The organism is Pseudomonas sp. MF4836, assembly GCF_002018875.1.
Taxonomy (GTDB): Bacteria; Pseudomonadota; Gammaproteobacteria; order Pseudomonadales; family Pseudomonadaceae; genus Aquipseudomonas.
This window is the reverse complement of the sequence record NZ_MVOL01000017.1, coordinates 57672-115342: the sequence shown is the minus strand read 5'-3', so window position 1 is coordinate 115342 and position 57671 is coordinate 57672. Positions and strand designations below refer to the sequence as shown.

The window sequence follows — 57671 nt, the reverse complement described above, 5'->3', positions numbered from 1 at the left end:
GCGCCTTGGTTTCCAGCCACACGCAAGTGGTCGAAGCCGGTCGCCTGCGTTTTTTTGCCAAGGCAACCCAGCAGCAGGATGCGTGTTACAGCGACGAAGCGGCAGCGCTCGACGCGGGTTATCCGCTATTGCCGGTGCCACCGACCTTCCTCTTCTGCCTGGATATGGAAGCTGGGGGCTCAGCCGCCACCCTCAAGCACCTGGGGCTGGACAACGGGCGAATACTGCACGGCGAACAGGGTTTTACCTATCACCGCATGGTCTTTGCCGGTGAATGCCTGAGTTTCGAGACCAGGATCGTCGACATCTATGACAAGAAAGAGGGCGCGCTGGAGTTTGTGGTTCGCGAGACCCGTGTCACCGATGCCGCTGGGCATTTGGTCGCGCTAATGCGCAATAGCCTGGTCATATGCCATTGAGGAGCCGTAGGTGAAACTTTCCGAAATCGAAATCGGCCACTGTTTGCCGTCGCTGACTGCCGAACCCATCAGCCGATTGACACTGGCGTTGTATTGCGGCGCCTCTGGCGATCACAACCCGATCCATGTGGATATCGACTACGCCAAGCAGGTCGGGAGGTCCGATGTGTTCGCCCACGGAATGCTGTCCATGGCCTATCTGGGCCATGTGCTGACACGCTGGGTGCCCCAGGAGCGTTTGCGTCAGTTCTCGGTGCGGTTCGTGGCGGTGACTCAGGTCGGCGATGCTCTGAGCAGTTCCGGCAAAGTAGTGGAGATAGACATGGCTGCCGGCACCGCACGCTTGGAGATCACCAGCCGAAACCAGGCAGATGAAATTAAGCTGTCAGGTGAAGCCGTGGTGGCCCTTGATGCGTGAAAGCGCTAGGCGCGCTTGCGCCCGTTGACTGAGGTTCAGTAATCCTTAGAATTCATTCGCCATAAAGAATATTAATTCGAATAGTGAATATGACTTCAGAAAAAGAAAGCAACACCGCGACGGCGAGCGTCCCCGGTCCTAAAGAAGTCGGCGCGGTGGTCAACGCCATTCAAATCCTCCGTCATCTCGCCCAATGCACCGAGCCCAAAGGCGTTGCGGCTATTGCCCGGGCAACGGGTATCAGCCCCAGCAGTGCTTTCAACATCCTGCGCACCCTGACCAATGAACAGTGGGTGTCCTTCAGCGATAGCGGCAAGACCTACAGTCTGGGGTTGGGGCTTTCCGAACTGGCAGTCAGTTTTATCGGTCGCAGCTACGCTGACCTTATCCAGCCAGAGCTTGAACGCCTGAGCCTGAACCACCGCATCATGGTCTTGCTGTGGGAGGTCACCGGCGATAACTACATGCACGCCATCGCCCGTGCCATCCCGGCCGTGGCGCATATCGACGTTAATCTCAAAACCCGTATGCCAGAGCTGTTGGGTGCCAGCGGGCGGTGTATTGCGGGCCTGCGCAATCTGCCCGAAGACGAACTACGCCGCCGTTTCGCCCGCCTGCATTGGGAAAGCCCGCCGAGCTTCGAGAGCTATCTGGACGAAGCTCGTCAAACCTTGCACACCGGTTGGGCCATTGATGATGGCAACTTGTATCGCGGCGTCAGCGTGGTATCCAGTGCCGTGACTGACCACCACAACCAACCGCGTTTCGTGGTTTCCGGTATTGGCATCAGCGCCCAGTACGATCGAACCCAGCTGGAGGCTCTGGGCGAGGCGCTAAGCAGCACGTCAGGGTTTATCAGCCGGGCGTTGTTTCCTGGGGAAAAGCGGTAAGCGCTCACCGCAGCTTGAGAGGCCCTCGCTTGCGAGCCCCAATGCGGGGAGAGAGAGGCTCTCGGAGTCTGCAAGGACGAAACAACACTGCCAGGGCCCTTACACGGGCGCCAGCAGTGGGCGAGGGGGTTGGCCGTCAGCGATTAACGTTTTTCTGCAGATGAGCCGGATAACGATCACCCACCACCTTGATCTGCTCCAGCGCCGTGGCGATGGCAGCCAGATCGGGCGGGGTCAGGAGGAGGTCGGCAGCGCCGATGTTCTCTTCCAGCCGATGCAACCGGGTGGTGCCTGGAATGGGGACGATCCAGGGCTTCTGTGCCAACAGCCAGGCCAGGGCCACCTGCGCCCGGGTTGCACCTTTACCCTCGGCGATCTGGCCGAGCACCTCGACCAAGTGCGCATTGGCCTTGCGGTTCTCCTCGGTGAAGCGCGGCACCACATTGCGGAAGTCGCCCTCCGCGAACCGGGTGTTGGCGTCGATGGCGCCGGTGAGGAAGCCTTTGCCCAGGGGGCTGAATGGAACGAAGCCGATTCCGAGCTCTTCCAGTACCGGCAGGATCTGCTGTTCCGGCTCGCGCCACCACAGCGAGTACTCGCTTTGCAGGGCGGCGACTGGCAGCACGGCGTGGGCGCGGCGGATTGCGTCGGGCCCGGCCTCCGACATTCCGAAGTGCAGGACTTTGCCTGCTTCGACCAATTGCTTCACGACGCCAGCAACCTCCTCAATCGGTACCTGGGGATCGATGCGGTGCTGGTAGAGCAGTTCGATACGGTCGGTTTTGAGGCGCTTCAACGACGCCTCGACTACGGCCTTGATGGTTTCAGGCCGGCTGTCCAGACCTTCATCCGGCCGGCCGTTTTTGAAGCCGAACTTGGTCGCAATGACCACCTGATCCCGGATTGGGGCCAAGGCTTCGCCCAGCAGTGCTTCGTTGGTGTAGGGCCCATAGGCCTCTGCGCTGTCAAAGAAGTCGACACCTTTGTCGAAGGCGTCGCGGATCAGGGTAATGGCGGCCTTTTGCTCCAGGGCAGGGCCATAAGCGAAGCTCAGGCCCATGCAGCCCAAGCCGATGGAGGACACTTCCAGGCCGCTTTTGCCGAGCTGACGTTTCTGCATGTTTCTTCTCCTTCGCAAGGATGGGGGGTGACCGGTACACTTTAGATTCCTGTGCCTTGCTCAACAATTGGCACCGCGCTTCATAGGTAGTTGAGGGGTATTCACTAATGATCCGGGCCGGCCTTCCCGAGTTGACCGCTTTTGTCGCCATCGCTGAACAACGCAGCTTCAGCGGCGCGGCCAGGATGCTGGGGGTTTCGGCCTCGGCGCTGAGCCATTCGATGCGTGGCCTGGAATCACGCCTTGAACTGCGCCTGTTCAATCGGACAACCCGCTCGGTTGCCTTGACGGAGGCGGGTGAGCAACTCTTCCTGCGGGTGCAGCCGCTGCTGGGTGAGCTCGAATGCGCCGTCAACGACGTAACCTCGGAGCGCAATACGCCCTCGGGCCTGATTCGCCTGAGCGCATCCGAATCGTCATTCAAGCTGTTGATCCGCCATGTCATGCCCCGGTTTCTCCAGGACAACCCGCAGATCCATATCGAGTGTGTGGCGGATAGCCGCTTGGTCGATATCGTCGCCGATGGCTTCGATGCCGGCATTCGGTTGTTCGACGATGTCCCGCGGGACATGATCGCGGTGCGTTTCGGCCCGGACGTGCGATTTGCCGCAGTGGCGTCGCCCGAGTACCTGAGTCGGCACCCGGCGCCCATGGCGCCCCATGACCTCAAGGCGCATCGATGCATCCGTTTTCGCTTTGCCAGCGGCACGCTGTTTCGCTGGGACCTCGATCACCTGGGCCGATCATCCAGCCTCGATGTCGACGGCCCCATGACCATGGACAACATCAACCTGATGACGGACGCGGCGTTGGCGGGTATCGGCATCGCCTGGGTGCCTGAACATCAGGTCGAGGAGCATTTGCAGGCCGGGCGCCTGGTCCATCTGCTGCCTGACTGGGGCCCTTCCTATGCCGGTGCCTGCCTCTACTACCCGGCCAACCGACATCCACCGATGGCCTTGCGGATGTTCGCGGAAGCGGTGCGCGAGTGGGCGCGCCAGCCAGGCTAGAACCGCGGTGGCCGGCCTGTGACGTTACTGGTCAGCGCCGTACCAGTATTGAGCGGTCACACCGCCATCCATCAGGAAGTCGCTGCCGGTAATGAATGTCCCTTCGGGGCCCATCAGCAGCGCCGCGACCGCAGCGACTTCATCGGGCGTACCGCCACGCTTGGCCGCGCAGGATTCGATCATGCGCCGATACCCATCCCCACGCGGGCCCTTGAGTTCAACCCGGGCCAGGGGCGTGAAGATAATGCCTGGGCTGATGGTGTTGACACGTGCACCACGCTTGCCCCAGCGAACGGCTTGCGCCGCCACGCGCAGCGAGTTGCCACGCTTGGAGATCTGGTAGGCATTCAGGGGATCGGTTACCCGCTCGGGTTGCAGCATCGGCAGCGCAAGAAGTGCCTCAGTCGGGCTCAACGCCAGGGCTCGGTTCTGCTCGACGCTGAGCGCCGGCAAGCGGTGGCCTGACTGCGAGGCGATAACGATGGCCGATCCCCCTTTGGCGATGACCTCGCCAAACAGCTCCAGCACCAGGGCGGTGCCATATAAATCGACCTGTAGGATGGTGGCAGGCGCGGCCTGAGACGGGGAAACGCCTGCGGCGTGGATGACGCCGGTGATGTCGCCAATACACATCGCCTGGGCGATGAGTGCCCGGACCGACTCGCGGGATGAGACATCAACCTTGGCTGTCGTAACCTCGAAACCTGCGTCGCTCATGACCTTTGCGGCAGCATCTGCAGTTGCTTGCTGCAAGTCTGCCAGCAACACATGTTTGCCAGCACTGACGCGCCGAGCGATGGCTTGGCCGATCGAGCCGGCTCCGATAACTACAGTGACCTCGGTCATCTTTATGTTCCTGGGCGGGTGTGAGGCCACTTTAGGGTGTGCAGCGCTTGATTATTAGCCTTCCAGCGGTGCGTGGCCTTGTGAGCTCAATTCAGCAGTTACCCCGGTCAGGCCCGGGTATTGGTGAGTCACCCTCATGAGCCTATGCAGCCATGACCCGATTGAATTGCCCCGGGTTTCGTCGACACCTCTTTTTCTTAACCTCGGCTCAAGGAGTTTCTCGTAAAACCCAGTCAGTAAAGAGGTTACGCATTGGCCAACATTGCTTTCTGCCTGGATGTTTGCCGCGCAAAAGCTTTCAGTATCGTTCTAAAGTGCGCACCGTCGCGGTCGATAATTCAGAGTACGCATGGGCTCTATCTCCTCATAACAACACATGCGACGTTCGGCTCTAGCGTTTCCCCTTGCCAAAACTATAAATACCCGCAGGTGAAGTCATGAATATCAAGCAGAAGCTGACCTGGGCGTTCGCGGCTATCGCGTGTGTCCCGGTCATCCTGGTCGCCATTTTGGTAGTGCTGAATCTGCGAGAAGGGGCCCTGGCCAATTTCCTCGACAGCAGCGGTCGCGAGATCCGCCAGATCGACAATGGCATGAAGCAGTTTTTTGACGGCATCAGCCAAAACGTCGACTACGTAGCCAAGGACCCGCGCGTTGTCGCGGCCAAAGATCTTAAGAATTACGCTGGCGCCGAAGCAGCGCAAATTCCGCTCACTCAGACCAACAAAGAGCTGCTGGCGATATTCGACCAGTTCGCCAAAAGCCATCCGAGTACCGCATACCTGTCCCTGGGGCTGAGCGATGGCGGCTACGCCAGCTGGCCGGACGACACCAAACTGAACAACTACGACCCACGCTTACGTCCCTGGTACAAAGCGGCCATCGCCGCGCCAGGCGCCACCGTGCGCACCGGTGCCTACTATTGGGCGCCGGACGATGTGACGCTGATCGGCACCGTGCACACTGTCGCCGACGCCGCCGGGAATATCCTGGGAGTGGTTGGCCTAGACGTGTCGCTCAAACAGCTCACCGAACTGGTGCGCAACATCAAGCTCGGCGACAGCGGCTACCTGATGCTGGTGGAAGCCAACGGCAACGTGCTGGTAGACCCCAGCGACGCCAAGCACAACTTCAAACCCCTGGCCGACCTGGGGCCCAACTATGCCGAGCTCGCCAAGCGAGGCGACGGCGTGACTCAGATCGAGATTGATGGCGTGCCCTACATGGCCAACGTGGTCAGCTCCAAAGACCTGGGCTGGCGCTTTATCGGCCTGATCAAGCGTGATGAAGTGCTGGCCGACGCCACCCGCCTGACCTGGTTGATCGCCGCCATTGCGGCGGCCTTGGCGTTGGTGTTCGCGATAGTTGGCGCCAGTTTTGCCAGCGTCATCGTGCGTCCGATTCGCGGCGTGGCCGACGGCCTGCAAGAAATCGCCGAAGGAGAAGGCGACCTGACGCGCCAACTCAAGGTGCAGGGCAAGGACGAAACCGCCAGCCTGGCGGGCTGGTTCAACCAGTTCCTGGGCATGATCGCGCAATTGGTGCAGCGCATCGGCAACGCCTCATCTGACCTGCAGACCGCCGCCGCCGACACCAGCGAAGTGGCCAACAACATGAACCAGGCCGCAGGTCGCCAGCGTGAAGCCGTGGAGCTGGTGAGCACTGCGTTCAATGAAATGGTCGCTACTGCCAACGAAGTCGCGCGTTCGTGCAGTGCCGCCGCGTCGAGTGCCGACGAAGGCTACCGCGACGTACATGACGGCCAGCAGCACATCGGCGAAGCCACCGGCAGCGTGCTCAAGCTCAGCGAAGACCTGCAAAAGTCGACCCAGACCATGCAGTTGCTGGAGCAGGATAGCCAGAACATCAACACCATTCTCGACACCATCCGCTCGATTGCCGAGCAGACCAACCTGCTGGCGCTCAACGCAGCAATTGAAGCGGCGCGCGCCGGAGACCAAGGCCGAGGCTTCGCCGTGGTCGCCGACGAAGTCCGCGCCCTGGCCCGTCGGACAGCCGACTCCACCGGCGAGATCGACAGCTTGCTGGGCAATCTCTCCCGCCGCACCCAGGAAGTCACGCAGCAGATGCAAGGCAGCCTGCAGGTGTCCCACACCAGCGTGGAACGCATCCAGCAGGCACGTGACAGCTTCGACAAGATCCGTGGCTCGGTGGACTCGATCCGCGACCAGAATACCCAGATCGCCACCGCCGCCGAGGAGCAGCACCAGGTGGCCGAAGAGATCAATCGGCACATCGCGCAGATCCATGCCGATGCCCAACTGGTCGAAGGCTTTGCCCAGTCCTCACAGACTGGCTCGGGTCGATTGATAGAAATTTCTGGTCAGCTCAAAGGCCTGGTGGGTCGTTTCAAATATTAGGATCCCAACCCGAATGAAAACGGTGAGCACTCACCGCTTTCACTCGGCCGATATACGCAGTTTTTATCGCTGAAAGCCTCAGGCCGATCTATCGAATTGCAGAGAGTCCGGTCGGAGCCATCCTCATCAGTAGCCCGCTTGGCCTTAGGCTGGGGGGCATTCTTTGCAAACCATCCAAAGCGTGTCCTCAGATTTGCCTCCGAAAATGGCAATCCACTGGAAGTGGATGGATCTTCATGGTCTAGGAAAAGGCAGAAATGATCACGCAGCCTGCCTGCCCGACTATGCCTAGAGACTCTCAACGTCGCCAAAATAATTTGCCTTGGCTCTAGTTCGGTAGTTTCAGGCCAAAAATATTTGGTCTTACCCCTAGTATTGCTCCCAGTCGCCGCCGGTACACGAGTAGTCGTCCTTCCTGAACCGCGGCGTGTACTCCGTCGCCCAGAAAGGGGTTAGCTGCCGACAACTGACACTCCACAGCTTGGAAATAGCAGCTGTTCGAGTCAGCGCCAACCGCGAGTCTTCCGATCCGGCCTCAATCACAACGCGATTTGCATCAACGGTCGTGATACGGAAACGGGCGCTACGCGACGGTGTTTGCAGTTCCTTGCCTTGCAGGCGGCTGATCAATGCCCAGAAAGTGTTGTCGACTTGAATGATGTGCTGCATCGGATATTCCTTTGTTGCTGAACGGACGCTAGCTTTAACCTGAAGCGACTTATGGAATCTTGATACCCAACGCATTCAGCGATGGAGTATCCATTCGGCCATTCACGGTCAGACCACTGTCCATCTGAAAGGCCATCAACGCACCACGTGTCGCCTTGCCCATCACCCCATCAATGGCGCCTTGGTAATACTGACGCACCATCAGTGCGGTCTGCACACGGGTGACCAGGTTGCTTTTCTGCTCATTGGTCGCGCGGCTCTTTGAAGTGCTCGAACTTGTCCCGCTGGTAGTGCCAGACGACTGATAAAGGCTGTTGCTGCTTGGGGTGCTGCTCGAAGCACTCGGCGCGCTGTAGCTTCGGGTGCTGGTAGCTGGTGGGCTGTAGTAGCGAGGTGCGCTATAGCCACCCGAGCCGCTGTAGTGAGAACTGTGCGAACTGTGGGACCGGTGTGAACTGTGCGAGCGATGTGCCGCATAGATGTTGACGGTGTCTGGCGCATTGAGCGTATTGGCAAATATCGGAGGCTGTAGCTTGTCGTTGGGTTGCCAGCCCGCATCGGCGAGCGACAGATGGCCCGCCTGTGCCAGGGTGGTACCTGCCATTGGCAGCAGGCTGATCCCACTGATCAGGACTTTCCAGCGGTCGAGCAATTTCACTGTGCACTCCTTGCATAGGCGCTAAAGGCCTCGGTCGATAGTAGTTGTACGCCGCGGCTCTGCCAGCGGTCGGAGTGGGATTTGAAAAAGCCAGAGCAATGTTTGACGGCAGCGCATTGCTGGCAGGTATCGATGAACAGGTTCTTCCAGTCCGAGATGCTCTGGCGGGCGAAACGCGAGAGGTGGGCCGGGATCAGGCACAGGGGCAAGTTGTAGATCGAAACCGGCACTCCGCGGTTGAACAGGAAATACACTGCCTGGCTCAACGACTCCTGATAGTCCAGCGGGTCAATCCAAAGTTCTTCATAGTTCTTCCTGGCCAGGCCGGTACTTTCGATACCCATCAGAGCAACATGCCGCACGAAGGGCAGGTTCCTGAACACGTAGTGGGCGAGCTCCGGCAAGCGTGGCGTGGTCAGGCGACTGAGCACCACGCGTATCTCGATGATCTGGTTGGCGCGCGCCAGGTTGTAAAGACCTTGCAGGGTTTCGCTAAACGCGCCGGGAGCCTGCACTACATGGTCATGGTCTTCGGCATTGTCGGCATACAGCGGGATGCCCCAGCTCAACTGAGGGTGACCGATGGAAGAGAGCGCAGCGATCCAGCTCGGGTCTTGGAACAGACGCCCGTTACTGAGCACATGGATGGATTTTTGCGGCAAAACGGCTTTGCTCTTGGCCAGGATTTCGAGCAGGCCGTCGCGATAAAGCGTTGGCTCTCCGCCGCTGATTCCTAGATTTTCTTCGCCCGGGTCCATCAGGTCGATTAGCCGTAGGTTCTCCTCGATGTGCCAACGGTCATCGATATCTTTGGGCGGCTGCGAGCACATCAAACAGAGGCTGTTGCAACGATCGGTCATGAACAGCAGGTTGCTGTCTGAGCCTCGTCGATAGAGCACTCGCACCATCGCGTTGCCTGGTGTGATGGCAATGACATCGCCGGGCTGCACGACATCCGCATCTTTGGGGGTGTGCAAGTGTGGCCGCATGCTGTCGAAGTCGCCGATCAATGGTTCCGGGATCAGGAATCCACCAACTGGTAAAGAGAGCAGATGCGGGCTCCGTAGCCGTTCTTCGTTTGGCAGCCAAAGCAGCAGGTCACCGAACTCAGCGCTTCCGGCACAAACAGCCACGCCTTGTTCGATGAACTCATCCAGAGTGATGACCTTGAGCAGTTTCGGCTCATTCAGGTGATGGATTTCGAAGTGGGTATCTTTGCGCAGCATCGCCATCAGCCCCTGTAACCCGGGAACCGGACATCGTTGTAAGAGCGCCTGTTCAACCAAGATAGCAGCACCCTTTGCACGTTGTCGTCACCATCGCAAAGCAGGCCGAAAAGATGCTTCAGCAGCCCCATGTTCTTCTTGCAGAAGCTGCTGAACACTCGGTGTCCTATCGGGTCACCTTGGCGGGCATAGTGTTCGACGGGGTCAGCACCGCAGTACGGGACAAGTGCGCAGTCGGAGCAGCCCGGCAGCGCCTCTGCTATACCGCTGGCGAGCAACGCATTCATAACGGGCGATGCGAGTAATTCAGACAAGGGTTGGTGCACGGTGCCGAGCCTCAAGCCGTCTTCACCCATCTCCAGCAACATTCGGGCTTCGTCCGATGGATAGACGTAACCGTCATAGTTGTAAACCAGCGCCGCAGTGCCTGCGCCTGCAGGGGAGCGCAGGTCGACATAGCCGGAGGAGAAGGGTGTCAGGATATTCTTCAGCAACAGGCTCGTATAACTCTCTGAGAGGTATATGCCCTGTTGGTTGATATGCAGCAAATAGGCCAGTGCCTTCTTGTAGAAGGCCAGGTATCGCTCAATAGGATAATCAAGTCGATGGGCACTCTTGGTGGCAAACCCATAAGGGCTCAGAGGCCGAAGCGAGATGCTGGAGAAGCCCTGGCTTACATACTCATCGATGATCGCTTCAGGTTGTTCGAGGCTTCTTGAGGTCAGTGTGGTCAGCGCGGAAACTGCATCATGGCCAAGGCGCTCACGGACCCACTGGATGCCTTTTACAGTGCGTTCGTAGGAGTCTCGTGATGGGGTAGGGCGGTTAGCGTTGTGCAAGGGCGCCGGCCCATCGAGCGAGGTCGAAAACTGAATGTGATTTTGTTCTGCGAAGTCGAGTATTTCCTCCGTCAGGTGGTGCAGCGTGGTGGTGATGACGAACTGGATATCCCGTTGTTCGACCACGTTCCGTTCAACGACCCGTTCGACAATCTGGCGGACGCGCTCGAAGGCCAGAAGTGGCTCTCCACCTTGAAACTCCACAGTCAGGGCGGGGGCGTTCGATTCGAACAGGCGATCGACCGCCGCCTGTGCATCCGCTTCCGACAGGTCATGGCCGGATCCTCCCAAAGGGGCCCGCGACACCTGGCAGTACTGGCAGGTGTGGTTGCAGCGCAATGTAACCACGAACAAGTGCAGTGCCGGGCCCTGGAACAGGAAGTCCTTTCGGCTGCGATACTGCGCGGCCATTTCCGGGAACGGGTCGTGGCGGCCTGGTTCGTATATGAAGTGGCGGGCCAGCAAGTCCTTGTAAAAAGGCGTACTTGCTTGAACGTCGAAGTAACTGAGGGCTCGTAATTGCGCGTCGTTCACGTGCATGTACTCACCGGTATCGGAGGTGAGCAGGATGTCACGGTCATGTCCCGTGTTCATGCGCATGAATCGAAAAGGCAGCAAGCGGTAGTGTTTGGCGTCTGTCGCAATCAGTGTCACTGGGGAATCCCACACCCAGTGAGCGCGGCTCGGGCCAGGACTTCGCGCAACCCTGCTGTTTCGCGGTTGATATGGTCGCGTAGGGCGAAGTCGTTCAGATGCTGAAGGATCAGCGAGTGAGCCCGCTCCGGGGAAAGCGTTAGCCTTGCTTCAGCGGGGTAGGCTGTGAGGCTTATCTGATTGGATTCAATACCGACCTGGATCGTGACAGTGTCGGCCAGGGAATAAGCGGCGCGTTGCACCACGCTGAGCGGGTAGGCTGCGCTGTCGAGTTTCAGCGTGACTGGCCATGTCATCGGAACCGGTCCTTCAAATCCGTTGGGAACGTGTGGATTTTGCGGGTTGCCTAGGCATTATGCCATCATAATTTTTTACATTTGCGCGCATTTGCCCAGCGTGGTGGGTGGTGCGCTCACTACGGCTCGGCCCTCGATACGGATTAGGGTCGAGGGTTCATATCTCCCTCAGTCCACCCATCCCTCATCAATAGTCCGCTTGGCCTTAGGCTGGGGAGCATTCTTTGCAAACCTTCCAAAGCGTGTCCTCAGATTTGCCTCCGGGTGTGGCAATCCACTGGAAGTGGATGGAGCTTCATGGTTTGTGGAAAGGCAGAAATGATCAGCCGAACAGCCTGCCAGACTACGTCTAAAGACTCTCAGGATCGCCAAAAAACATCTGAATCCGCGACCGCAACCAACGCTCTCCCGGGTCGTTGTCCTGGGAGCCGCGCCAGGCCATGTGCAGTTCGAAGTCGCGTACCGGCAGCGGTGGGTCTTCGGCGCGCACGCCGCCAGCGGCGGTCAGGGCTTCGGCGGTGTAATCCGGAACAGTGGCCAGGATATCGGTGCCCGACAGCAGGGTGCTCAAGCCGTTGAACTGCGGTACGGCAAGCACCACGTGGCGCTTGCGTCCGAGTTTTTCCAACTCTTCATCGATAAAACCGCTGAGATCGCCGGCAAACGAGACCAGGGCATGGGGGCGGGCGCAGAAGTCATCCAGGCTCAAGGCGCCGGGTACGGTGTCGGCGCGCAGCAATTTGGGCAGGCTGCGGCGCAATACCTTGCGCTTGGCGTTGGCCGGCAGGTCGGTGGTGTAGCTGACGCCAATCGAGATTTCGCCCGAGGCCAGCAACGCCGGCATCAGCAGGTAGTTGGCGCGGCGTACCACCAGCACGATTCCGGGAGCTTCGGCGCGCAGGCGCTTGAGCAGCATGGGCAGCAGCGCGAACTCGACATCGTCCGACAGACCGATGCGAAACACGGCGGTGCTGGTGGCCGGGTCGAATTCGGCGGCGCGGCTGACCGCGGTCGAAATCGAATCCAGGGCCGGCGAGAGCAGGGCGAAGATTTCCACCGCCCGCGCCGAAGGCTCCATGCTGCGGCCGGTGCGTACAAACAGGGGGTCGTCGAACAGACTGCGCAGGCGCGACAACGCCGCGCTGATGGCGGGCTGGCCGAGGAACAATTTCTCGGCGGCACGGGTCACACTGCGTTCATGCATCAATGTTTCGAACACGATCAACAGGTTCAGGTCGACACGACGCAGGTCATTACGATTCATCTGGAGTCCTGGCAGAGTCAGCAAACTTGACGAGAGCGGCCATATAAGAACAATGGCCGGCGTGAATCTTACGGGGAAAGGCTGCTACTCTGCACCGGCTAATTCAGTTTCCTGCCAGGCAAGTACGCTCTGGCACGCGGTTTATAAGGGTTGCCGGAGCTGCGGAATCAATGACAGGCATGTCGACTATTAATAGCCACTGATGGTCTTGCTGTAAAAGCCCAGATAAAGTTCAGGGCATTAGAGGTTACTTTGACGAGGTTTGCGATGTCCCGCACGATCCGTTTTCACAAGTTTGGCTCGGCCGAGGTGCTCAAATGCGAAGAGCATGCGGCCGCTTTGCCTGCGCCAGGCGAAGTGCAGGTGCGCGTCGAGGCGATTGGCATCAGTTGGTATGACATTCTCTGGCGCCAGAACCTGGCCTCGTCCCATGCTCGCCTGCCTTCAGGCCTGGGGCATGAGATGGCCGGTGTGGTCACCGCAGTCGGTGATGGCGTCGACGACCTGGCAGTGGGTGACAAAGTCGCCAGTTTCCCTGCCGAAAGCCCCAATGATTACCCGGTATACGGCGAGCAGATCGTATTGCCGCGTTCGGCCCTGACCCGTTATCCGGACATTCTCAGCCCGATCGAGGCCAGCGTGCATTACACGCCGCTGCTGATTGCCTATTTCGCCTACGCCGATCTGGCCCGAGTCAAACCCGGGCAGTTCGCCCTGGTTACCGATGCCAGCCATTGCGCCGGCCCATCCTTTGTCCAGCTGGGCAAAGCCCTTGGGGTGCGGGTGATTGCCGCGACCAAGACCGCGGAAGAGCGCGAGTATCTGCTGTCCCTGGGCGCCGAGAAAGTGATCGTCACCGAGGAACAGGACCTGCTGATGCAGATCAACAAGTTCACTGACGGCCGTGGCGTGGACGTGGTGTTCGATGGCTTGGGTGGCCCGCAGATGTCACTGCTGGGCGATGTCCTGGCGCCGCGTGGCAGCCTGGTCCTGTATGGCCTGCAGGGCGGTAACCAGACGCCATTCCCGGCCTGCGCGGCGTTCCAGAAGAACATCCAGTTCTTTGTGCACTGCATCGGCAACTTCACCGGCAAGCCGGAGCTGGGTATCGTCCAGGACCAGGTGGCACTGCAACGAGCCTTGCGTGACATCAACCAGCTGACCGCGGACCGAGTGCTGCTGCCGCTGAAGACCCGGGTGTTCCCGTTCAATGAGTTTGTCGAAGCGCACCGTTACATGGATGAGTGTCCATGCCGCGAGCGGGTTGCGCTGCAGGTCGAATCGGCCTGATCCCAACGCCAGGGTTCGCCACCACGAACCCTGGCGTTTTTTATCGCACCGGTGCCTCAAGCGCCGGTCTTTCATCTTCCCTCCCGATCACTTCAGCCCGTCCCGGGCGGCGCCTGCGTGTTCGTTGTGCAAATTCTGCAAGTTCCGCTCATGCCATGGGATAGATCCCGTCGCGCGATGGTCAAACTGCCAGTAAACTGCCTTCCACTCCCGAATCATCCTTTTCCAGAGGTTTTGCATGACACTCAGTCCTTTTGCGGGCAAGCCGGCACCAGCTGAATTGTTGGTCGATATCCCGCGACTGGTAACGGCCTATTACACCGGCCAGCCCGATGCTTCGGTTTCTACCCAACGTGTTGCCTTTGGTACTTCGGGGCACCGTGGCAGCTCGTTCGATCTGAGTTTCAACGAATGGCATGTACTGGCCATCAGTCAGGCCATCTGCCTGTATCGCGAATCCCAGGGTATCGATGGCCCGCTGTTTGTCGGCATCGACACCCATGCGCTGTCCACGCCTGCCGGTGCCAGTGCCCTGGAAGTGCTTGCCGCCAACGGTGTGACGGTCATGATTGCCGCCGGGGATGAGTACACACCCACTCCGGCCGTTTCCCACGCCATCCTGTGCTACAACCGCGGCCGCACTTCGGGCCTGGCGGACGGCATCGTCATCACCCCATCGCACAACCCGCCACAAAGCGGCGGTTACAAGTACAACCCCACCAACGGTGGTCCGGCCGATACCCATATCACCAAGTGGATCGAAGCCAAGGCCAACGAATTGCTCGCCGCCAAGCTCGCCGGGGTCAAGCGCATCAGCTACGAGCAGGCGCTGAAAGCCGATACCACCCACCGTCACGATTACCTCAACACCTATGTCGCCGACTTGATCAATGTGATCGACATGGATGCCATCCGTGGCGCCAAGCTGCATCTGGGCGTCGATCCACTGGGTGGAGCAGGGGTGCGCTACTGGTCGGCAATCGCCGAGCACTATCGCCTGGACCTGGACGTGGTGAACAAGCAGGTCGACCCGACTTTCCGCTTTATGTCGGTGGACTGGGACGGGCAGATCCGCATGGACCCGTCCTCCAGCTACGCAATGCAGGGGCTGATCGGCCTGAAGGATCGCTTCGATGTGGCCTTCGCCTGCGACCCTGACCACGACCGCCACGGCATCGTCACCCCGAGCGGTGGCCTGCTGGCGCCGAATAATTACCTGGCAGTCACCATCGACTACCTGTTTCAGAATCGCCCGCAATGGCGCGCCGATGCCGCCGTTGGCAAGACTGTGGTCAGCAGTGGCCTGATTGACCGGGTTGCCAAGCGCTTGGGCCGCCGTTTGTATGAAGTGCCAGTAGGCTTCAAGTGGTTTGCCGACGGCCTGTTCGATGGCTCGTTGGGTTTTGGCGGCGAGGAAAGCGCCGGCGCCTCATTCCTGCGCAAGGACGGCGGTGTCTGGAGTACTGACAAGGACGGATTGATCCCGGCCTTGCTGGCAGCAGAAATGACCGCCCGTACTGGCCGCGATCCGAGCCAGGCCTACCGTGCCCTGTGTGATGAGCTGGGCGAACCTTTTTCGGTACGGGTCGATGCCAAGGCCAATCCGCAACAGAAAGCCTTGCTCAGCAAGCTTTCGCCGCAGCAGGTCACCTCGACCCAACTGGCTGGTGAAGCAATTGAGCAGATCCTCAGCCACGCGCCGGGTAATGATCAGGCCATCGGCGGGCTCAAGGTCATGACCGCCAACGGCTGGTTCGCCGCGCGACCTTCGGGCACCGAGGACATCTACAAGATCTACGCCGAAAGCTTTATCGGTGATGACCACCTCAAGCAATTGGTGCAGGAAGCCCAGACCCTGGTGGATGGCGCCATCAGCGGCAACTGACAGGCAGGTAAAAAAAGGGCGACCCCAGGGTCGCCCTTTTTTATGGCTTCTGTTTTATCAGGCCAGGTCCACCAGCACGATTTCACTGTCCTCGATCGCCGTCACTCGCAAGACGCTTTCCTCGGCAACCGCCACACCGTCTCGAGCTTGTGCACGCAAGCCGTTGACTTCAATCACCCCGGTAGCGGGCACCAGGTAGGCACGCCGGCCCGGGTCCAGTGCATATTCGGCTGATTCGCCAGCCTTGAGGTTGGCCGCCACCAGGCGCGCATCGGCGCGAATCTGCAGGCTCTGGTCATCGCCGTGCTTGCCGCTGGCCAAGGTCACAAACCCTTCGCGCTGGCCTTTGGGGAAAGGCTTGGCGCCCCAGGATGGCGCTGCGCCGGCCTGGTTGGGAATGATCCAGATCTGAAAGATCCGGGTTGGCGTCGATTCCAGGTTGTACTCGCTGTGGGCGATCCCGGTGCCAGCACTCATCACCTGCACGTCGCCGGCTTCGGTCCGGCCTTTATTGCCGAGGTTGTCCTGGTGAGTGATGGCGCCTTCTCGCACATAGGTGATGATTTCCATGTCGCGGTGCGGGTGCTGGGGGAAACCGGTGCCAGGGGCGATCACGTCATCGTTCCACACCCGCAGGTTGCCCCAGTTCATGCGTGCCGGGTCGTGGTATTCGGCAAACGAAAAGTGGTGGTGAGCATCCAGCCAGCCATGATGGGCGCCGCCCAGGGATGCAAAAGGTCTGAGTTCAAGCATGATCGTCTCCTGTAAGGGATCGGCCTGGTCGCTGCCGTAGAGCGCCAATCCCGGTTGATGGCGAGCATCATCTATCAGCCATGCATCGATAAAAAGCGCAAAAAATGCCGTAATCCAATCTATAAATTAGATATTTATACGGGCCCGTTGCTGCTGTCGAATCTTCAATTCATCGCTTAAGTGGATGACCTGTAAGCATTTCGCTAGAAGTCAGCGGCAAATGCAGCGACCATAGCCCACACAGTCTCACACCCTGGAGTCAGCGTGCCGCAACACACCCCCGATCTTCCTCCCGAGCTTTTGCCACTGGCCGAAATGCCGCTGTTCAAGCGGCTGGCAGCCAGGTTTTTCGGACATGGCCTTACCCGTCTACGCGCTCAGCATCGGGCTTCCTGGCTGCACGGCCAGGCGGATGGCTTTCGCAGCGGGCATACCGCTGGCGTCGAGTATGGCTATAAGGAGGGCAAGCTCGAAGGCATCGAGGAAGGCCGTCAGGTGCTGTTGATCCGCGATACGCGCAATACCGAGCACCGTGCTCCTGGCGTAGATGACCTGCTGTTCGATGACTGGCGCCTGCCGCTGAGTGCGGAGTTGAAGAAGCGCATCAAGGCCGATGTCGCCCGCTTGCTACCGGCCCATGCCCAGCCGAGCACGGCGCAGTGGAAGATGATTTTCAGCGATACCCCGTCCACTTCCGTGATCGCCGGCGCCGGGGCGGGCAAATCGACTTCCCTGGTGCTGCGCATCCTGTTGCTGCATCACTACCTGGGCTTTGAGCTCGACTCCTTGACGGTGGTGACCTTTACCCGTGAGTCGCGTAAGGACTTTATCCAGAAACTGATCCAGGTGTTCAGCCTCTGGGGCCTTAGTCTGGGCTTGCGCGACGCGCGGGAAGTGGTGCGCACCTTTCACTCGCGGATCCTGCCGATGGTGCGCAGTCTGCCGGGGTTCGAACGCCTGCAGGCGTTTGAAAACCTCAGTGAGCGTGGGCCGGGCGCGGATGAGGAGGTGGAGAGCAATCCGTTCGACCTGCGCATCAACGACGCCCAACGCCGTCACCTGAATGCCTGCTACCACGTCTTGCATGGCCGCGATGAGCGCTTTCGCCAGGCAATCAAGCCGCTGTTGCGCCATGCCTTGCAGCTCAAGGAGCTGGAGCGCGATCACCCTGATGTGCAAAAGCGCATGGCGGTCACCGAATTGGCCGCCAAGCGCGACGAAGAGCTGTGCGACACCCTGGAAGACCTGTGGTTTCGAGCTGGCGCCTGGCCGATCAAGGGGATCGAGCCCAATCGACAAAGCATCGAAATCAACGGCTCGCGCTTCCATTGCCATGGTTATGCGGCCGAGTTGGATGCTTGGGTGGTGCTGGGCTTCGACCCGCGGGAAAACCCCCAGGTCAGCCGTCCCGGGGCCAAGCTCACAGTGCGCGCGGAATGGGCGGTCAAACGCACCCTGTTTCAAGCTTTCTTCCATAAGCCTTTGATATGGCTTGATTCTTATGATTCAGCAAAGCGCGTCCTGTCGTCATTGGCCGGAGATGCCAGCGCGGGGCCGGGTTTCGACTACAAGGTCAAGGGTGAGCTGGCTTCGGCGCCATTACTGGATTGTTTTGTCGGTGCCGCAGGCTTTATCGAGAACCTCGGGCTGGATGTGTGCGATGCGGTTGGGCGCATGAGCTTTGCCAAGGATGACCCGGATCGGTATTTCTTCGAAGCGCTCAGCCTGTTCTGGCGGGCCCTGGAAGACCATTTGCTGGACCAGTCGCCGCCGATCATGAGTTACAACCGCATGTTCGCCTTATTCAGCGAGCATTCGCCGGAGAACCTCAAGCTGTTGAGCAATGAGCGCCTGCGCCCTTTATCACATCTGATGATCGACGAATTCCAGGATGTTTCGCCGCAGATCGTCTCCTGGCTTCGCGCTTGCCTGCGGGAAATCCGCAGTCGCGGCCCGGCCATGCACGTAGGGCGCGGCGCCCAGCGGTCGTCCCTGCTCTGTGTGGGCGACGACTGGCAGTCGATCTATGGCTGGCGTGGCAGTTCGCCGAAATACTTCATGGAGTTCAACAAGGAGTTCCCGTCGCCCAGCACCACCCGGGTCATGCTCAGCGAGAATTACCGCAGCCACCAGCACATCATCGACGCCGCTGAACACATTGTCCGGGCGGCGCCGGCGATCAGCGGGAAAAAAGCCAAGGCCAGTGGGGCCGAGCAGGAGTTGCGCCCGGTGCAGGTGCTGGACCGAGATGACGCAGGTCTGGGCAAGCGCCTGGCCGAGCACTATCAGAAAGGCGATTCAATCTTGATGCTCTTTCGAAAAAGTAGCGATAAGTTATTGATTGAAGAGCATATTAATCAAATAGTTAATGTTGATTCTAGGTTGCCGATCGAAGCTCGCAGGCTCAAGCAACTGACCTATCACAGCTCCAAGGGCTTGCAGGCGGATGCCGCGTTCCTGCTGGGTGATTGTCAACACTTGACCAGCTCGCCCTACAAGAATCAGGTCTATCGCATGGCCGGCCTGGGCAAGGACGGCGACGCCGAGCCCTACGACAGCGCACAGAAGGATGAAATCCTGCGCCTGGCCTATGTCGGTATCACCCGTGCGGTGAAGCACTGCTACTGGTACGTCGATGGGCAGGAATCTGCGGCTGCCAATGCACCCAAGGCGTCTGATCGGGTTGCGCGGGGCAAAGCGTTTTTCAACGATTTGCGTGCATGAAAAAGCCCGCTGCATAAGCGGGCTTTGGTTCAAAAGGTTGGGTAGTCAGGCCTTGAGTGCCAAAGGCGGCGTGAAGGACTCAAGTTCATCTTCCACCGCCTCGATTATTCGCTCGACGTCGGTGGCGTTCATCACGGTGGCGCAGGGGATGCCGGCTATGGCGATCATGGTTTCGCCACTGACGCGATCGAAGAGCCGGGCGATCATGCTGCCGGGCGCATCCATGCTGGCCTCGAAACCCATGGGGTGAAAATGCCAGCGCATCAACTGACATGCGTTGGGAAAGGTGACCTTGCTGACGGAAACTCTATTCATGAGATGCCCACCTGGATCATTGAGCGCTTCCTTTTGCTCGCGGTAGGTAAGGATGGACCGTCGATGGTCCTTCCTGTGGAGCTTGTAAAAATAGCACCCGCTTGTGACAGTCCGCGGTTTTTTTTCAGGCCGTTTGGCGATTGCCTTGCAGAATTTTGATGCAGGTCATGTCCTCGCGATTTTTGGGCACAATGCCAGTATTCGCGCGACCGGGATTGCCCATTGAAGCCGCCTGCCAACTTCGGCAAGCTCGGTTTTTATTTTGACGAGTGCCCTATGTCCGCCTTTGATGACGGCCCGCAGCAAACCCAGGCCACCGCCGAAACCGTGATGCGCTATCACCTGTGCTGGAAGCACCGGGATCTGGATGGCGTGATGGCGCTTTACCATCCCGAGATTCAATACAACGACTTTTTCCAGAACCGCACCCTGGGCCTGGATCAATTGCGTGAGTACGTGGCCAGCAGCATGCCCCGCGACGCGGACGAAGCCCTGGAGCACAGCGATCGCATCCGGGTGGATGGCAATACTGCGTTTATCCAGTACCAGGTCACGTTGCGTGGCGGCCGCGGCCTGGTGTCATTTCGCGCCAGCGAGGCGATTACCGTGCGTGACGGTCTGATCTGGCGCGTCAATGAATACGCCTCTTTGGTGCACGAGACCCTGCCCGACAAAGCGCGCCACAGCATGCGCCCAGCTGCGAGCCGCCTGGGATTGTCGCCGCGCCAACTGAGCTTCATGGCCGAAGACTTGCAGCAGTATTTCGAGCGGCAACAGCCGTATCTGGATCCTGAGCTGGATTTGCAACGGGTGGCGAAGGAGTGCGGTTACAGCCGCAATCAGATTTCTTACCTGCTCAACCAAGTACTGGGCCAGAGCTTCTACCGCTATGTGAACCAGGCGCGCTTGCAGCACCTGCTGCTGGCGTTGGACCAGGCGACGCCTCCGCTGCGTGTCGATGAGTTGGCCTTTGCCGCCGGCTTCAATTCGCTGTCGGCGTTCTACAGCTGTTTTCGCCAGCACACCGGCCAGTCGCCCAAGGCTTACGCCAAGCAAATTTCTTTGCGTGCACGCGCGCAAGACAACGCCTGACCCCAGCCACTAGGATCGCCGCTATCGAAAACTCGGTTGCGGAGTTGTTGCATGCCAGCATGGCGCACTATCAGTTTGTGGATGGACCAGCTCGACGAGCCGCTGCTGGCGCGGCCGTCTCTTGAGCAGGATCTGGATGTCGACGTAGCCATCATCGGTGCCGGTTACACCGGGCTGTGGACGGCTTACTACCTCAAGCGCCAGGCGCCGCAGTTGCGCATCGCCATTGTCGAGGCCCAGACCGCCGGCTTCGGTGCCTCTGGGCGCAATGGTGGCTGGCTAATGGGCAATCTGTTGGGGGAGGACAGGTTGCTGGCCGGGTTGTCGAGCGAAGAGCGTCGGGCGTCCTTTGATCTGCTCCACAGCATTCCGGATGAGGTGGCAAACGTCATCGAACGTGAAGCCATCGACTGTGATTACCGCAAGAGCGGGGTGTTGTACTGCGCGGCGCGCTATCCCGAACAGGAAACTGGCCTGCGTCAATACCTGGCCAAGCTGCATGCCCAGGGCCTTACCGATGCCGACTACCACTGGCTCAGCCCTGAGCAACTGGGCCAGCAGGTGCGTATCGCCAATGCCTATGGCGCTATCTATTCCCCTCATTGCGCGACCATCCATCCCGCCAAACTGGTACGTGGCCTGGCGCGGGTGGTTGAAGGCATGGGCGTGCAGATCTACGAAAACAGCCCGGTCACCCATTGGCAGTCTGGCGGGCTGCAAACGGTCAAGGCCCAAGTGCGTAGCCGTTGGACGGTACCGGCGGTAGAAGGCTACTCGGTGACCTTGCCGCCCCTGGGCCGTTATCAGATGCCAGTGCAGAGCCTGTTGGTGGCCACCGAGCCGCTGTCCCAGGCACTGTGGGACGAGATCGGCCTGGAGCACGGGCAAGCGTTCAGTGAAAGCAGCCGTCAGGTGACCTACGGCCAGCGCACCCTGGATAACCGCCTGGTGTTCGGTGCCCGTGGCGGATACCGCTTTGCCGGCAAGCTGCGGCATGACTTCACCTTGAGCGACAACGAAGTCGGGTTGCGCCGGTATCTGTTCGGCGAGCTGTTCCCACAGCTGAAGAATGTGCGCATCACCCACTCCTGGGGCGGCAACCTGGGCATGTCCCGCCACTTCAAGCCCCATATGCTCTGCGACCGGCGCCATGGCATTGCCCTGGCCGGTGGCTACGGTGGCGAAGGGGTTGGAGCCAGCAACCTCGGCGGCCGCACCCTGGCCGATCTGATTCTTGAACGCGACAGCCCGCTGGTGCGCCAGCCCTGGGTCATGGCCGAGGGTCGTGTGGATGGCTTGCGCCCCTGGGAGCCTGAACCCTGTCGCTGGCTGGGCTACAACGCGATCATTCGCAGTTTTGTCCATGAAGACCAGACCCTGGCCAACCCGGCCAGCCCACCGTGGCGGCGCAAGTTGGCCAGTCGCGTGGCCGGTTTCATGGAAGGCTTCATGCACTGACTGTGCGATTTCCAACCCATAGGTAGAACCATGAGCATCACTCAATTCAAGAACACCGCCACGGCTGTCCTCGATCAATCGAGCCCGGTCGCCGTGCCCCTGGGTAGCCCGGTCGCCGTCACGTCGGTGACCTGCGTCGAGCGTAACGACGGGGTCGAGACCGGCATCTGGGAGTGCACACCGGGGCGCTGGCGGCGGCAGATCGTGGCCCAGGAGTTCTGCCACTTTATTCAAGGCCGCTGCACCTTTACTCCAGACAACGGTGAAACCCTGACCATAGAAGCCGGCGATGCCCTGATGTTGCCGGCCAACAGCACCGGAATCTGGGATATCCAGGAAACCGTGCGCAAGAGCTATGTATTGATTTTCTGATCCTTTGATCCCTGATCCCTTGATTGCCTGCCAATAAAAATAGCCCATACCCAGGAATCGCCCCATGACCCGCATGACCCCAGCTTCGCTGCTGTTCGCTCCCCTGATGCTTGTCGCTGCACTCGGCCAGGCCGCCGAGACGGTGAAGATCTACAACTGGTCGGACTACATCGCGCCGGACACGATGAAGAATTTCCAGAAGGAAACCGCCATCGGTTTCAGCTACGACGTCTATGACAGCAACGAAACCCTGGACGGCAAGTTGATGACCGGCAAATCCGGGTATGACGTGGTGTTTCCGTCAAACCACTTCATGGCCCGGCAGATCCAGGGTGGCGCCCTGAAAAAGCTCGACAAGGACCAGTTGCCGAACTGGAAGAACCTCAACCCGGTACTGCTCAAGGCCCTGCAAACCAACGACCCGGGCAATGCGCATGGGTTTCCTTACCTGTGGGGCAGCACCGGCATCGGCTACAACATGGCCAAGGTCAAGGCGGTGCTGGGCGACAATGCGCCGGTGGACTCCTGGGACCTGATCTTCAAGCCCGAAAACATGCAGAAGTTGCAGAAGTGCGGGGTGGCGATCCTCGATAACGGTCCCGAGTTGCTCCCAGCAGCCTTGAACTACCTTGGGTTGCCTCACCACAGCCAGAACCCGGCGGATTACAAAAAAGCCGAGGAACTGCTGATGAAAGTTCGGCCTTACATCAGCTACTTCCACTCCTCCAAATACACCAGCGACCTGGCTAACGGTGACATCTGCGTGGCGGTGGGATTCTCCGGCGACATCCTGCAGGCTGAAAGCCGGGCCAAAGAAGCCAAGAATGGCGTGGAAATCGGCTATTCGATTCCCAAGGAGGGCGCAGCCATCTGGTTCGACATGGTGGCGATGCCGGCCGATGCTCCGGATGAGAAGGCGGGTTACGCCTTTATGAACTACCTGCTGCGCCCTGACGTCATGGCCGCTATCAGCAACTACGTGCATTACGCCAACGGTAACCAGCAGGCAGACAGCCTGATCGACCCTGCAATCAAGAACGACACCAAGGTTTATCCGAGCCCGGACATGATGGGCAAACTGTTTGCCCTGGAAGCCATGCCGCTGAACATCGACCGGATCCGTACCCGGCTGTGGAACAAGATCCGCACCGGCAGTTGAGGGCGGCGGGCGAGTTGAGCTGGAGTGCCGAACCTGCCCTTGGATCCTGGCGTCCACGCGCGGCTCGGCAGCGGCTACAACCTTCTGTAGCCGCTGCCGCAGGCTGCGCTGGCCCTCGGCAGCGCCCTAACGACTCCAGGGCTTGCACCACGGACGGCGACTGCCTCAGCTCAGTTGTGCATTTTCCGGCAACAGCGCACCACCATCGACAACCAGGGTTTGCCCAGTGATATAGCCGGCGTTGCGCGACGCCAGAAACAGCATGGCATAGGCAATGTCCTCGGGGCTGCCCAGGCGCTTGAGCGGGATATGCTCGGCCAACTCCGGAGAGTCACCGAGGTTGGCCATGGCCTGGGTGGCAATCAGGCCGGGCTCGACCCCATTGACCGTGATTCCATATTCGGCCAGTTCCAGCGCCGCGCTGCGGATAAAACCGTTGACCCCGGCCTTGGACGCGGCGTAGTGGGCCAGCCCGGGAATCGCCGTGCGTGGGCCGGTGACCGAGGAGGTGATGACGATGCGCGGGTGCTGGGCGAGGCGCAGCGTTGGCAAGGCGGCCTGGGTCAGCCAGAAGCAGCTCTTGAGGTTGACCGCCAGGGTCTGCTCCAAGGTGTCATCGCTCAGGTCGATCAGCTTCTGCATCGGAAACACGCCGGCGTTGTGCAGCAGCAGGTCCAGTCCGCCAAAGGTTTCAAGGGTGGCTTCTACCGCCCGATTGGCGGCGCTGCGACTGCCAAGGTCGACCGTCAGCAACTCGGCCTGGCCCCCGGCCTCGCGTATCAGGCGCAGGGTTTGTTCACCGTTGTCCCGGGAGCGGGTCGCCAGCATGACCTTGGCCCCCTGTGCTGCAAACACCTGGGCAATCGCCCGGCCAATGCCCTGGCCGGCACCGGTGACCAGGGCGATACGTCCTGTCAGGTCCTGGCTCATGAAACAGCTCCCTGAAGGTTGGGCTGGGCAAGGACCTGGCTCAGGCACTGGTCCAGCAAGCGATTGTGCAGGTCGACGTCCTGCGCGGTGGTGGCCGGGCACATCAGGGCCATGTTGTGGAAGGGCGTCAGCAACACCCCACGGTTCAGCAGGTACAGGTGCAGGTAGGCCTCGATCAACCCATGGCGCGCGTGATGGGCTTCGCCGCCATTGCGCGGGGCGTGGTCCATAAACAGGTATTCGACGCGCGCGCCGATGCGAGTCACATGCCAGGGCAGGCGATGGGTGTCGATGATGCGCTGGACCCCCTCACGCAGCCGCTCGGCCAGCGTGATCATGTGGGCATAGTTGGCCTCGGTCATCACGTCGCTGAAGGTCGCGCGCATGGCGGCCATTTGCAGGGCGTTGCCGGCCAGGGTGCCGCCGAAGCCGAAATGGTTGATCGCCTGTCCCGGCTGGAAATGCGGCAGCACCCGCCAGATCCGCTCGGCCATGGCCTGGCTGCAGCCCCATATCGCAGCGGGAATACCGCCAGCGATGCATTTGCCGAGCACAAAGAAGTCCGCCTGCAAGCCGTGTTCGCCGCTGTAGCCGCCAGGGCCGCAGGAGATGGTGTGGGTTTCATCGATGATCAGCGGCACATCGAAGCGTCGTGTCAGTGCTCGCAGGCCATCGTGAAAGCCAGGTGCCGGCGGCACCATGCCGACGTTGGTCATGAAGGGTTCGGTCAGTACCGCGGCCACGTCACCCTGGGCCAGGGCGGCTTCGAGGGCGGCCAGGTCATTGAATTCCACCAGTCGCGTGGTGGTGTCATGTTTGATTCCGTTGGCGTGCACCCCTTCGCGAGGAATCATCTGTCCGGCGCTGTCGAACTCCACCTGGGACTCGTCGACGCTGCCGTGGTAATTGCAGTTGAACACCAGCACCTTTTCGCGACCGGTGATCATCCGGCACAGGCGCAGGACGAAACGATTGGCGTCAGTGGCCGATGTCGTGACCTGCCAGTACGGCAGGCCGAAACGGCGCACCAGTTCCTGGCCGACCCACAGGCTATCGGCAGTGGGTAGCATCAGGGTCGAGCCGTGGAGCGCCTGATGGCCAATGGCTTTGGCGACCGCCGGTTGGCTGTGACCGAACATGGCGCCGGTATCGCCCAGGGCGAAGTCGACATAGGTGTGCCCGTCGCAGTCGGTCAGGGTCGCGCCCTGGGCATCGGCGACCAGGATCGGATATAGCCCCGGCCATTGCTGCATCCAGTGCAGGGGAGCACCGTACAGCCAATGCTTGAGGTTTTCCTGGTAGTACTCGCCGGAACGGGGATGGCGTTCGGCGAATTGTCGCAGCTCGGTTTGGTAGCAACTGGCAACACGTTCGAGATCAAGGCCGAGGGTCATGGGTAACGCTCCAGTTCAAAGGGGCTTAACGGTATTCGGTGCGATTGAGCACGTAGGCGAGGGCGCCCACCGGGAAGTTGGCGGCGCTGCTGAAGTCGTCGCCCTGGTAGCCGAAGATCTTGCCGTCGGTCTTGCCGGCTGCCAGGTCAATCAATACCAGGCCCAGGGTGGGGACGATCTTTTCCCGCCAGACAAACAGGTAGAGCTGATCGGCGACCTTGTAGTAGTGGCAGCGGTCGGTATCCGCCAGCCCCTGTTCAACGCCTTCCAGGCACTGCCAGCTGTAGAAGTTCGAGTTCAGGTACACATGTTCATAGGCTTCGGTGGCGCTGTAGATGTACTGGTTGCGCAGGCCAACCAGCTCCAGGGTCGGCGCGTGTCGAGGGGTATCGGGGGTGAAGGGCAAGTCGATGCTGCCATGCAGGAACTGCGCGCTGACCGCCGTCAGCTCCCGGCCGGATAACGCGCGGCTGAACAGGTCGACTGCGGCTTCGGCCTGGGTCGGCATTTGCCCGATCACGGCGGTGAATAGGTTGTGCATCAAGTCCAGCACCAGGCTGACCGAGTGGGTCCGGCCGTCTTCCAGCTTGAGAAAGTCCACCAGGTAGATGCCCGGCCGGATTGAGCTGGCGCGATAGGGCGCATCGCCGCTGGCGTCGTTATCAGCGGTTTGCCAGTGCAGGGTCTCGGCGCCGAATTGGTGCTCGATCAGCCAGCCGTTGGCGAAGTGCAGCGTGAGGCTACGGCCCTTCAGGTCATCGAGTGCCGGAAGGATGTGGTTGTCGCTGGCAAAGCCATCGGCCAGGGCGCCGACGGTGATCCATTCTGGTTGTGTGTGGGTGGTCATGGGCTGGGTCTTGTCGGTTGAGGGAAGACTCCATAGTCATCCCGTCGACCCGCGTCGCCCATCAACCGGATGGTTGAGTTCTAGAGGAATAGCACCTTGACCAGCTCGGTGCGGTTGCCGACAGCGGCTTTGCGAAACAGGTTGATCAGGTGAGTCTTGACCGTCGGCAGGCCCAGGCCCAGGTGCTGGGCAATGACTTTGTTGCTGGCGCCTTCGCGCAGCAGCCAGGCGATTTCCTGCTCCCTCGGGGTGAGTGCGGCCAGGCGTTGGTCGGATTGGGAGTAGGGCGCCTGGGCGGCGATTTCCAGCAGCCCCTGCAGGGCGTGCAGGGTTGTCAGCTCATCAGGGCTGAAACGTCCGAGGCTGGCATCACGCAGCAGCGACAAGCCGGCAATCGGCCGCTGACCGTCGCTGGCCAGGATCTCCACCACATCGCACACCCCGTTGCGTTGTAAAAAGCCCTGGTAGACCTCGGTCTCGTGACGGCCCTGTTGGGCCATGCCCATGTGCAGCGACAGCACCGGGCGGCCTGCCGCGGCGCAGTTGCGGGGCCGCAACGGGTCGTAGTGACGGTAGCGTTGCAGGTAAGCGTCGTGCATGTGCGGGGTCATGCGATGCAGCGAAAAGTGTTGGGCCTGCAGTTGCTCGTCAATGCGATAGAACGCACAGAGGGTGGCCGGCACGACCTGGGTAAATGCCCGGATACAGCGCTGGCCGAGTTCGAGGGCATCGGGCAGGGCGGGTGACTGGCTCATCGATGACTCCTTGGATTGAGGCAACCACACAAAGGGACGATAAGGCCCGAAGGGGCCTTATCGAGCGCAGCAACCGCTGGGTAGCGTCAGCGGCGCGCCTGGGACAGGCCCAGTTCCAGGGCATTGACGATCACGTCGACCTGCTCCTGCTGGATCACCAGAGGTGGCGAGAGAATGATCTTGGTCCCCACCGGGCGCACCATGACGCCGTTGTCGCGGGCGATCTGTGCCACCTGGTTGGCGTAGCCACTCATGGGGTCGATTGGCTCGCGGGTGGTTTTATCGGCCACCAGGTCGAGGGCGACCATCAGACCCTTGCCGCGTACTTCGCCGACACTGTCAAAGCGTTCGGCAAAGGGCTGCAGGCGCTTGAGCATGTAGTCGCCCATTTTCGCGGCATTGGCCGGCAAATCATCCTTGACCACGATATCCAGGCAGGCCAGGGCCGCGGCACAGGCCACCGGGTGCCCGGAGTAGGTGTAGCCATGCATGATGGCGCCGGTGAAGTTGCTGTTCTTCTCGAACGCCGCTTCGACCCGTTCGTTGACGACGGTGGCGCCCAGGGGGATGTAGCCTGAGGTGATGCCCTTGGCCAAACACATGATGTCGGGTTTTACGCCCCACAGGCGGCTGCCGAACATCGAGCCGCTGCGGCCGAAACCGGTCACCACTTCGTCGGCGATCAGCAGCACGCCGTACTTGTCACACACCTCACGGATCAGCGGCCAGTAGTTGGCGGGCGGCACGATGACGCCGCCGGCGCCCTGGATCGGCTCGGCGATAAAGGCCGCGACGGTGTCGGGGCTCTGGAACTGGATTTCACGTTCGAGAATGTCGGCGCAGATCTTGCCGAGTTCTTCCGGGTCCTGGCTGTAGGGGTTGCGGTACAGCCATGGGGTGTCGACATGGAAGCAGCCTGGCAGCAGCGGCTCGTAGTTGCGACGGAACACGGTGTTGCCATTGACCGAGGCGCCACCAAAGTGGGTGCCGTGGTAGCCCTGGCGCAGGGAGATGAACTTGGTGCGATCGGCCTGGCCTTCGAGTTTCCAGTACTGGCGGGCCAGCTTCAGGGCGGTTTCGATGGCGTCCGAACCGCCACTGCTGAACGCCACGCGGCGCATCCCTTCGGGCTCCAGCAGGTTCATCACCACTCGTGACAGCTCTTCGGCACGAGGGTGGCTGACGCCGTCGAACAACTGGAAATACTCCAGCTCATCCAGCTGCGCGGTGATCGCCGCTTTCACTTCCTTGCGGTTGTGGCCGACGTTGACGTTCCACAACCCGGCAACGCCATCCACCAGTTGGTGGCCCTTGTCGTCATACACATAGCAGCCATCGCCACGGACAATACGAATCGGCTCGCGTTGCTTCATTTCGTTGGGGTGCAGCATGGGGTGCCAGAAGCGGCTTTGTTCGCTCACGTTGAGTCTCCTGATAACGCACGGACAGCGTGGGTCTATTAGTGCGTCATTTATACCCCTGGCGCTTGCCTCTGTGTGCCAGGGTTCTTGATCGTCACTGCCAGACTGATGCAAGGCATGACGCCGCGCGCAGCGATCATTGGTGACGGATTGTGCAGGGCATCGATGGGCTGGCAGCCAGTGCCAAGTTTCCCGGCAGCCAGGATCAAGACGACGTTCGGCTTTGCGCTCAGAGTCTGTCTCGAACTAGGTCTATTTCCGAGGATTCCAGATGAGCGTTGCCATCGACCCACGTGTCGCTGCATTTATAGACAGTCAGCATGGACTGCTGATTGACGGTCACAGCCAGCCAGCGCTATCCGGTGCGCAGATGCCGGTCTTCAACCCCGCCACCGGCGAGGAGCTGACCCGGGTGGCCGCGGCTGCCGCGGCGGATGTCGACCTCGCCGTTGCCGCTGCGCGCCGGGCCTTCTGCGGCAGTTGGGCAGCGCAACGCCCGGCCGACCGTGAGCGTCTGCTGCTGAAGCTGGCCGACCTTCTAGAGGCCAATGGCGAACACCTGGCCCAGCTCGAAACCCTCAACAACGGCCAGTCGATCCACCTTGCCCGCGCCCTGGAAGTCGGCGCCGCAGCGGAATTCACCCGTTATATGGCGGGCTGGGCGACCAAGATCGAGGGCAAGAGCCTGGACGTTTCGATCGCCGCGGTGCCCGGAGCCAAGTACCGCGCCTATACGGTGCCGGAGCCGGTGGGGGTGGTGGGGGCCATCGTGCCGTGGAATTTCCCGTTGCTGATGGCGATCTGGAAAATCGTTCCGGCATTGGCCTGTGGCTGCACGGTGGTGCTCAAGCCGGCGGACGAAACACCGTTGACAGCCTTGCGCCTGGGGCAGCTGTGCCTGGAAGCAGGCATCCCTGAAGGCGTGGTGAACGTGGTGACCGGTACTGGCGCCGTAGCCGGTGCCGCGTTGGCCGGGCACCCGGGGATCGACAAAGTGGCGTTCACTGGCTCGACCCAGATCGGCAAGGTCATCGGGCATGCCGCAGTCGACAACATGACTCGGTTTTCCCTGGAGCTGGGCGGTAAATCCCCGGTGATCGTGCTCGATGATTGCTCTCCCGAGGTGGCGGCCGCCGGCGCAGCAGGGGCCATCTTCTTCAATCAGGGCCAGGTGTGCACCGCAGGGTCGCGCCTCTATATCCAGCGCGCAATCTTCGACCAGGTGCTGGAGCGGTTGGCGACCATCGCTGGTGGGCTGAACATTGGCCCCGGGCTGGATGAACAGGCACAGATCAATCCGCTGATTTCGGCAAAACAGCAAAAACGCGTGCTGGGCATGATCGAGCGTGGTGTGGCCGAAGGCGCGCGGGTGGTTTGTGGTGGCGTTGCCCATGGCGAGCAGGGCTTCTACGTGCGCCCGACAGTGCTGACCGATGTCACTGCCGATATGCAGGTGGTGCGTGAGGAGATCTTCGGTCCGGTGGTGGTGGCCACCCCGTTCGACAGCCTGGATGAAGTGGTCGAGTTGGCCAACGACAATCAATACGGGCTGGGGGCGAGCATCTGGTCCAACGACCTGGCCAAGGTCATGGCGCTGATTCCGCGAATCAAGGCCGGTACGGTCTGGGTCAATACCCACAATATGCTCGATCCGTCGATGCCGTTTGGCGGTTACAAGCAATCGGGCATCGGTCGCGAGATGGGCCATGCGGCGATCGAGGCGTATACCGAGAACAAGTCGGTATGCATCGCCTACTGATTGGCTGCAGGCCTCGTCAGTTCGACGATGGAGACGTCGATGGCCCTGTTGCACGACAGTGCCTGCTCGGGTAGTCGAGCAGGTTCCGTTCAAGCTGCGTCAGACAGCAAAGCAATTCGCGCACCTTCGGGTGCGCCCTTGAAATGCCTAAAACAACAATCACTAACGCATGCTTTCGAGGTCCAGAACCATGTCATTCAACGACAAACTCACCCGACACCTGAACCAGGGCGTGGTCGGTTTCCCCACGGCACTGGCCAGTGCGGTCGGCCTGATCATGGCCAGCCCGGTGATCCTCACTGCCACCACCGGCTTCGGCCTGGGCGGCGGCGCCTTTGCCGTGGCCATGGTGATCGCCATGGTGATGATGCTCGCCCAGTCGACCACCTTCGCCGAAGCCGCGTGCCTGCTACCCACCAACGGTTCGGTGTATGACTACCTGGCCTGTGGCCTGGGACGGTTTTTTGCCATCACCGGGACGATTTCCGCCTACCTGATCGTGCATGTGTTTGCCGGCACGGCGGAAACCATCCTCAGCGGCATCATGGCCCTGGTCAACTTCGAGTCACTCAACACCATGCTCGAGCAAAGCGGCAGCGCCTGGCTGGTCGGGGTCGGGCTGGTGATTTTCTTCGGCTTGCTGAATGCCGTGGGCATCACCGCGTTCAGCCGCGCCGAGGTGATCCTGACCTTCGGCATGTGGACCACCCTGATCATCTTTGGCGTGGTTGGAGTGATCAAGGCACCGGCAGTGGAGCTCAATGGCTGGTTTGGCGAGTCCATGGTCGGCACCGACCTGCCGACGATCCTGTCACTGGTGGGCATGGCGATGTTCATGTTCGTCGGCTGCGAGTTCGTCACGCCCCTGACCCCGGATGTGCGCAAGGCGGCCAAGACCATTCCACGAGCCATGGCCCTGGGCCTGGTGGGTGTGGCGACGTGCATGTTCATCTACGGCGCGGCGATGAAACGCCAGGTGGCCAATATCCCCCTTACCGCAGACGGCAGCGTGCATCTGCTGGATACGCCCATGGCCATCCCGCAGTTCGCCGAGCAGATCATGGGGCCCTTCGGGCGTATCTGGTTGGGTGTCGGCCTGCTGTTCGCCGGCGCTGCAACGATCAATACCCTGATGGCCGGCCTGCCACGGATTCTCTACGGCATGGCCCTGGATGGCGCCTTGCCCAAAGTCTTTACCTACCTGCATCCGCGCTTCAAGACGCCGTTGCTGTGCATTGCCGTGGCGGTGTTGATTCCGTGCCTGCACGCCTGGTGGCTGGGTGGCAGTACCGACAACATCATGCACCTGGTACTGGCGGCGGTTTGCGCCTGGAGTACGGCTTACCTGCTGGTCACGCTGTCGGTGGTGGTGTTGCGCATTCGTCGGCCGGACTTGCCACGGGCCTACAAGTCACCGTGGTTCCCGCTGCCGCAGATCGTCTCTTCGGTGGGCATTCTGCTGGGCATGTGGTTTATCACCCCGCCGGGCATGAATCCGCGTGATATCTATGTGCCATTTGGCAGCATGCTCGGCCTGACGGCGGTCTATGCCCTGGTCTGGACCGTGTTTGTGCAAAAGGTCAATCCATTCCGCCCGGTGCCGGTGGAAGAGGTGCTGGAGAAAGCGTTCAACCTGCAATCAGAGGTGCACAACGCGCCGGGAGCGATGCCTGATGAACAGTTCAAGCTGGCTGCAAAACCTCTCTGATGTCTGGGACCGGCCGCCCTCCGGCTATCGCCCGGGCGTTACCCTGGGGCAACTGCGGCGTGATCTCGCAGGTCTGGAATGTGAGGTCGCAAGCCCGACTCGGGTGCAATTCAGCACGGGCGACCTGGAGTTTGAGGTGCAGGAGCGGGCCCAGGCCCAGTTGCTGATGCACATCGTGGTGTGCGAGTTCGTGCTGCGGGTGCCCAGCCAGCAGACCGAGGCGACGAAAATCGTGCTGCGCCACACCGGGGCGATCCGTCGCCAGGGTGTGGCTGCGCGGCTGAGTGAGGGTTCTGCGCAGGCGATGGCACCACTGCTGGAGCGCTTGCACGCCGATGCGCCCTTGCTCGCTGCGCTGCTGCCCCTGGACTTCAAGCGTCTGGAGCTGCAACGCGACGCGCAGGGCTGGCAGGTACGCCTGGAACACTTCGGTGCCAGTGAAGTGGTCAATCGTCTGCCCGGGTTTCGTCGCTACATCCGTCTGACCCACGAGCAGCGCGCCGCGTTGCTGGCCACCTTCACACGGTTGTACAGCCTTCTAGGAGAGTTCTGACAACCATAACCGTCTCTGCTGGCATACGCCGTGCTTAAGCCATAACAAACTATCCATGGTGCCAAGGCTCCTTGCCTGGCAAATAGATAACATGTTAATGATATCGCCATAACAACAAAGGCGGTCTCAACCGGCTTCTGGAGGTGCACATGCTTGCTTCGCATAGTTTCGGTTCCTGGGTCGGCGCGCTGCAGGGTGTGTGCGGTCGTTTTGACGCACGCCCGGCGCTGAACTCGGCGTTGTTTATCGGTGAGGTCGGGCTGCTGGATTACGCAGGCCTGGAAGTCGCGCAGATCCGCACCAATGCCGGGCTGATCTCGCGCAAGAGCACCAGTGTCGATCAGGACGACGATCGCCACTGCTTCCTGATCATGCAGCGCAGCGGCCATGCCCAGCTGCGCCAGGGCGGCGAGACGATCGAGCTGGCGCCTGGAGACATGGCGCTGCTGGACTCGGCCGGCGCTTGTGAAATCGTGCCCCACGGCCTGATTGAGCACTCTTCGTTCCACCTGTCCCGGGATGAGGTGTACCGCCACCTTCCGGCCCATCAGCGCAAGTTTGGCAAGCTGTCGCAGAACTGCGCCAGCGGCCGGCTGATGCGCATGCTGGTGGAGCAGATCTGCGCCGGCGAGCTGCAAGGCTGCGCCGCCCAGCAGGAGGGCGAGGCGTTGCAGGAAGCCTTGATCGCCTTGCTCGGCCCCACGCTGCGCCAGGCCAGCAGCCACAGCCTGGACGGTTACGACAGCCTGCACGGGGGCAGCCTGTGCAGCCAGGCACAGCAATTGATCCGGCAGTCGCTGAACGAGCCCAACCTGAGCCCGGTGTCCCTGGCTAATCAGATGAATATTTCCGTGCGTCAGTTGTACCGTCTGTTTGAGGAGCAGGGTGACAGCGTCTGCCGATTCATCCAGCGTTCGCGGCTCAATCGCAGCGCCGCCGACCTCAGCAACCCGCGGCTGCGCAATGAGTCGATCACCGATATCGCCTTCAAGTGGGGCTTTACCGATTCGGCGCATTTCAGCCGTACCTTCAAAAAGCACTTTGACCAGTCACCACGGGATTACCGGGCCCACTCATTGAACGGCTAGGCGCGGTTCCCGGCACCTGGTCGACCTCTGGCCCGTGTCTGCTGTTGCGGAAAACCCCTGGCTTCAGGGGTTTTCCAGGTCATGCCCCAGGGATTGGATAAACAGCGAAAACAGCTCGGGCTGGGAGGAAATATCGAGCTTGGCGTACAGGTGGCGCCGGTGAACCTTGATGGTGTCCGGGGAGATTTTAAGGCGCTCGGCCATGGCCTTTGAGGAAAACCCGCGCAGGATCAGGCGCGCAATCTCCAGCTCCCGGTCCGACAACACTCCACAACCGAAATGACTGAGCGCATCGCGGATCTGGCTGGCCATTTCCTCGGCGGGCGCGGGCAGGGCGCGCACTGCGCTTTGCTGCCAGTGCTGCTGCATCAGCGGCAGGACCCAGGCCGCAAACGTGGTCAATTGGCCGACTTCTTCGGCGCTGAACAGCCGTTGCATGCCCAGGGACAACGACAGGGTGCCGCCCTCGGGGATCTGCAGGATCAACTGCAGCTCGTCTTCGAGCACGTTGTCGTGGAAGTAGTTGAGGAAGTATTCGCTCTGGCGAAAGTGATCGGGGGCGACTTCCTCCAGGCGATACAGGCCGCTGGGATAACCCTCGCGACAGGCCTGGAAAAACGGGTCCAGCAGGTACAAGCCATTGAGGTAGCTGAGCATCGATGCGGGCTTGCTCGTGGGCTCGGCGTCGTATTCCTCCAGGGCCTGGGGCAGGCCATCGCGGGGGTAGAAAATCGCCAGGGCGTTATCGAACGGCGACACCTGGTGCAGCAGCAGGATCAGCTGCTTCCAGAAGCGAGGCGTGCCGATCTGCGTCAGGGTACGGCCCAGCGCGGCATGCATGCCGACTTCGCGGAACAGAGTGCTCAAATACGTGGCTCCACTTCAGGGGGTGCGGTGATGGGCGTTGGTGCAGGGTTTCGGGCATTTGCGCCACGGCGTCAAGGGGGAGTACTCCAATAGGGGAATTGGTCGGGCCACCCGGGCGCTCTAGAGTAGCGTCCATCAAGTGCGGCCCAGAACGCACCCAGCCGATTTATTTTCGTTTCTGCCTCAGACCAAAAATAACCACGAGGATAACGATATGAGCTCTCCCGCTGCGCCCGATGGCGCACTGAAACCGACCCTGAGTGTGTTCGATGTGGTGGCCATTACCGTGTCCGGTGTGACCCCCGCCAGTTCCGTGTTCGTGATTGCGCCCTTTGCCATCCACCAGGCCGGCAGCGGGGTGTTCCTGGCTTTCGTGATGGCCGGGTTACTGGCCCTGATGTTCGCCTTTTGCTACGCCGAACTGGGCCGCGCCCACAACAGCGCCGGCGGTGAATACGTCTATGCCAAGCGGGTGTTCGGCGGCATGGCCGGTTACGCGACCTTTCTCACGGTGCTGGTGATGTTGCTGTTTATCCCGCCGGTGCTGGCAACCGGTGCCGCCACCTACCTGAACAATGCCCTGGGCACCCAGTACGATTCCCAGACCGTCGCCCTGGTCATTGTGGTCTGCAGTTATTTGTTGGGCATCCTCAATATCAAGCTCAATGCCTGGATCACCGGGACCTGTCTGTTGCTGGAGATTGCCGCGTTGCTGGTGATCGTGTGCCTGGGCTTCGGTAACGCCACACAACCATTGAGCATCCTGGTGCATCCGCAAATCGTCGAAAACGGCGTCTTGCACATGGCGCCCTGGGCCCTGGTGATCGGTGCCGTGGGCATTGGCCTGTTTTCCTACAATGGTTACGGTCCGGCAGTGCTGCTGGCCGAAGACATGAAATGCCAGGGCCGTGGCGTGCACAAGGCGGTGCTGTGGTCCCTGGTGCTGGTGGTGATCATTGAGCTGGTGCCGCTCACCGCGCTGTTGATCGGTGCGCCGTCTCTCACTGCAATGCTCGCCAGCCCCGACCCGATTGGCTATCTGCTGACCAGCCATGGCAATGAAACCCTGTCGCGGGTGGTCAGTGCCGGAATCTTCCTTTCCGTGTTCAACGCCATTGTCGCCATCGTGATCCAGATTGGCCGGGTGGTGTTCAGCAGTGGTCGCGATGCGCTCTGGACCCCGAGCATCAATCGCCTGTTCACCCGCATTCATCCGCGCTGGGACTCGCCGTGGATGGCCACGCTGTTTCTGGCGGTGCCCTCGGCGATTCTCAGTTTCAGCTCCAACCTGGCGGACCTGACGTCATTCAGCGTGCTGCTGATCATGCTGGTGTACCTGATCGTGGCGCTGTGCGCCTTGCTCAGCCGGGTGCTGCTGCGCGATCGCGAGCATCCGTACCGCATGCCGCTATGGCCGCTGCCGGCGTTGCTGGCGGTACTGGGCGCCGGCTACTTGCTGGTCAGTCTGTTCCTTGAAGCGTCGCTCAGGGACATCATGGTGATCATCGGCCTGCTGGCACTGTCGGTGATTCTGTATGGCACCAACGGTCGGTTCAGTCCGGCCTTTCAAAAACTGTAAGGAGTGGTTATGCGCGCACGTCAATTGGGGATCAGCCTGGGCCTGGGCACACCTGGCCCGTTCAATGCGATCACCGATGTTCCGGGGGTGCGGGTCGGTCACAGCACGCTCAAGACCGAGGTCGACGGCAAGCAGGTGCGCAGTGGCGTGACCCTGATCCAGCCGCGGGCCGGCCACGCTCGCCAACAACCCTGTTTCGCCGGCTGCCACGTACTCAATGGCAACGGCGACGCCACTGGGCTTGAGTGGATCCGCGAGGCCGGACTGCTGGCGACGCCGCTGGCGATCACCAATACCCACAGCGTCGGCGTGGTCCGCGATGCCCTGATTGCCGCCGAGCGCGACAGCCTGGCGGACCCGGCGGTGTACTGGTGCATGCCGGTGGTGATGGAAACCTACGACGGCCTGCTCAACGATATCTGGGGCCAGCACATAGGCCCGCAACACCTGCGCGAGGCCATGGCCCTGGCCGAGTCGGGGCCGGTCGCAGAGGGCGCGGTGGGCGGTGGCACCGGGATGATCTGCCATGAGTTCAAGGGCGGTATCGGCACCGCTTCACGGCGGCTGCCGGCGGAGCAGGGTGGCTTTACCGTGGGTGCATTGGTGCAGGCCAACCATGGCAAGCGCCAGGAGTTGCGGGTCGATGGTTATCCGGTGGGGCGCCACTTGATGGGCATCGCTTCACCTTTCGACGAGGGCGGCACCCCGGGCATGGGGTCGATCGTGGTGATCCTGGCCACCGATGCACCCTTGCTGCCCCATCAGTGCCAACGCCTGGCGCAGCGTGCATCGATCGGCATCGCGCGCACCGGGGGCGGCACCGAAGATTCCAGCGGCGATATCTTCCTGGCCTTCGCCACCGGCAACCAGGACCTGCCTGCCGCCGACTACGGGCGCAAGGACCTGCCCCTGAGTACGCCGCTGGCCATGCTCAACAACGATCACATCTCACCCTTGTTCAGCGCAGCGGCGGAAGCGGTGGAAGAGGCGATCATCAATGCCTTGCTGGCGGGTGAGCCGATGACCACCCGCAGTGGCACCCTGGTGCCGGCGCTGCACGCGCAAACCCTGCTGGAGGCATTGCAATGCAGCGGCTGGAAAGCAACTTAATGCAACTCTAAAGTTGCCGATGGATGCTCTATTTAGTGTCGATTATTTAATTATTAAATTGTCGATTGTCGGACAATTAGTTGTTGGGCTGGCTTTTAAGAATAATCTTTTACCGGCCCGATCATTGTTTGCGGGAGTTTGTCTGGACAACAAAGTTTGACGCCAAAAAAGTACTAGACGTCTTGTTTAAAATTGTGTCAGTTTTCTTGCGCCTGCATTGGGCGAGTGATAGGACGATCTCGCCAGGGATTGTTGCTATCGAAAAAAAACTGCTCCATTGATTACAAGGAAGTGTTCATGTCGAAAGTACAAGACAACGCTATTACTGCTGCTGAACAAGCGCTGCTGCCATTGGCTGCTGCAAGTTCGGCGTATAACCAGATCAATAGCTTCAGCCATCAGTATGACCGTGGCGGTAACTTGACGGTCAATGGCAAACCCTCCTACACGGTCGATCAGGCCGCGACCCAGTTGCTGCGCGATGGCGCTGCCTACCAGGACCTCAACGGCAGCGGCAAGATCGAGCTGACCTACACCTTCCTGACGTCGGCGTCCTCGAGCACGCTGTACAAGCACGGGATCTCCGGGTTCAGCCAGTTCAGCGCCCAGCAAAAGGCCCAGGCCGCGCTGGCCATGCAGTCCTGGTCGGATGTGGCGAATGTCACCTTCACTGAAAAAGCCTCCGGCGGCGATGGTCACATGACCTTCGGCAACTACAGCGGTGGCCAGGATGGTGCGGCGGCCTTCGCCTACCTGCCGGGGACCGGCGCCGGCTATGACGGCACCTCCTGGTACCTGACCAACAGCAGTTACACCCAGAACAAGAACCCGGAGCTGAACAACTACGGCCGTCAGACCCTGACTCACGAAATCGGCCACACCCTGGGCCTGGCGCACCCCGGCGACTACAACGCGGGCAACGGCAACCCGTCCTACAGCGACGCGACCTATGGCCAGGACACCCGTGGCTACAGCGTCATGAGCTACTGGAGTGAAAGCAATACCAACCAGAACTTCAGCAAGGGCGGGGTCGAAGCCTATTCGTCCGGCCCGCTGATGGATGATATTGCCGCGATCCAGAAGCTCTACGGCGCCAACACCAGCACCCGTGCGGGCGATACCACCTATGGCTTCAACTCCAACACCGGGCGTGACTTTCTCAGCGCCACTTCGGCGTCGGACAAGCTGGTGTTCTCGGTCTGGGACGGGGGCGGCAACGACACCCTGGACTTCTCCGGTTTCACCCAGAACCAGAAGATCAACCTCAATGAAGCCTCGTTCTCCGACGTTGGCGGCCTGGTGGGCAACGTCTCCATCGCCAAGGGTGTCAGTGTCGAAAACGCCATTGGCGGTTCGGGCAATGACCTGCTGATCGGTAACAACGGGGCCAACGAGCTGCGTGGCGGTGCCGGCAACGACATCCTCTACGGCGCCGGTGGCGCGGACAAACTCTGGGGTGGGGCCGGTTCCGACACCTTCGTGTTTGCCGCCAGTTCCGATTCCAGGCCGGGTGCCGCCGACCAGATCATGGATTTTGTCAGCGGCCTGGACAAAATTGACCTGACGGGCATCACCAAAGGCGCTGGCCTGCACTTCGTCAACGCTTTCACCGGTGCTGCCGGCGACGCCGTGCTCAGCACCTCGGGGGGCATCAGCACCCTGTCGGTGGACTTCTCCGGGCACGGCGTGGCGGACTTCCTGGTCAGCACCGTGGGCCAGGCGGCATTCAGCGATATCGTTGCGTAATTGAGCAGCAAGGAGGGAGGCGCGAAAGCGTCGCCCTCTGTTGTTGCAATGGCCGGGCGCCTGAGCGAGGCTAGCCCGCGAATGGAGCCCCCGATGACCCGCAAAGCCTTGATCTGCAAGCCCCGCGCGTGGCTGTTCACGACGCTGATGATGTTTTTTGGAGATGTAACCATGGCAAGCAGCCTGAGATTGGCCGACCCCTCTGAACTGGCCGGGAAGTGGCAATTGCAACAGCCGGCGCAACCGGCGCAGCAATGTGCCCTTGAACTGTTGCCCAACGGCACCCTGGGGGCGGGCGCCGACTGCCTGACCCAGTGGCTGGGTGCGGCCGCCATCGGCTGGTTTCCCGAGCCCGACGGTATCGCCGTCACCGGCGCCGAAGGATCGAAGATCATCTTCCTGAGTCGACAGAAAGAGGGGCTTTATCAAAGCACCTTGAGTTCCGGACTGGTGATCGTCCTGCAGCGCGCAGGGCACTAGGGATGGTCTGAAGTAGTTGTGTATTTCTGGCTGACTTCAGCCCCTGCCGATTTTAAAAGCGGCAAATCGATCAAAAACGCTCAGATCACCCGCTTATTTCTGTGTTTTTAGCCGCCGCGAGCACCTCGCGGCAGCCATTTCCCACATTACAGGCGCACCTCTCCTGCATTCGCCAGTAAATGTCGGCGCGCCATCCACAGGTTCGACAGCGCGAACAGCGTCACCAGTTGCGCCGTGTTCTTCGCCAGACCACGGAAGCGCACCTTCACATAACCGAACTGGCGCTTGATCACCCGGAACGGATGCTCGACCTTGGCTCGTACCTGAGCCTTGGCCTTCTCAATCTTGCGCGCGGCTTTGTACAAAGCACTGCGCTTATTAAGCTTCTTGTAAGTACTACGGCGGGCGGCGATCTGCCAGATGACCTTCCGGCCTTCATGTTCAGGGCGTTTCTCGACGCCGGTGTAACCCGCGTCGGCACCGACCATGTTCTCATCGCCGTGCAACAGCTTATCGACCTGGGTGACATCGGCCACGTTGGCCGCCGTGCCCACCACGCTGTGCACCAAGCCCGACTCATCATCGACACCGATGTGCGCCTTCATGCCGAAGTAGTACTGGTTACCCTTCTTGGTCTGATGCATTTCCGGGTCGCGCTTACCGTCCTTGTTCTTGGTCGAACTCGGCGCATTGATCAGTGTGGCATCGACGATCGTGCCTTGGCGCAGCGACAGCCCTCGGTCGCCCAGATAGCCATTGATGACAGCCAAGATGCCGGCGGCTAGTTCGTGCTTCTCCAGCAAACGACGGAAGTTGAGGATGGTGGTTTCATCGGGGATACGCTCCAAGCTCAGCCCCGCGAACTGGCGCAGGATGGTGGTCTCGTACAGCGCCTCTTCCATCGCTGGATCGCTGTAACCGAACCAGTTTTGCATCAGGTGCACGCGCAGCATCGCCATCAGCGGATAGGCCGGACGACCGCCTTCACCCTTGGGATAATGCGGCTCGATCAAGGCAATCAAACCCTTCCACGGCACCACCCGATCCATCTCGATCAGGAACAACTCTTTGCGGGTTTGTTTGCGCTTACCGGCGTACTCGGCGTCAGCGAAGGTCATCTGCTTCATGGGGAAACTCAGCGGGTGGAATCCGGGTATTTTGCCAAAATCTGGAAGTCTTCTTCAGAGTTTCCCTAGCCTTAGTTCAAAAGAGCCCGCGTCAATGGCGCAAGTCATACAAGGCTGTCAGTCATTGACGCTTGACTGCTAAATAAGGACAACACTGACTCGTCTACAAGTAGAGCCTGTTGTTGTATGCCCGCTTTATATATAAACAGCGCCCGTATTGCGTCGGGCGATGCATGTCTTCCTGCGCCGCAAGGTTCAGGTTATTAGTTCAGGGAAGATCAACCAAGATGGCGAAGACCACTCAAGCCGCACCCTTATTCAAGGCGCTCGGTGATTACAAGGGTATTTTGATCAGCGTCGGGTGTTTCACGGCGTTGATCAATGTACTGATGCTGGTGCCATCGATTTACATGCTCCAGGTTTATGACCGGGTTCTCACCTCGCAGAACCAGACCACCTTGCTGATGCTGACCCTGATGGTGGTCGGCTTCTTTGCGTTTATCGGCCTGCTTGAAGTGCTGCGCAGCTTTATCGTGATTCGCATCGGCAGCCAGTTGGAGCGGCGCTTCAACCTGCAGGTCTATCAGGCGGCGTTCGAACGCAACCTGGCGCGTGGGGAAGGCCATGCCGGCCAGTCATTGGGCGATTTGACCCAGATTCGCCAGTTCGTCACCGGTCCGGCGCTGTTCGCCTTCTTCGATGCCCCCTGGTTTCCCATCTACCTGCTGGTGATTTTCCTGTTCAACACCTGGCTGGGTGTACTGGCTTCAGCGGGGGCCGTGCTGCTGATCGGTCTGGCCTGCCTCAATGAAGCCATGACCCGGCAACCCCTGGGCCAGGCCAGCGGCTATTCCCAACGCTCCACGCAACTGGCCAGCAGCCATTTGCACAACGCCGAAACCATCCAGGCCATGGGCATGCTCGGGGCACTGCGCAAACGCTGGTTCGAGGTGCACTCGCGGTTTCTCGGGTTGCAGAACCAGGCCAGCGATACCGGCGCGGTCATCAGTTCCCTGAGCAAGACCTTGCGTCTGTGCCTGCAATCGTTGGTGCTGGGGCTGGGGGCCTTGCTGGTGATCAAGGGGGATATGAGTGCGGGGATGATGATTGCCGGCTCGATCCTGATGGGGCGCGTATTGAGCCCCATCGATCAACTGATTGCGGTGTGGAAACAGTGGAGCACCGCCAAGCTGGCCTATCAGCGCCTGGACGCGCTGCTGCAGGAGTTCGGCACCCGCCAGAGCGCCATGGCGCTGCCGGCGCCCAAGGGCCAGGTCAGCTTCGAGCTGGTCAGCGCCGGGCCACCGGGCCGGCGCCTGGCGACCCTGCAACAGGTCAGTTTCAGCCTGGGGGCCGGCGAAGTGCTGGGGGTGCTCGGCGCCTCGGGCTCCGGCAAGTCGACCCTGGCCCGGGTGCTGGTCGGGGTGTGGCCAACGCTGACGGGCACGGTGCGCCTGGATGGCGCCGATATCCATCGCTGGGACCGGGAGCAACTGGGCCCCTATATCGGCTACTTGCCCCAGGACATCGAGCTGTTCAGCGGCAGCATCGCCGACAACATCGCGCGCTTTCGCGAGGCCGACCCGCCGCAAGTGGTGGCAGCGGCGCAGCAGGCCGGGGTGCACGAGATGATCCTGCGCCTGCCCCAGGGCTATGACACGCTGCTGGGGGATGAGGGCAGCGGCTTGTCCGGTGGCCAGAAGCAACGGGTGGCCCTGGCCCGGGCGCTGTACGGCAAGCCGAGCCTGGTGGTGCTCGACGAGCCCAACTCCAACCTCGACACCGTGGGCGAAAGCGCCCTGGCCGCCGCCATCGCCCAGATGAAGGCCCAGGGCACCAGCGTGGTGCTGGTGACCCATCGTTCCTCGGCCCTGGCCCAGGCCGACAAGTTGCTGGTGCTCAACGAAGGGCGCTTGCAGGCCTTTGGCCCGAGCCAGGAAGTGCTCAAGGCCCTGGCCGGTGCCCAGGAAGCGGCCCGCACGCCCAATCCCGCACCGGCCGCGACCCCGGCCGGCTTGAGCATGAGCCGGCAATACCAGGCGCCGAACCGGAGTAACGGCCCATGAGCCAGGACCAGCAGATGATCAATGACAGCACTTACACAGCACCGCGCCCGGAGCGCGACGCGCGGTTTTTTGCACGCCTGGGCTGGGCCCTGGCGCTGTTCGGCGCCGGCAGCTTTTTTGCCTGGGCGGCCCTGGCACCGCTGGACCAGGGGATCCCGGTGCAAGGCACGGTGGTGGTGTCGGGCAAACGCAAGGCGGTGCAATCGATGAGCGGCGGGGTGGTCAGCCGGATCCTGGTGCGCGAGGGGGAGGCGGTGCGCCAGGGCCAGCCGTTGTTTCGCCTGGATCAGACCCAGATCGGCGCCGATGTGCAGTCGCTCCAGGCTCAGTACCGCATGGCCTGGGCCAGCGTGGCGCGCTGGCAGAGCGAGCGCGACAACCTCAAGCAGGTCGACTTCCCGCCGCAGTTGAGCAGCGATGCCGACCCGCGCCTGGGCCTGGTGCTGGAAGGCCAGCGGCAATTGTTCAGCAGCCGGCGCGAGGCATTCTCCCGCGAGCAGGCGGCCATCGGCGCCAATATCGAAGGCGCCAGTGCGCAACTGGCCGGCATGCGCCGCGCGCGCAACGACCTGAACAACCAGGCCGACTCCCTGCGCCAGCAATTGGGCAACCTGCAACCCCTGGCCGACAACGGCTATATCCCGCGCAATCGCTTGCTGGAGTACCAGCGCCAACTGTCGCAAGTGCAGCAGGAACTGGCACAGAACAGCGGCGAAAGCGGACGCGTGGAGCAGGGTATCCGCGAGTCGCGGCTCAGGTTGCAGCAGCACGCCGAGGAGTACCAGAAGGAGGTGCGCAGCCAGTTGGCCGATGCCCAGCTCAAGAGCCTGACCCTGGAGCAGCAACTGGCCTCGGCCGGGTTTGACCTGCAGCACAGCGAAATCGTCGCCCCGTCCGCTGGCATCGCCGTCAACCTCGGGGTGCACACCGAAGGCGCGGTGGTGCGTGCCGGAGAAACCCTGCTGGAGATCGTGCCCCAGGGCACGCGGCTGGAGGTGGAAGGGCGCTTGCCGGTGAACCTGGTGGACAAGGTCGGCAGCCATTTGCCGGTGGATATCCTGTTCACCGCCTTCAACCAGAGCCGCACGCCCCGGGTGCCGGGGGAGGTCAGCCTGATTTCCGCTGACCAGATGCTCGATGAGAAAACCGGCGTGCCCTATTACGTGCTGCGCAGCAGCGTCAGCGAACAGGCGCTGGAAGCGCTCAATGGCCTGGTGATCAAACCCGGCATGCCGGCCGAGATGTTCGTGCGCACCGGCGAGCGTTCGCTGCTCAATTACCTGTTCAAGCCACTGCTCGACCGGGCAGGTTCCGCGTTGACCGAAGAATAAGGATGTTGCGTCGCATGAGTAAGCTTTCCATCTTCGCTGCCGTCCTGCTGCTGGCCTGTGGCAATGCCCGGGCCATGGGACCGTTTCAGATTTACGAGCAGGCGCTGCGCAACGACCCGGTGTTCCTCGGCGCCATGAAGGAACGCGACGCCGGCCTGGAAAACCGCGCCATCGGCCGCGCCGGCTTGCTGCCCAAACTGGGCTACAGCTACAACAAGGGCCGCAACACCTCCAAGGTGACCTACCTCGACACCGTGCGCGGCACCCAGCACGAGGACCGCAACTACAGCAGCTACGGCTCGTCCTTCACCCTGCAGCAGCCGCTGATCGACTACGAAGCCTACGCTGCCTACCGCAAGGGCGTGGCCCAGGCGCTGTTTGCCGATGAGAACTTTCGCGGCAAGAGCCAGGAGCTGCTGGTTCGGGTGTTGACCTATTACACCAAGGCCCTGTTCGCCCAGGACCAGATCGACATTGCCCAGGCCAAGAAGCGCGCGTTCGAGCAGCAGTTCCAGCAGAACCAGCACATGTTCCAGCAGGGCGAAGGCACCCGCACCGACATCCTTGAAGCCGAGTCACGCTATGAGCTGGCCACCGCCGAAGAGATCGAAGCCCGGGATGAACAGGATGCCTCGCTACGGGAACTGGGGGCGCTGATCGGGGTGCCGGCGGTGGATATCGGCGACTTGCAGCCGCTGGACCAGGGGTTCCAGGTGTTCGCCCTGACCCCGGCCAATTTCGCCACCTGGCATGAGCTGGCCCTGAGCAACAACCCGAACCTGGCCTCCGGTCGCCAGCGCCTGGAAGTTGCGCGTTACGAGGTGGAGCGCAACCGCGCCGGGCATATGCCCAAGCTCAACGCCTATGCCTCGGTGCGCCAGAACGAGTCGGAAAGCGGCAATACCTACAACCAGCGCTATGACACCAACACCATCGGCATTGAGGTCAGCGTGCCGCTGTACGCCGGCGGCGGGGTGTCGGCGGCGACCCGCCAGGCCAGCCGCTCCATGGAGCAGGCCGAGTACGAACTGGACTCGCAGACCCGCGAAACCCTGATCGAGCTGCGGCGCCAGTTCAGTGCCTGCCTGTCGGGCGCCAACAAACTGCGGGCCTATCAGAAAGCCCTGAGCTCGGCCGAGGCCTTGGTGGTCTCCACCCGGCAAAGCATCCTCGGCGGCGAACGAGTCAACCTTGATGCGCTGAACGCCGAGCAACAGCTCTACAGCACCCGGCGCGACCTGGCCCAGGCGCGCTACGACTACCTGATGGCCTGGACCAAGCTGCATTACTACGCCGGCACCCTGCGCGAAGCTGACCTGGCGCGGGTCGACGAGGCCTTTGTGCCGCGCAGCTCGCACTGACGGGCTCCGGGCAGACACGATCAGCACACGAGAGGAAACCCCCATGGGCATTTTTGCTTACAAGCAGTTCTCCGAGCAGGAGGCCAAGGCGCAGTACAGCGCCGCCATGACCCTGGCGCTCTATGCCTACGCCCCCGACGGCCAACCCCAGCCCGGCGGTTGGCTGACGATTGGCGCCGAGGCCCTGGGTTACCAGGGCCGGGTCGGGCCCCAGGGCACGTTTTTCGGGGAGCAGGCCGGCTTCACCAGCGCCGAGGCCGAGGTCCTTGGCCAATACGATGCCAATGGCCAACTGACCTCGATCGGCATTGCCTTTCGCGGCACCGGTGGCCTGGGTTTCAGCGACACCCTGGGTGACATCAAGAACAACCTGCTGGCGGCGATCGGTCCGGTGGATTACGCCCAGAACTACACCCAGAACGCCTTCAACCAACTGCTGCAGGACGTGGCGACTTTCGCCCAGGCCCAGGGCCTGGGGGCCAAGGATGTGCTGGTCAGCGGCCACAGCCTGGGCGGGTTGGCGGTCAACAGCCTGGCGGCCCTGAGTGGCGAGCACTGGGGCGGGTTTTATCAGCAGGCCAACTACGTGGCCTTCGCCTCGCCGACCCAGAGCCCGGCCACGCCCCAGGTGCTGAACATCGGTTTTGAAAACGACCCGGTATTCCGGGTGCTCGACGGCACCCGTTTCAGCGTGACCTCCCTGGGCAGCCACGATCAGCCACAGCCCTCGGCCACCAACAATATCGTCAACTTCAACGACCATTACGCCAGCACTCTGGAGAACCTGCTGCCGCAAAGCATTCTCAACCCGCAGTCGTGGCAGGCCCACGGGTCAGCCGGGTATGCCGATGCACTGAATCGGGTGATCGACTCAAGCTTCTACGGGCTGACGAGCAAGGATTCGACCCTGGTCATTTCCAACCTGTCGTTGTCCAGCCGTGGCAACACCTGGGTCGAAGACCTCAATCGCAATGCCGAGGCGCATACGGGCAGCACCTTTATCATTGGCAGTGACGGCAACGACCTGCTGAAGGGCGGGCGTGGCAATGACTTCCTGGAAGGCCGCGATGGCGATGACCGTTTTCGCGATGACGGCGGCTACAACGTGATACTCGGCGGCAAGGGGCACAACGTGTTCGAACTGCGCCAGCCCCTCGATCACTTCACCCTGGCCAACGATGGCGACGGCACCTTGTATGTGCGCGATGCCTACGGCGGCATCAGCCTGACCCGGGACATCGGTGCCCTGGTCAGCAAGGAGCCGGGCTTTGCCTGGGGCCTGTTCAGCAAAGAGGTGAGTCACGAGGTCACCGCTGCCGGGCTGTTGGCCGGTGACCAGTTGACGCCCTACAACCATTCGCTCAACGGCGATGCCTACGGCAATTCACTGGTGGCCAGCGGCGAGGGCGACTGGTTGTTCGGCCTTGGCGGCGATGACCTGCTGCGCAGCGAGCACAGCCAGGTGACCTTCGTCGGCGGTGCCGGCAACGATGAGCTATACGCCAGCGGCGGCGGCAACACCTTCCTGTTCAACGGCGCCTTTGGCTTCGACACCCTGCACGGCTACCAGGGCAGCGACAGGCTGGTGTTCCTCGGCGTCGAAGGTGCCGGGCAGGGCTACGACTACAGCCAGCACCTGACGCAGAGCGGCCAGGACACGGTGCTGAGTGTGGGCGACTACTCCGTGACCCTGGTCGGTATCGCCCCGGACAGCCTGGTCGGCGCGGGGCTGGTCTTCGCCTGAGCAGGCAGTGCAAGCGTGCGCCGTCGGCTTGCTGGCGGCGCCGGTTTCAGCCCGGTTTTCCCAAAAGAGAGGCACCATCATGGCGGTCTATGACTACAAAAACCTCGGCAGCGAAGGCAGCAAGGCGCTGTTCGCCGATGCCCTGGCAATCACCCTGTATTCCTACCACAACCTCGATAACGGCTTTGCCGTGGGCTATCAGCACAACGGCTTCGGCCTCGGCCTGCCGGCGACCCTGGTCAGCGCACTGATCGGCAGCAGCGATTCCCAGGGGGTGATTCCCGGCGTGCCGTGGAACCCCGACTCGGAAAAGGCCGCCCTCGACGCCTTGCACCAGGCCGGCTGGACACCGATCAGCGCCGCCCAACTGGGGTATGGCGGCAAGGTCGATGTGCGCGGCACTTTTTTTGGTGAAAAGGCCGGCTACACCACGGCCCAGGCCGAAGTCCTCGGCCAGTACGACGCCAATGGCCAGTTGACCTCGATCGGCATTGCCTTTCGCGGCACCAGCGGCCCGCGCGAATCGGTGATCAGCGACTCCATCGGCGATGTGCTCAACGACCTGCTGGCTGCCCTGGGGCCCCAGGACTACGCCAAGAACTACAGCGGCGAGGCGTTCGGCGGCCTGCTGGGCGATGTCGCGGCCTTTGCCCGGGCCAATGGCCTGAGCGGCTCGGATATCGTGGTCAGCGGCCATAGCCTGGGCGGGTTGGCAGTCAATAGCCTGGCGGACCTGAGCGAAGGGCGCTGGGACGGGTTTTTCAAGGATGCCCAGTACCTGGGCTACGCTTCGCCGACCCAGAGCGCCGGCGACAAAGTGCTGAACATCGGCTATGAAAACGACCCGGTGTTTCGCGCCCTGGACGGTTCCACCTTCAACCTGTCATCCCTCGGGGTGCACGATGCGCCTCATGAGTCGGCGACCAATAACATCGTCAGCTTCAACGACTTCTACGCCTCCAGCGCCTGGAACCTGCTGCCGTTCTCGATTCTCAATGTGCCCACCTGGCTGTCCCACCTGCCCAGTGGCTACGACTCCGGCATGACCCGGGTGCTGAACTCGGCGTTCTATGACTTCACCCACCAGGACTCCACCATCATCGTCGCCAACCTGTCTGACCCGGCACGGGCCGGCACCTGGGTCCAGGACCTCAACCGCAATGCCGAGGCGCACCGGGGCAGCACTTTTATCATCGGCAGCGACGGTAACGACCTGATCCAGGGCGGCAAGGGCAATGACTACCTGGAGGGCGGCGCGGGCAACGATACGTTCCGTGATGGCGGCGGCTACAACATCCTGCTCGGTGGCCAGGGGCACAACACCCTGGAGTTGCAGCAGTCGGTGCACAGCCTGGAATTTGCCAACGATGGCGCCGGCAGCCTGTACATCCGCGATGCCCAGGGCGGCATCAGCATCACCCGGGATATCGGCACCTTGACCAGTAAGGAGTCAGGCGCGTTGTGGGGGTTGTTCAAGGATGAGGTCAGCCACCAGGTCACGGACAAAGGCCTGCTGGCGGGCTCGGTGCTGACCGCCTACGCCAAGTCCCACAGTGGCGACGCCGGCGCCAACCAGGTGCGGGCCGACGGCGTGGGTGACTGGCTGTTCGGCCTGGGGGGCAACGATCATCTGCTGGGCGAACTCGGCCATCATGTGTTTGTCGGCGGCGCCGGTGATGACCTGCTGCAGGCGGGGGGCGGCCACAACACCTTTGTCTTCAGTGGCGACTTCGGCCATGACCGGCTGCTGGGGTACCAGGCCAGTGACAGCCTGGTGTTCATGGGGGTGGCCGGGGTGGCGCCGAACGACAGCTACCGTGCCCACGCCACGGCGGTGGGCAATGACACGCTGCTGAGCTTTGGCCAGGCTTCGGTGACCCTGGTGGGTGTGGGCCTGGAGCAGTTGAACGGCGCGGGCATCGTCCTCGCCTGAGGCATCGTGACGGGCGGCGCGTGCCTCGCATGCGCCGCCACCCCCCATCACTGGTAGCCGATCACGATGCCCTTGAGCTTGCGCCCATCGATGGTCTGGATGTCCCGGTCCCACAATGGGCCGCTGACATAGGCTGATACCGGCTGGATCTTGTCATACACCACGACCACTGCATCGCCGCCGATCTTCGCGGCTTCTTCCCGTAGTTTCTGCTCGATTTCACTGACCGGTGGCGCCGGGTCGACGCTGCTGTCCAGGACCACTTCACCGAGGCGAATGTGAGGGCGGGTCGGCTCGCTGCGCAGCACCTGGACCGACGCTGGCGAGGTGGGCCCGGCGTGGGTCACGCCGACGTATTCAGTGGTTCGCGCATTGATGTTGGCGCAGGCGCTCAGGCCGCCCAATACCAGGGTCAACGCCAGGGTCTTGAGGGGCAGGGTCCGGCAATAGTTCAACAGCGGGTTAGGGTTTTGCACAATGGCTACTCCTTGTAGGGGGCAATGCAGGCACCGCGGCAGTCATCGGGAACCGGGCGTGACCCGCACCCCAAATAACGACTCCAATACCTTGCACCTGGGGCTACCGCCCGAGGGCGCTCATGGTGAGCGCTGGGAAAGCATAGCCAACATGACGCAGACCGCGAGGGCGGGCCCGGCGCCTTTATCCAGGGGCGCGGGCAGGGACTAAAGCGTCAGGCAGCCCATGCGTTATTCAGGCACGGGCGATGGCCACAAGCCGTCGCACCGGCCCAATGGACAGCAGGAGACAAGTCAGGTGAGTAACAACAAGAGGTGTGCAATCGGTCTGGTGCTGAGCCTGCTGGCAGGCACGACGCTGGCGGACGAGCTGCCGCACAACTCGATTTTGCAGCGTTATGGCGTGACCCCGGAGCAATTGCCGGCCGGGGCAAAATTGAAGGTCGAACCCAAGCAACAGCCGGCCCCCAGCCGCTTTCACATCGCCCCGGAGCAACCCTGGGCCCAGGTCCGCCTGGGGGACGGCCAGCAGCCGGAAACCACGGGCAATATCAGCATCGACAATGCCGCCAGGCAGGAATATGACCGCTGCCAGAAGGTTCGCGGCGAGTTGTACAAGCGCAATGCCCAGCAGAGTATTTCCTGCGATGGCAGTGTCCCGGGGCTCGGCCTCTACCGCTGATTGTCCTTGATCGGAAGCGGTTATTGTTCCTGGCGGACGGTGGCTACATCGTCCGCCTTGATGCGAATTTTCTTGCCGGAAATATCGACGAACTCATAGAAGCCATCGGCCGTGCGGGTCTTTGGCACATCCTTGGTCAGGTACTGGGTGCCGTTCTGCAAGGTCACCACGGTGGGCGAGGCGCAACCCGCCAAGGCCAGGAGTGCGGTGGCAGCCAGGGCCAGGCCCAGGGTTTCAAACTTCATAGACAAACCTCTCGTTCATGCACGTTGAAGCGGCACAGTGTGCCGTATTTTGATGACTCTATAGTCATTCTCCATCGCGATAACCCTCGGAAAAAAGTGTTCGTCCAGGGCCGGCAAGCCGGGGCGCCATTTATCCAATAGTGTTTGCCAGGCACGGCGCACAGCTGTTATCTGTATGCATAACCAGTGTCTTTTTCCGCGGTGCCTGCCTTCTGTGACTTCCAACCCCCTCGAAAACCCGTTCTATTACCTGCACAACTTTCAGCAAGTGCTGGCCTGGATCGAGCAGCGGTATGCCGACCTGCTGTGCCCTGAAGAGCAGCGCTTCATCGCTGATTTCGCCGGGTTGCCGCAACCTGCCCAGGCATTGCTGGTACGCCTGGTGATGCGCAAGGGCCGGCATTTTCGTGCCGCCAAGCTGAGTTATGCCGAGATCGGCGATATCACCCTGGCGGCCACGCCCCTGGTGCGCCTGGGCTGGGTCGACCCGGGGGCCGAGGTGTCCCTGGACGAGCTGTTCGGTCTGTTGCAAAAGGCCGAAATCCTGCAGTGTTTCGCCGCCCTCATCGATCAGCCCAAAGCCAGGAAAACCGATTGGCTGGCGGCATTGACCGAGCATGGGGCCCCGCCCCGAGCCTTCGCCGATTGGTGCCCGCAGCTCGATGATCAGTTGCTGAGCCTGACAGTCATGGATCTGTGCGATCGCCTGCGCCTGATGTTTTTCGGCAACCTGTACCAGGACTGGTCGGAGTTCGTGCTGGCCGACCTTGGCATCTACACCTACGAAAAAGTCGAGTTCAGCGCCGATTCCCGCGGCTTGCGCAGCCGCAGGGACGTGGATGGCTTTATCTATTTGCAACAGTGCCAGGAAGCCTTCGAAGCCGGGCACGAGCTGGCTGATGTGCTGGCCCGGATCCAGGCCTTGCCCATCGACAACCCCTGGCTGGAAAAACGCCGCGCCAAGCTGCTGTTTCAGCTGGGCCAGCACTGCGAACGTGTGGCGGACTGGGCGCTGGCCCTGGCGATCTATAGCGGCTGTGCCTACCCCGGGGCACGGATGCGGCTGATCCGCGTGCTGGAACGCAGCGGCGACTATCCCCAGGCCCTGGCGCTGGCCGAGGTAGCGGCCCAGGCACCGCAAAGCGCAGCCGAACAGCAGCTGTTGCTGCGGGTGTTGCCGCGCCTGCGGCGCAAGCTGGGCGGGCCGGTCCAGCGCCGGGTGCCGGGTCGCGAGCCACAACGCCTGGAGCTGAACCTGGCCCGCAGCGATGCGCTGCTGTCGGTGGAGTACCACGTCCAGGCCCACCTGCATGCCGAGCAGGCCCCGGTGCACTACGTCGAGAACAGCCTGATCAATTCGCTGTTCGGCCTGCTGTGCTGGCCGGCGATCTTCGCACCGTTGCCCGGGGCGTTCTTTCACCCGTTCCAGCGCGGGCCGGTGGACCTGTTGAGTGAAGATTTCCATCCCCGTCGCGCCGAGTTGTTCCAGGCCTGCCTGGCCGAGCTGGATGACGGGCGTTACATCCGCACCATCCGCCAGCGCTTCGTGGCCAAGTGGGGCGTGCAATCACCCTTCGTGTTCTGGGGGGCGCTGACCGAAGAGCTGCTCGACCAGGCCCTGGACTGCCTGCCAGCGATCCACCTCAAGCACTGGTTCGAGCGCCTGTTGCTGGATATCCGCGCCAATCGTGCCGGCATGCCGGATCTGATCCAGTTCTGGCCCGAGCAAAAAACCTACCGCATGATCGAGGTCAAGGGCCCGGGCGATCGCCTGCAGGACAACCAGTTGCGCTGGCTGGAGTTCTGCCACCAGCACCAGATGCCGGTGGCGGTCTGCTATGTGCAATGGCAGGAGCAGCCGGCTTGAGCTACCGCATCGCGGTGCGGGCGCTGTGCGAGTTCACGGCCAAGATTGGTGACCTCGACTTGCGTTTCACCCCATCGCCCACTGCGCTCGAAGGCATCGCCGGCCACCGCACGGTGGCCGCCCGACGCAGCCCCGGCTACCAGAACGAAGTGGCCCTGCAAGGCCAGTATGGGCCGCTGACGGTCAAGGGCCGGGCCGATGGCTACGACCCCACGCAAAACCTGCTGGAGGAGGTCAAGACCTACCGTGGCGACCTCAGCCGCATGCCGGCCAACCATCGGCAACTGCACTGGGCCCAGGCCAAGGTCTATGGCTGGCTGATGTGCCAGGCCCTGGAACTGAGTGAGATCCGCCTGGCGCTGGTGTATTTCGACATTGTCAGCGAGCAGGAAACCGCCTTGGTCGAGCCCTTTGATGCGGCGATGCTGGAGCAGTTTTTCAAGCAGCAATGCGCAGTCTTTGTGCAGTGGGCCGAGCAGGAACTGGCGCACCGCAGCGCGCGGGACCTGGCAACCCAGGCCCTGGCGTTCCCCCATGGGCAGTTTCGCAGCGGCCAGCGCTCCCTGGCGGAGTCGGTGTACAAGGCGGTGAGCACCGGGCGCTGCCTGATGGCCCAGGCACCGACCGGGATCGGCAAGACCATTGGCACCATCTTTCCCATGCTCAAGGCCATGGCCCCGCAGCACCTGGACAAGCTGTTGTTCCTGACGGCCAAAACCCCGGGCCGCAAACTGGCGCTGGATGCGTCCCAGGTGCTGTTCGACAGTTGCCCCGAACTGCCGTTGCGGGTGCTGGAGCTGGTGGCCCGGGACAAAGCCTGCGAGCACCCGGACAAGGCCTGCCACGGCGAGTCCTGCCCCCTGGCCCGCGGCTTCTACGATCGCTTGCCGGCGGCGCGCCAGGCGGCCAGCCAGGTGCGCCTGCTGGACCAGCAGCGTCTGCGGCAGATTGCCCTGGCGCATGAGGTCTGCCCCTATTACCTGAGCCAGGAAATGGCCCGCTGGAGCGACCTGGTGGTCGCGGACTACAACTACTACTTCGATTTCAGCGCCTTGCTGTTCGGCCTGGCCCAGGCCAATCAGTGGACCGTGGCGGTGTTGGTGGACGAGGCGCACAACCTGGTGGAGCGCGGGCGATCGATGTACAGCGCCAGCCTCGACCAGTACCAGATGAACACTGTGCGGGCGGCGGCGCCCGAGGCGCTGAAAAAGCCCTTGCAACGCTTGAACCGAGAGTGGAATGCCCTGCACAAGGAGCAACTGGCGCCATACCAGGCCTATGCCCAGGCGCCGGCAGCCTTGCTCAAGGCCCTGTCGCTGTGCGTTTCGGCGATTGGCGATTACCTCAACGATCACCCCCAGGGGCTGGATGCCAGCCTGCAGGGTTTCTACTTCGAGATGCTGCAGTTCGCCCGGGTTGCCGAGCTGTTCGATGAGCACTTTCTGTTCGATATCAGCAAGCGTGAACTCAATGCCAAGCGCAGCCTGTCCCAGCTGTGCCTGCGTAATGTGGTGCCGGCGGGTTTCATTCGCCCGAGGCTGACGGCGGCGCGCAGTTGCGTGCTGTTTTCCGCGACCCTCAACCCGCGGCATTACTACAGCGACCTGCTGGGCCTGCCGGACACCACGGTCTGGGTCGATGTCGAGTCGCCGTTCGACGCGGCGCAACTGGAGGTGCATATCGTCAAGCGCATCTCCACCCGTTTTGTGCATCGCCAGGCGTCCCTGGCGCCGATTGTCGAGCTGATGGCTCGCCAGTTCCGTCAGCGTCCCGGCAATTACCTGGCGTTCTTCAGCAGTTTTGATTACCTGCAGCAGGTGGCGCAGCTAATTGCCCGAGAGCATCCGGACATTGCCCTGTGGCTGCAATCGCGGGGCATGGACGAAGGGCAGCGCCAGGGCTTTCTCGATCAGTTCAGCAGTGAAGGCCAGGGCATCGGGTTTGCGGTGCTGGGCGGGGCGTTTGGCGAGGGTATCGATTTGCCGGGATCGCGGCTGATCGGTGCCTTTATCGCCACCCTGGGCCTGGCCCAGTTGAACCCGGTGAACGAGCAGTTGAAGCAGCGCATGGCGGCGATCTTTGGCGCCGGTTATGACTACACCTACCTCTACCCGGGGCTGCAGAAAGTGGTGCAGGCGGCGGGCCGGGTGATTCGCAGCCAGCAGGATCGCGGGGTGGTGATGTTGATCGATGATCGTTATGGCGAGGCACGGGTCCAGCAACTGCTGCCGAGCTGGTGGGCCTTGCAGCCCGATCTGCCGCTGCCGGGTTGAGTTCATTCGAGTTGAGTTCATTGCTCCAACTGATCAAGAAACAGCGTCAGCCGTTGCGCCAGCTGCCGGGCCTGTAGCTCCAGGCCGGAACCTGGGCGCTGCTCGCGCAGTTGGTTTTCCAGCTCGACACAGGCGCGCGCCAGGGGCAGGGCGTTGACCACGCCCAGGGCCCCGGCAACGCTGTGAAAGCATTGCGCCGCGTGCAAGGTATTGCCCGTGTCCAGGGCGATCTCAATGCGCTGGATATCCGCACGCAGGGTGCTGATAAACACTTCGCGCAAAGCCACAGGCAGTAGCAGCGCATCCATATCGGCGGCGCAAGGTGGGCTAGACAAGGGCATGGGCAGTAGCCGCTCCGAGTGGGTGGCAGGGGTTGCGGGTTGGGGCGATTGCGCGTGCAACAGCGGCAGGTTCAGGTGTCCGGCGGTCCGGGCTGCGGCGCCGCCTTGGCGTAGGGCGCGAGATAACTGAGCAGCGTGCGCAGGGAAAAGGGTTTGACCAGACAGCGCTCCATGCCGGCCGCCAGGCATTGGGCTTCTTCGCCGTGCATGGCGTTGGCGGTTGCACCGAAAATCGGCGTACTGCACCCGAGTCGCCGCAGCTCCCGGCTTAATTCATAGCCATTGAGCCTGGGCATGTTGATATCGGTCAGGACCACATCGAAGCGCTCGTTGTGCCACAGGCTCAAGGCTTCGTCGCCGTTGCCGGCCAGTTTTACGCTGCAGCCCAGTTCTTCCAGCTGGTCCTTGAGGATCAACTGGTTGATCACGTTGTCCTCGGCCACCAGCACATGCAGGCCCAGCTTGGGCAGGTCGTGGCTCTGGACCAGGGTTTCGTCCTCGCTAGCGGGCTGTCCCTGGGCCTGGCTGACGGCCCGGTGAATGGCCCGCAGGTCGCTGACATCCACCTGCCAGCCATGGTTGCGGCGCGGCTCGTGATGCCCGATGCCGCAGGCCAGAACCAGCGGCCCCTGCCATTCGGGTTCGAGCCGGTGCTTGATGGCGCCCGGGTGCAGTTCGAGCAACACGCAGTCGCTGGCGGCATCGATGTAGCCGGGCAGGCGCAGGTGCACCCGCGCGCCCCAGCGTCGCAACCAGCCCGCCAGGCTCTCCGCCAGCTCGCGTACTGAAGACCGCACGTAGATGATCTGGGGCCCGAGCAGAGGCATGAAAGGGGATTGGGCCGTGTCCATGGCCCGTTGCAACGGCAGGCTCAGGCTGAAGCTGCTGCCCAGCCCAAGCTCGCTGACCACGCGCATGTCGCCGTTCATCAACCGTGTCAGGCGCAGGCAGATGGGCAGGCCCAGACCGGTGCCGGCAACCACGTTGGTATTGCCCGAGGTCTGGAAAAACGGTTCGAACAGCATCCTTTGGTCCTGCTCGGCGATGCCCTTGCCGGTATCGCTGACCTGCCACTCGAGGGTGCAGCGATTCCCCTCCAGTTCAAGCAGGTGGGCCCGCAGCACCACGCGCCCGACATCCGTGAACTTGAGCGCATTACTCAACAGGTTGCCGAGTATCTGCCGAATGCGCGCGACATCACCCACCAGCCGTTCCGGCAGTTGCCACTCAAGGCAGGCATACAGTTGCAGGCCCTTGGCCTGAGCGGCGGCGGCATAGCTCTGGACGATTTCGCAAGCCAGGTCCAGGGGCGAAAACTCCCGGAGTTCCAGTGCCAGTTCTCCGGCTTCGATTTTCGACACGTCGAGCACGCCGCAGATCATCTGCAGCAGGGTCGCCGACGAGCCCTCCATCGCCTGCAGATAGTGTTTCTGCTGCTGGTCGAGCCGGGTGCGCCCCAGCAGTTCCAAGGTTCCGAGCACACCATAGAGCGGGGTCCGGATCTCGTGGCTCATGGTAGCCAGGAACAGGGTCTTGGCCTCGTTGGCAGACTCGGCCAGGGAACGGGCTTCATCGAGTGCGGCTTCAACCTGCTTGCGTGTGCTGATGTCGCTGAAGGCGCAGAGCAGCACGTCTTCGCCGTGGTAGCGGGTCGGCACCGAACTCAGCTGGAGGTGCCGGCCCTCGGCGGTTTCGAAATCATCGATGGGGGCGCCGCCATCCGGTTCAAACGCCTGCCGGATCCAGCCATCCCACAGCAGGCCCTGGGCTTTTCCTTGATCCAGCCATTGTTGCGCCAGGGTATTTTCCAGGACCACCTGACCGTCGCTGCGGCGTAACACGCACAGGGCCACGGGGGCGGTCTGGATCACGTCGCGGCTGAAAGCCTCACTCTCCACCAGTGCCTGGATCCGGTTCAGCGCCGGGACGATAAAGTGCTGCTCCACACGCCGGGTCAGCAAGTAGATCAGGCCGCTGCTCAGCAGGCTGAACAGCAGCGCGCCCAGCAGTTGCGGCCACAGATCCTGGAGCAGCTTGCGCAGTTCGAAGGCGTAGATCAGTTGCCAATCCGTGGACTTGAGTTGCTTGCGGATCACCAACTGCTCGGGAAACCAGGCACCGCCGATAAAACCGAAAAAGTTGTCGCGCTGCAGCTCAAGCAGGGCCTGGCTCAAGCGGTAGGTAGGGGTGTTGGTGAGGACCAGGGCGCCCTGGGAGTTGAGGATCATGAATTCCCCGGCGCTCTGGTCG

The 57671-nt window shown here is 61.6% G+C and carries 48 protein-coding genes and 2 pseudogenes (2 of these 50 cut by a window edge); 29 read left to right on the top strand and 21 right to left on the bottom strand.

Features of this window, described 5'->3' with window-relative positions:
• The 3 genes from MF4836_RS30295 to MF4836_RS30285 form a co-directional block, all read left to right on the top strand.
• Positions 1 to 419, top strand: partial view of a MaoC family dehydratase N-terminal domain-containing protein gene (locus MF4836_RS30295; RefSeq protein WP_078473461.1) — the 3' portion only. The gene continues 22 nt to the left of window position 1, outside the view; the window shows 419 of its 441 coding nt (coding positions 23-441); its start codon lies off the left edge, out of view; the stop codon is at positions 417 to 419.
• A gap of 10 nt (positions 420 to 429) precedes the next feature.
• Positions 430 to 837 carry a MaoC family dehydratase gene (locus tag MF4836_RS30290; protein WP_078473460.1) on the top strand — a complete coding sequence of 136 codons (408 nt, stop codon included), beginning with the start codon at positions 430 to 432 and terminating at the stop codon, positions 835 to 837.
• A gap of 89 nt (positions 838 to 926) precedes the next feature.
• Positions 927 to 1727 carry an IclR family transcriptional regulator gene (locus tag MF4836_RS30285; protein ID WP_078473459.1) on the top strand — a complete coding sequence of 267 codons (801 nt, stop codon included), beginning with the start codon at positions 927 to 929 and terminating at the stop codon, positions 1725 to 1727.
• Between the two features lie 136 nt (positions 1728 to 1863).
• Here the strand turns inward: MF4836_RS30285 and MF4836_RS30280 are convergent, their stop codons facing one another.
• Positions 1864 to 2847 (bottom strand): aldo/keto reductase, encoded by a 984-nt coding sequence (locus MF4836_RS30280; protein WP_078473458.1) that lies wholly within the window; start codon positions 2845 to 2847, stop codon positions 1864 to 1866.
• Between the two features lie 107 nt (positions 2848 to 2954).
• Between MF4836_RS30280 and MF4836_RS30275 the strand changes: the two genes are divergently transcribed.
• The gene (locus MF4836_RS30275; RefSeq protein WP_078473457.1) at positions 2955 to 3857 is read left to right on the top strand and encodes a LysR family transcriptional regulator; all 903 of its coding nucleotides are present in this window, start codon (positions 2955 to 2957) and stop codon (positions 3855 to 3857) included.
• A gap of 24 nt (positions 3858 to 3881) precedes the next feature.
• Here the strand turns inward: MF4836_RS30275 and MF4836_RS30270 are convergent, their stop codons facing one another.
• Positions 3882 to 4703 (bottom strand): SDR family oxidoreductase, encoded by an 822-nt coding sequence (locus tag MF4836_RS30270; RefSeq protein WP_078473456.1) that lies wholly within the window; start codon positions 4701 to 4703, stop codon positions 3882 to 3884.
• A 437-nt stretch (positions 4704 to 5140) separates the two neighbouring features.
• Here MF4836_RS30270 and MF4836_RS36290 point away from each other — a divergent pair.
• Both MF4836_RS36290 and MF4836_RS36285 read left to right on the top strand, forming a co-directional pair.
• Positions 5141 to 6223 (top strand): annotated as a pseudogene (locus tag MF4836_RS36290) (cache domain-containing protein); the annotation flags it as partial.
• Between the two features lie 345 nt (positions 6224 to 6568).
• Positions 6569 to 7084, top strand: a pseudogene (locus MF4836_RS36285) (methyl-accepting chemotaxis protein); the annotation flags it as partial.
• 369 nt (positions 7085 to 7453) lie between these two features.
• Here MF4836_RS36285 and MF4836_RS35670 read toward each other — a convergent pair.
• The 6 genes from MF4836_RS35670 to MF4836_RS30235 form a co-directional block, all read right to left on the bottom strand.
• On the bottom strand, positions 7454 to 7753 hold the full coding sequence (locus MF4836_RS35670) for a hypothetical protein (protein WP_078473454.1): 300 nt from the start codon (positions 7751 to 7753) through the stop codon (positions 7454 to 7456).
• A 49-nt stretch (positions 7754 to 7802) separates the two neighbouring features.
• Positions 7803 to 8411: a His-Xaa-Ser repeat protein HxsA gene (gene hxsA / locus MF4836_RS30255; RefSeq protein WP_078473453.1), complete on the bottom strand. Its 609-nt coding sequence runs from the start codon at positions 8409 to 8411 to the stop codon at positions 7803 to 7805.
• Positions 8408 to 9643, bottom strand: a complete 1236-nt coding sequence (gene hxsC / locus MF4836_RS30250) for a His-Xaa-Ser system radical SAM maturase HxsC (RefSeq protein ID WP_078473452.1) — start codon at positions 9641 to 9643, stop codon at positions 8408 to 8410. Before hxsC ends, hxsA begins: the two co-directional genes overlap by 4 nt.
• Positions 9643 to 11130, bottom strand: a complete 1488-nt coding sequence (gene hxsB, locus MF4836_RS30245; protein WP_078473451.1) for a His-Xaa-Ser system radical SAM maturase HxsB — start codon at positions 11128 to 11130, stop codon at positions 9643 to 9645. Before hxsB ends, hxsC begins: the two co-directional genes overlap by 1 nt.
• Complete coding sequence (hxsD, locus tag MF4836_RS30240; RefSeq protein WP_078473450.1) at positions 11127 to 11426, bottom strand: His-Xaa-Ser system protein HxsD; 300 nt, start codon at positions 11424 to 11426, stop codon at positions 11127 to 11129. Before hxsD ends, hxsB begins: the two co-directional genes overlap by 4 nt.
• A gap of 349 nt (positions 11427 to 11775) precedes the next feature.
• Positions 11776 to 12690, bottom strand: a complete 915-nt coding sequence (locus MF4836_RS30235) for a LysR family transcriptional regulator (RefSeq protein ID WP_078473449.1) — start codon at positions 12688 to 12690, stop codon at positions 11776 to 11778.
• A 267-nt stretch (positions 12691 to 12957) separates the two neighbouring features.
• Here MF4836_RS30235 and MF4836_RS30230 point away from each other — a divergent pair, with 267 nt between their 5' ends.
• Complete coding sequence (locus tag MF4836_RS30230) at positions 12958 to 13980, top strand: zinc-dependent alcohol dehydrogenase family protein (protein ID WP_078473448.1); 1023 nt, start codon at positions 12958 to 12960, stop codon at positions 13978 to 13980.
• A gap of 238 nt (positions 13981 to 14218) precedes the next feature.
• Positions 14219 to 15865 carry a phosphoglucomutase (alpha-D-glucose-1,6-bisphosphate-dependent) gene (gene pgm, locus MF4836_RS30225; protein WP_078473447.1) on the top strand — a complete coding sequence of 549 codons (1647 nt, stop codon included), beginning with the start codon at positions 14219 to 14221 and terminating at the stop codon, positions 15863 to 15865.
• Between the two features lie 57 nt (positions 15866 to 15922).
• On the opposite strand, the gene MF4836_RS30220 is transcribed toward pgm, so the two are convergent.
• Complete coding sequence (locus MF4836_RS30220; RefSeq protein ID WP_078473446.1) at positions 15923 to 16618, bottom strand: pirin family protein; 696 nt, start codon at positions 16616 to 16618, stop codon at positions 15923 to 15925.
• A gap of 264 nt (positions 16619 to 16882) precedes the next feature.
• Between MF4836_RS30220 and MF4836_RS30215 the strand changes: the two genes are divergently transcribed.
• Positions 16883 to 19342: a UvrD-helicase domain-containing protein gene (locus MF4836_RS30215; protein ID WP_078473445.1), complete on the top strand. Its 2460-nt coding sequence runs from the start codon at positions 16883 to 16885 to the stop codon at positions 19340 to 19342.
• A gap of 45 nt (positions 19343 to 19387) precedes the next feature.
• Here the strand turns inward: MF4836_RS30215 and MF4836_RS30210 are convergent, their stop codons facing one another.
• Positions 19388 to 19657 carry a DUF1652 domain-containing protein gene (locus MF4836_RS30210; RefSeq protein WP_078473444.1) on the bottom strand — a complete coding sequence of 90 codons (270 nt, stop codon included), beginning with the start codon at positions 19655 to 19657 and terminating at the stop codon, positions 19388 to 19390.
• A 276-nt stretch (positions 19658 to 19933) separates the two neighbouring features.
• Between MF4836_RS30210 and MF4836_RS30205 the strand changes: the two genes are divergently transcribed.
• The 4 genes from MF4836_RS30205 to MF4836_RS30190 all read left to right on the top strand — a co-directional run bounded on the left by MF4836_RS30205 (position 19934) and on the right by MF4836_RS30190 (position 23738).
• On the top strand, positions 19934 to 20749 hold the full coding sequence (locus tag MF4836_RS30205; RefSeq protein ID WP_078473484.1) for a helix-turn-helix domain-containing protein: 816 nt from the start codon (positions 19934 to 19936) through the stop codon (positions 20747 to 20749).
• Positions 20750 to 20800: 51 nt separating this feature from the next.
• Positions 20801 to 22207 carry an NAD(P)/FAD-dependent oxidoreductase gene (locus MF4836_RS30200; protein WP_078473443.1) on the top strand — a complete coding sequence of 469 codons (1407 nt, stop codon included), beginning with the start codon at positions 20801 to 20803 and terminating at the stop codon, positions 22205 to 22207.
• 30 nt (positions 22208 to 22237) lie between these two features.
• Positions 22238 to 22579 (top strand): cupin domain-containing protein, encoded by a 342-nt coding sequence (locus tag MF4836_RS30195; protein WP_078473442.1) that lies wholly within the window; start codon positions 22238 to 22240, stop codon positions 22577 to 22579.
• 73 nt (positions 22580 to 22652) lie between these two features.
• The gene (locus MF4836_RS30190; RefSeq protein ID WP_078473483.1) at positions 22653 to 23738 is read left to right on the top strand and encodes a polyamine ABC transporter substrate-binding protein; all 1086 of its coding nucleotides are present in this window, start codon (positions 22653 to 22655) and stop codon (positions 23736 to 23738) included.
• 165 nt (positions 23739 to 23903) lie between these two features.
• Here the strand turns inward: MF4836_RS30190 and MF4836_RS30185 are convergent, their stop codons facing one another.
• From MF4836_RS30185 to MF4836_RS30165, 5 genes are all read right to left on the bottom strand, one after another.
• Positions 23904 to 24668 carry an SDR family oxidoreductase gene (locus MF4836_RS30185; RefSeq protein WP_078473441.1) on the bottom strand — a complete coding sequence of 255 codons (765 nt, stop codon included), beginning with the start codon at positions 24666 to 24668 and terminating at the stop codon, positions 23904 to 23906.
• Positions 24665 to 26062, bottom strand: coding sequence for an aspartate aminotransferase family protein (locus MF4836_RS30180; protein WP_078473440.1), 1398 nt, complete (start codon positions 26060 to 26062; stop codon positions 24665 to 24667). Before MF4836_RS30180 ends, MF4836_RS30185 begins: the two co-directional genes overlap by 4 nt.
• Before the next feature lie 25 nt (positions 26063 to 26087).
• Positions 26088 to 26909 (bottom strand): molybdenum cofactor biosynthesis F family protein, encoded by an 822-nt coding sequence (locus MF4836_RS30175; RefSeq protein WP_078473439.1) that lies wholly within the window; start codon positions 26907 to 26909, stop codon positions 26088 to 26090.
• An 80-nt stretch (positions 26910 to 26989) separates the two neighbouring features.
• Positions 26990 to 27664, bottom strand: a complete 675-nt coding sequence (locus MF4836_RS30170) for a helix-turn-helix transcriptional regulator (RefSeq protein WP_078473438.1) — start codon at positions 27662 to 27664, stop codon at positions 26990 to 26992.
• A gap of 86 nt (positions 27665 to 27750) precedes the next feature.
• Positions 27751 to 29085 carry an aspartate aminotransferase family protein gene (locus tag MF4836_RS30165; RefSeq protein WP_078473437.1) on the bottom strand — a complete coding sequence of 445 codons (1335 nt, stop codon included), beginning with the start codon at positions 29083 to 29085 and terminating at the stop codon, positions 27751 to 27753.
• Positions 29086 to 29356: 271 nt separating this feature from the next.
• Here MF4836_RS30165 and MF4836_RS30160 point away from each other — a divergent pair, with 271 nt between their 5' ends.
• The 4 genes from MF4836_RS30160 to feaR all read left to right on the top strand — a co-directional run bounded on the left by MF4836_RS30160 (position 29357) and on the right by feaR (position 34193).
• On the top strand, positions 29357 to 30844 hold the full coding sequence (locus tag MF4836_RS30160) for an aldehyde dehydrogenase family protein (protein ID WP_078473436.1): 1488 nt from the start codon (positions 29357 to 29359) through the stop codon (positions 30842 to 30844).
• Positions 30845 to 31034: 190 nt separating this feature from the next.
• Positions 31035 to 32552, top strand: coding sequence for an APC family permease (locus tag MF4836_RS30155; protein WP_078473435.1), 1518 nt, complete (start codon positions 31035 to 31037; stop codon positions 32550 to 32552).
• Positions 32518 to 33105: a DUF3156 family protein gene (locus MF4836_RS30150; protein WP_078473434.1), complete on the top strand. Its 588-nt coding sequence runs from the start codon at positions 32518 to 32520 to the stop codon at positions 33103 to 33105. The genes MF4836_RS30155 and MF4836_RS30150 overlap by 35 nt, the downstream gene beginning before the upstream one ends.
• Positions 33106 to 33254: 149 nt before the next feature.
• Positions 33255 to 34193 (top strand): transcriptional regulator FeaR, encoded by a 939-nt coding sequence (feaR, locus tag MF4836_RS30145; RefSeq protein ID WP_078473433.1) that lies wholly within the window; start codon positions 33255 to 33257, stop codon positions 34191 to 34193.
• Positions 34194 to 34256: 63 nt separating this feature from the next.
• On the opposite strand, the gene MF4836_RS30140 is transcribed toward feaR, so the two are convergent.
• Complete coding sequence (locus MF4836_RS30140; protein WP_078473432.1) at positions 34257 to 35060, bottom strand: helix-turn-helix transcriptional regulator; 804 nt, start codon at positions 35058 to 35060, stop codon at positions 34257 to 34259.
• A 214-nt stretch (positions 35061 to 35274) separates the two neighbouring features.
• On the opposite strand from MF4836_RS30140, the gene MF4836_RS30135 reads away from it, so the two are divergent.
• From MF4836_RS30135 to MF4836_RS30120, 4 genes are all read left to right on the top strand, one after another.
• A complete protein-coding gene (locus tag MF4836_RS30135; RefSeq protein ID WP_078473431.1) occupies positions 35275 to 36639 on the top strand; it encodes an APC family permease in 1365 nt (454 codons plus the stop codon).
• A gap of 9 nt (positions 36640 to 36648) precedes the next feature.
• Positions 36649 to 37749: a DmpA family aminopeptidase gene (locus MF4836_RS30130; RefSeq protein ID WP_078473430.1), complete on the top strand. Its 1101-nt coding sequence runs from the start codon at positions 36649 to 36651 to the stop codon at positions 37747 to 37749.
• Between the two features lie 297 nt (positions 37750 to 38046).
• Complete coding sequence (locus tag MF4836_RS30125) at positions 38047 to 39495, top strand: serralysin family metalloprotease (RefSeq protein ID WP_078473429.1); 1449 nt, start codon at positions 38047 to 38049, stop codon at positions 39493 to 39495.
• A 93-nt stretch (positions 39496 to 39588) separates the two neighbouring features.
• On the top strand, positions 39589 to 39975 hold the full coding sequence (locus MF4836_RS30120; RefSeq protein ID WP_078473428.1) for an AprI/Inh family metalloprotease inhibitor: 387 nt from the start codon (positions 39589 to 39591) through the stop codon (positions 39973 to 39975).
• A gap of 146 nt (positions 39976 to 40121) precedes the next feature.
• On the opposite strand, the gene MF4836_RS30115 is transcribed toward MF4836_RS30120, so the two are convergent.
• Positions 40122 to 41102 (bottom strand): IS5-like element ISPre1 family transposase, encoded by a 981-nt coding sequence (locus MF4836_RS30115; RefSeq protein ID WP_078473427.1) that lies wholly within the window; start codon positions 41100 to 41102, stop codon positions 40122 to 40124.
• Between the two features lie 287 nt (positions 41103 to 41389).
• Between MF4836_RS30115 and MF4836_RS30110 the strand changes: the two genes are divergently transcribed.
• The 5 genes from MF4836_RS30110 to MF4836_RS30090 all read left to right on the top strand — a co-directional run bounded on the left by MF4836_RS30110 (position 41390) and on the right by MF4836_RS30090 (position 49537).
• Positions 41390 to 43168: a type I secretion system permease/ATPase gene (locus tag MF4836_RS30110; protein WP_078473426.1), complete on the top strand. Its 1779-nt coding sequence runs from the start codon at positions 41390 to 41392 to the stop codon at positions 43166 to 43168.
• Positions 43165 to 44499, top strand: coding sequence for an HlyD family type I secretion periplasmic adaptor subunit (locus MF4836_RS30105; RefSeq protein ID WP_078473425.1), 1335 nt, complete (start codon positions 43165 to 43167; stop codon positions 44497 to 44499). Before MF4836_RS30110 ends, MF4836_RS30105 begins: the two co-directional genes overlap by 4 nt.
• Before the next feature lie 2 nt (positions 44500 to 44501).
• Positions 44502 to 45860, top strand: a complete 1359-nt coding sequence (locus MF4836_RS30100) for a TolC family outer membrane protein (protein WP_078473424.1) — start codon at positions 44502 to 44504, stop codon at positions 45858 to 45860.
• A gap of 43 nt (positions 45861 to 45903) precedes the next feature.
• Positions 45904 to 47604, top strand: a complete 1701-nt coding sequence (locus MF4836_RS30095) for a polyurethane esterase (RefSeq protein WP_078473423.1) — start codon at positions 45904 to 45906, stop codon at positions 47602 to 47604.
• Positions 47605 to 47683: 79 nt separating this feature from the next.
• Complete coding sequence (locus tag MF4836_RS30090; RefSeq protein WP_078473422.1) at positions 47684 to 49537, top strand: polyurethane esterase; 1854 nt, start codon at positions 47684 to 47686, stop codon at positions 49535 to 49537.
• Positions 49538 to 49584: 47 nt separating this feature from the next.
• Here the strand turns inward: MF4836_RS30090 and MF4836_RS30085 are convergent, their stop codons facing one another.
• On the bottom strand, positions 49585 to 50013 hold the full coding sequence (locus MF4836_RS30085) for a hypothetical protein (RefSeq protein WP_443217481.1): 429 nt from the start codon (positions 50011 to 50013) through the stop codon (positions 49585 to 49587).
• Positions 50014 to 50311: 298 nt separating this feature from the next.
• Here MF4836_RS30085 and MF4836_RS30080 point away from each other — a divergent pair, with 298 nt between their 5' ends.
• Entirely contained in the window at positions 50312 to 50695 is a 384-nt protein-coding gene (locus MF4836_RS30080) for a hypothetical protein (protein WP_020297941.1), read from the top strand.
• Between the two features lie 20 nt (positions 50696 to 50715).
• Here the strand turns inward: MF4836_RS30080 and MF4836_RS30075 are convergent, their stop codons facing one another.
• A complete protein-coding gene (locus MF4836_RS30075) occupies positions 50716 to 50940 on the bottom strand; it encodes a YgdI/YgdR family lipoprotein (protein ID WP_020297940.1) in 225 nt (74 codons plus the stop codon).
• A gap of 214 nt (positions 50941 to 51154) precedes the next feature.
• Here MF4836_RS30075 and MF4836_RS30070 point away from each other — a divergent pair, with 214 nt between their 5' ends.
• Positions 51155 to 52807, top strand: a complete 1653-nt coding sequence (locus tag MF4836_RS30070) for a VRR-NUC domain-containing protein (protein WP_078473421.1) — start codon at positions 51155 to 51157, stop codon at positions 52805 to 52807.
• On the top strand, positions 52804 to 55080 hold the full coding sequence (locus MF4836_RS30065; protein ID WP_078473420.1) for an ATP-dependent DNA helicase: 2277 nt from the start codon (positions 52804 to 52806) through the stop codon (positions 55078 to 55080). Before MF4836_RS30070 ends, MF4836_RS30065 begins: the two co-directional genes overlap by 4 nt.
• Before the next feature lie 17 nt (positions 55081 to 55097).
• Here MF4836_RS30065 and MF4836_RS35425 read toward each other — a convergent pair whose 3' ends face one another.
• Entirely contained in the window at positions 55098 to 55421 is a 324-nt protein-coding gene (locus MF4836_RS35425; RefSeq protein ID WP_078473419.1) for an Hpt domain-containing protein, read from the bottom strand.
• 71 nt (positions 55422 to 55492) lie between these two features.
• Positions 55493 to 57671, bottom strand: the 3' portion of a protein-coding gene (locus MF4836_RS30055; RefSeq protein WP_078473418.1) for a response regulator. It continues 659 nt past the right edge of the window; 2179 of the gene's 2838 nt are visible here — the last part of the coding sequence; the start codon falls outside the window, past its right edge; the stop codon is at positions 55493 to 55495.

What these genes read in the sequence shown, in the direction of transcription:
- MF4836_RS30285 (WP_078473459.1), top strand. Translation starts at nt 927, where the DNA reads ATGACTTCAGAAAAAGAAAGCAACACCGCGACGGCGAGCGTCCCCGGT.
- MF4836_RS30280 (WP_078473458.1), bottom strand. Translation starts at nt 2,847, where the DNA reads ATGCAGAAACGTCAGCTCGGCAAAAGCGGCCTGGAAGTGTCCTCCATC.
- MF4836_RS30275 (WP_078473457.1), top strand. Translation starts at nt 2,955, where the DNA reads ATGATCCGGGCCGGCCTTCCCGAGTTGACCGCTTTTGTCGCCATCGCT.
- MF4836_RS30270 (WP_078473456.1), bottom strand. Translation starts at nt 4,703, where the DNA reads ATGACCGAGGTCACTGTAGTTATCGGAGCCGGCTCGATCGGCCAAGCC.
- MF4836_RS35670 (WP_078473454.1), bottom strand. Translation starts at nt 7,753, where the DNA reads ATGCAGCACATCATTCAAGTCGACAACACTTTCTGGGCATTGATCAGC.
- hxsC (WP_078473452.1), bottom strand. Translation starts at nt 9,643, where the DNA reads ATGGCGATGCTGCGCAAAGATACCCACTTCGAAATCCATCACCTGAAT.
- hxsD (WP_078473450.1), bottom strand. Translation starts at nt 11,426, where the DNA reads ATGACATGGCCAGTCACGCTGAAACTCGACAGCGCAGCCTACCCGCTC.
- MF4836_RS30235 (WP_078473449.1), bottom strand. Translation starts at nt 12,690, where the DNA reads ATGAATCGTAATGACCTGCGTCGTGTCGACCTGAACCTGTTGATCGTG.
- MF4836_RS30230 (WP_078473448.1), top strand. Translation starts at nt 12,958, where the DNA reads ATGTCCCGCACGATCCGTTTTCACAAGTTTGGCTCGGCCGAGGTGCTC.
- pgm (WP_078473447.1), top strand. Translation starts at nt 14,219, where the DNA reads ATGACACTCAGTCCTTTTGCGGGCAAGCCGGCACCAGCTGAATTGTTG.
- MF4836_RS30220 (WP_078473446.1), bottom strand. Translation starts at nt 16,618, where the DNA reads ATGCTTGAACTCAGACCTTTTGCATCCCTGGGCGGCGCCCATCATGGC.
- MF4836_RS30210 (WP_078473444.1), bottom strand. Translation starts at nt 19,657, where the DNA reads ATGAATAGAGTTTCCGTCAGCAAGGTCACCTTTCCCAACGCATGTCAG.
- MF4836_RS30205 (WP_078473484.1), top strand. Translation starts at nt 19,934, where the DNA reads ATGTCCGCCTTTGATGACGGCCCGCAGCAAACCCAGGCCACCGCCGAA.
- MF4836_RS30200 (WP_078473443.1), top strand. Translation starts at nt 20,801, where the DNA reads ATGCCAGCATGGCGCACTATCAGTTTGTGGATGGACCAGCTCGACGAG.
- MF4836_RS30195 (WP_078473442.1), top strand. Translation starts at nt 22,238, where the DNA reads ATGAGCATCACTCAATTCAAGAACACCGCCACGGCTGTCCTCGATCAA.
- MF4836_RS30190 (WP_078473483.1), top strand. Translation starts at nt 22,653, where the DNA reads ATGACCCCAGCTTCGCTGCTGTTCGCTCCCCTGATGCTTGTCGCTGCA.
- MF4836_RS30185 (WP_078473441.1), bottom strand. Translation starts at nt 24,668, where the DNA reads ATGAGCCAGGACCTGACAGGACGTATCGCCCTGGTCACCGGTGCCGGC.
- MF4836_RS30180 (WP_078473440.1), bottom strand. Translation starts at nt 26,062, where the DNA reads ATGACCCTCGGCCTTGATCTCGAACGTGTTGCCAGTTGCTACCAAACC.
- MF4836_RS30175 (WP_078473439.1), bottom strand. Translation starts at nt 26,909, where the DNA reads ATGACCACCCACACACAACCAGAATGGATCACCGTCGGCGCCCTGGCC.
- MF4836_RS30170 (WP_078473438.1), bottom strand. Translation starts at nt 27,664, where the DNA reads ATGAGCCAGTCACCCGCCCTGCCCGATGCCCTCGAACTCGGCCAGCGC.
- MF4836_RS30160 (WP_078473436.1), top strand. Translation starts at nt 29,357, where the DNA reads ATGAGCGTTGCCATCGACCCACGTGTCGCTGCATTTATAGACAGTCAG.
- MF4836_RS30155 (WP_078473435.1), top strand. Translation starts at nt 31,035, where the DNA reads ATGTCATTCAACGACAAACTCACCCGACACCTGAACCAGGGCGTGGTC.
- MF4836_RS30150 (WP_078473434.1), top strand. Translation starts at nt 32,518, where the DNA reads ATGAACAGTTCAAGCTGGCTGCAAAACCTCTCTGATGTCTGGGACCGG.
- feaR (WP_078473433.1), top strand. Translation starts at nt 33,255, where the DNA reads ATGCTTGCTTCGCATAGTTTCGGTTCCTGGGTCGGCGCGCTGCAGGGT.
- MF4836_RS30135 (WP_078473431.1), top strand. Translation starts at nt 35,275, where the DNA reads ATGAGCTCTCCCGCTGCGCCCGATGGCGCACTGAAACCGACCCTGAGT.
- MF4836_RS30130 (WP_078473430.1), top strand. Translation starts at nt 36,649, where the DNA reads ATGCGCGCACGTCAATTGGGGATCAGCCTGGGCCTGGGCACACCTGGC.
- MF4836_RS30125 (WP_078473429.1), top strand. Translation starts at nt 38,047, where the DNA reads ATGTCGAAAGTACAAGACAACGCTATTACTGCTGCTGAACAAGCGCTG.
- MF4836_RS30120 (WP_078473428.1), top strand. Translation starts at nt 39,589, where the DNA reads ATGACCCGCAAAGCCTTGATCTGCAAGCCCCGCGCGTGGCTGTTCACG.
- MF4836_RS30115 (WP_078473427.1), bottom strand. Translation starts at nt 41,102, where the DNA reads ATGAAGCAGATGACCTTCGCTGACGCCGAGTACGCCGGTAAGCGCAAA.
- MF4836_RS30110 (WP_078473426.1), top strand. Translation starts at nt 41,390, where the DNA reads ATGGCGAAGACCACTCAAGCCGCACCCTTATTCAAGGCGCTCGGTGAT.
- MF4836_RS30105 (WP_078473425.1), top strand. Translation starts at nt 43,165, where the DNA reads ATGAGCCAGGACCAGCAGATGATCAATGACAGCACTTACACAGCACCG.
- MF4836_RS30100 (WP_078473424.1), top strand. Translation starts at nt 44,502, where the DNA reads ATGTTGCGTCGCATGAGTAAGCTTTCCATCTTCGCTGCCGTCCTGCTG.
- MF4836_RS30095 (WP_078473423.1), top strand. Translation starts at nt 45,904, where the DNA reads ATGGGCATTTTTGCTTACAAGCAGTTCTCCGAGCAGGAGGCCAAGGCG.
- MF4836_RS30090 (WP_078473422.1), top strand. Translation starts at nt 47,684, where the DNA reads ATGGCGGTCTATGACTACAAAAACCTCGGCAGCGAAGGCAGCAAGGCG.
- MF4836_RS30075 (WP_020297940.1), bottom strand. Translation starts at nt 50,940, where the DNA reads ATGAAGTTTGAAACCCTGGGCCTGGCCCTGGCTGCCACCGCACTCCTG.
- MF4836_RS35425 (WP_078473419.1), bottom strand. Translation starts at nt 55,421, where the DNA reads ATGCCCTTGTCTAGCCCACCTTGCGCCGCCGATATGGATGCGCTGCTA.